Genomic DNA, 46,467 nt, shown 5'->3' with positions numbered 1-46,467 from the left:
CCCTTTTCGCCGGATCAGGATGGGCGACACATACGACAAAACCGAATTTCGGTAAAGTAGAATATTTTGACGCAGGCCGATTGACCTACCCGCTGCTGTTTGCCCGACGAACAGCCCAAGAGCTTGGGGTGAGCGTGCTCATGGAATCGATTCCTTGAAGACCGCGCAATTGATGTTCGGCGCCCTCGCCCAGCGCGCGCCAAGGCTTTCGCGCCCAGCCCTTCACAGAACCGGGGCGAAGCGTCGGGCGGAGTTCGCCCCCGGACCGCTCAACCTGGAGCTAGACGCCATAAGGGGGTGTTTTGCCGCTCATCGTCGCAACGAGTGCGGCCAGCGCCCCGGCGTCGAGCATGACAGGTCGTTTCCGCGATCGAGATCACGGGCGCGGTGTGCGTGTCGATGCCGAGAAAGATGCGGCGATATCGGGCCGAACGGGTTGCGCTTCGCGCTCGCGCGCATCAGCGCCTTATCCGGCCGGGGTGCCCTGCTTCCACTGGCTGCCGGCGATCTTCGCGGCGGCGATCACGGCCTGGGTGCGGCTCTCGACGCCGAGCTTTTGCAGGATCGCCGAGACATGCGCCTTGATGGTCGCCTCGGAGACGCCGAGCTCGTAGGCGATCTGCTTGTTGAGCAGTCCCTCCGACAGCATCATCAGCACCCGCACCTGCTGCGGCGTCAGCGTGACCAGGCGGTCGCGCAGCTTGGTCATGTCGGGGTCGGAAGCGGCCGTCAGGTCGGTGTCGGCAGGAACCCAGACATCCCCCTCCATCACCTTGAGGATGGCGTCGCGCAGCGTCTCGACCCCGAACCGCTTCGGGATGAAGCCGGAGGCGCCGAAATCGAGCGAGCGGCGGATCGTGGCGCTGTCGTCGGAGGCCGAGACGATCACGACTGGAATCGCGGGATATTGCGCGCGCAGATAGATCAGGCCGGAGAAGCCGGAGATGCCGGGCATCGAGAGGTCGAGCAGGACCAGATCGACGTCGGAGGTTTGTTCCAGGAGCCTTGTCAGGTCCTCGAACGATCCGGCCTCGTCGATCTTCGCCGTGCTGAGGACGCCCGCCACCGCTTGCCGCAGTGCATCGCGGAACAACGGGTGGTCATCGGCAATGACGAGATGGGTGGAAGGAGCGTTCATCGATCTCTTGCTGTCGTTCACGTCAGCGCCAGTAATCCGGACCGGCGCAATGGTCAATTCTTTCCCGGCCGGCCGTGGCATGCAAGGGCACAATATTCCTTTGCCGGAAAGGGGTTAATCCGCAACCCGTGTGCCGGGTGCTGCACTATACACCCACATCGTCAGTTGCGTGTCAGGGCGCCCGGCCGAAAGTCGTATTGGGGCAGGTTTCACGCCGATGTTACTTTGAGGCAAGACCTGGGTTGATCCGGCATGCCCGGACAGCCGGGACGTGAGGAAACGAGCTTCGGGGAGCGCATTCACGATGTCCACAATGGCTGCAACGTCGGCAAGATCGACCGGCATGACGAAGGATGAGCGGTTCGTCATCCTCGCATCGTCACTCGGCACCGTCTTCGAATGGTACGACTTCTATCTCTACGGATCGCTGGCCCCGATTATCGGCGCGCAGTTCTTCTCGGCCTATCCGCCGGCGACCCGCGACATCTTCGCATTGCTGGCCTTTGCCGCAGGCTTCCTGGTTCGCCCCTTCGGCGCAATCGTATTCGGCCGCATCGGCGACATCGTCGGCCGCAAATATACCTTCCTCGTGACCATCCTGATCATGGGTCTGTCGACCTTCATCGTCGGCCTGCTGCCCAGTGCGGCAACCATCGGCTTTGCCGCTCCGGTGATCCTGATCGCGTTGCGCCTGTTGCAGGGCCTGGCCCTCGGTGGGGAGTATGGCGGTGCTGCGACCTACGTCGCCGAGCATGCCCCGCACGGCAAGCGCGGCTACTACACCTCCTTCATCCAGACCACGGCGACCATGGGCCTGTTCCTGTCGCTGCTGGTGATCCTGTTCACCCGCACCGCGACCGGCGAGCCGGACTTCGCGGCCTGGGGCTGGCGCATCCCGTTCCTGGTTTCGGTGCTGCTGCTCGGCGTTTCGGTGTGGATCCGGTTGCGCCTCAATGAATCGCCGATCTTCCAGAAGATGAAGGAAGAGGGCAAGAGCTCGAAGGCGCCGCTGACGGAAGCTTTCGCCAACTGGCAGAACGGCAAGCTCGTGCTGCTGGCGCTGCTCGGCGGCACCATGGGCCAGGGCGTGGTCTGGTACACCGGCCAGTTCTATGCACTGTTCTTCCTGCAATCGATCCTCAAGGTCGACGGCTATACCGCCAACCTGCTGATCGCGTGGTCACTGCTGTTCGGCACCGGCTTCTTCGTCGTGTTCGGCGTGCTGTCCGACAGGATAGGCCGCAAGCCGATCATCCTCGGCGGTTGCTTGATCGCGGCGCTGACCTTCTTCCCGATCTTCAAGATGATCTCCAGCAACGCCAACCCCGCGCTGGAAAAGGCGATCGAGGCCACGAAGGTCGAAGTGGTGGCCGATCCCGCGGGCTGCGGCGACCTGTTCAATCCGGTCGGCACCCGTGTCTTCACTGCGCCTTGCGACACTGCCCGCGCCTTCCTCGCCGCCTCGTCGGTCAAGTACTCGACGAGCGCCGGCGCGGCCGGCTCCGGCGTGAAGGTCATGATCAACGGCAAGGACATCGCCTATCCCGACGCGAAGGCGGGCAACCCGGCGATCACGGCTGCGATCGCGGCGGCGGGCTATCCCAAGGCGGGCGACCCCGGCATCGTGAAGATGTCCAACCCGTTCGACATCTTCCGTCCGCAGGTTGCGGCAATCATCGGCCTGCTCTTCGTCCTGGTGATCTTCGTCACCATGGTGTACGGCCCGATCGCGGCGATGCTGGTCGAACTGTTCCCGACCCGCATCCGCTACACCTCGATGTCGCTGCCCTACCACATCGGCAACGGCTGGTTCGGCGGCCTGCTGCCGGCGACCGCGTTCGCGATCGTGGCCTCGACCGGCGATATCTACGCCGGCCTTTGGTACCCGGTCGTGTTCGCCGTCATCACGGCGGTGGTCGGCTTCCTGTTCCTGCCGGAAACCAAGGACGTCGATATCCAGTCGACCTGATTGCGCGCTGGCCGGCACGAGGCCGGCAGCATCCAAACGAACCGGCCGCGGCCTCCGCGGCCGGTTTTGTTTTGCCGTCTACTGATTGCTGCCGATGAATTGCAGCACGACCTCGCGCCGGTGCGGACGCGCGCGGTGCTCGACCAGGTAGACCGCCTGCCAGGTGCCGAGCGCGAGCCCACCGCCCAGCACCGGCACGTGCAGCGAGGTCTGCGTCAGCATCGTCTTGATGTGCGCGGGCATGTCGTCGGGCCCTTCGGTGTCGTGCGTCCACGGCACATTCTCCGGCGCCAGCCGCGACAGCGCGGTGGTGAGATCGACCAGCACGGAAGGGTCGGCGTTTTCCTGGATGGTCAGCGACGCCGAGGTGTGACGGATGAACAGCGTCAATGCGCCCTCGCCCGCGCGCGCCTCATCGATGAACTTCGCGACGTCGCCGGTGAGATCGGTGAATCCGCGACCGGGCGTCTGCACCGTCAAGAGCGACGAGACGATCTTGGTGGCTTGCACCGACGATGGCGCGGAGCGAGTGACGGACTTGGTCGACGTCATGAAAGGTCTCTCGTCGAGTCGTCCTGCCGAAAGCCAGGGCGACAAAATTCAAATCTTCCCCGAGACGTCCTTCTGCACGCGATTGGCCATGTCGATGAGCCGGCGCCAGGCCTTTTCCAGGAACGACATCACGCGGTCCATGTCCTGGTCGCTCGGCAGCGGAATCTCGAACTTGCGGTCGCCCTCGGCGACCTTTGGTTCTTTTGCCTGTGGCTCGGACTTCTTCAGGGAATCGGACTTCGGCAGCGCCTCGTCGATCTTGCCCGAGACGGTCGGCCCGGCGGCGAGCTGCCCCTTCAATTTCTCGACCTCGGACTGGAGGCGGCCGATCTCGGCATCGAGCGCCGAGCGCTCGTCGGGCACGGCGTAGCAGGCCCAGCCGGCGTCGTTCTTGGTGCAGGTCGAGACCGTGCCGGTGCGGGTGTCGAGCCGCAGCACGCCTTCGGGGATCGGCGTCATGCTGTAGCGGCCGTTTTCGCCGTCGGGCGCCGATTGCGCGGCAACCAAGCCGCCGCCGACGGTCGTCACCACGACGATCGCGGCCGCAAGCCATGATGTTGTGGATGATTTCGCAGGTCTCATCGCGCTCTCCGCCACGCCGCGCAGGTGGCCCATCGAAGGATTCTACACCCCGGCGGGCCATGGCGCATCGCCAACACCCGCGAATCCGCCGTCAAAAACCGCATCCGCGAAATCAACATTGGCGGCCATCGCTTTGATCCCGCCAGGGCGGCGAAATATCGGCCATATCGGCAGATCGCGCGGAGAGCTGCTGCGGTGCGGCGTCACGCTGTGTGCAGCGCTGGCGAGCAAGGCAATATCATGAATGAAATCAAATATATAAGCGAACACGACGCGATCGTGACTTGGCTTGACTTGATTATGTGCGGTCAGTATGGTCCGCGCGGCTTTTGAGGGTGGCGGGCGTAATTTCCATTCAACCGCAGCGTTTCGGGTCTTCGTGGCATGGCTCAAGACACGGGACACGGCGAGAATGGAGATCGCGATAGATCGCCCGAGGAAGCTGCGCTTTCCGAACGGCTCGGAAGTCTTGATAAGCGGTTGTCCGAATTTCGCGATCGCCACATCAAGACCGAGCAACCCGCAGGTGACGGTGGAGACGGAGCGGCCAGAGCCTCGGCGATGGCGCTTGGTTTTCGGTTATCCTCCGAGTTGGTCGCCGGTGTCGCTGTCGGAGCGGGGATTGGCTGGGGTTTCGACCGCTTGCTGTCGACGTCGCCCTTCGGATTCATCGTGTTCCTGCTGCTGGGCTTCGTGGCCGGCGTGGTGAACGTGGTGAGATCGGCGGGCGCGGGTCAGAACAGGCGCGGTGGTTCTTAAGGCCGATCCGACACGAGGAGAGGAATGTCGCGCCGGCTTCGCCGGTGCGGGCCGGCCCGGCCGGCAGACCGAGACCCGCCGGCGTTGCCCGGCAGACCAAGAGATGCCGCGCCGATGAAAATCGATCCGATCCACCAGTTCAACATCGAGCCTCTCTTCACGATCGGCCATATCGGCCATCAAACGATCGCCTTCACCAATTCGTCGCTCTACATGCTGGTGGCCGTCGCCATCATCTCGATCCTGATGCTGGCGAGCGGCACGCAGCTGGTTCCCGGGCGCCTCCAGTCGGTCGCCGAGATCTCCTACGAATTCGTCGCCTCGACCATCCGTTCGACGGCCGGCTCGGAAGGCATGAAGTTCTTCCCGCTGATCTTCTCGCTGTTCATGTTCATCTGCGTCTCGAACCTGGTCGGCGTCATTCCCTACACCTTCACGATCTCGAGCCATTTGATCGTCACCGTGGGGCTGGCGCTGCTGGTCTTCTTCACCGTGCTGATCTACGGCGTCGCCAAGAACGGCCTGAAATTCTTCTCGATTTTCGTTCCCCACGGCGTCCCCGGCTACATCCTGCCGCTGGTCATGTTCATCGAGATCCTGTCGTTCTTCCTGCGGCCGGTCTCGCACAGCATTCGTCTGTTCGCCAACATGCTGGCCGGCCACATCGCGCTGAAGGTGTTCGCGGGCTTCGTCGCCATGCTCGGCTTCTCGCTCGGCGCCATCGGCTGGGTCGGCGGCGTGCTGCCGCTGGCGCTCACCATCGCGCTGTACGCCCTCGAGATCCTGGTCGCGTTCCTGCAAGCCTATGTGTTTGCGATCCTGACCTGCATCTACCTCAACGACGCCATTCATCCGGGACACTAAGCGGTCCGGGGAATTTCCACCCAAAACCCAATCTTTCTTCCAAGGAGTCTAAAATGGATCCGACAGCAGCAAAACTTATCGGCGCGGGCATCGCATGCATCGGCATGGGCGGCGCGGGCGTCGGCGTCGGCGTGATCTTCGGCAACTACCTCGCCGCGGCCGTCCGCAACCCGTCGGCCGCTCAGGGCCAGTTCGGCAACCTGATCTTCGGCTTCGCCGTGACCGAAGCGCTCGGCATCTTCTCGCTGCTGATCGCGCTGCTTCTGCTGTTCGTTTTCTGAAGAACGACTTCTTATCGCGCCGCTTCATCCGAAGCGGCGCGTGACAGCAACAGGAGTACTCCATGGCCGAGAGTCATGGCGGGACGAAGGGTCCGGCGACCGACGCTCACACTGAAGCCGATGGCGGTCATCACAGCGGCGGCTTTCCGCCGTTCGAGAGCAGCACCTTTGCTTCGCAGCTGGTGTCGCTCGCGATCTTCTTCGTCTTGCTCTACGTGATCGTGTCCAAGCTCGCTCTGCCGAAGGTCGGCGGTGCGATCGAGGCGCGTCAGAACAAGATCGAGGGTGACCTCGCCGAGGCGCAGACGCTGAAGGACCAGTCCGACGCGGCGTTGAAGGCCTATGAGGGCGAGCTCGCTTCGGCGCGTTCGCGCGCACAGGCGATCGGCAACGAATCCCGCGACAAGGCGAATGCGCAGGCGGAAGCCGAGCGCAAGGCCCTGGAAGAGCAGCTGGCGGCCAAGCTCGCCGAGGCGGAGAAGACCATCGCCTCGACCCGCACGGCTGCCATGAGCAACGTCCGCGGCATCGCGGCCGATGCGGCAGGCACCATCGTGCAGCAGCTCACCGGCGTCGTTCCGGATGCGGCGTCGGTCAATGCCGCCGTTGATGCGTCCTTGAAGGGTTAGTCGATATGTTCTTCGATCCTGAAACCTGGGTCGCCGTCGCCTTCGTGATCCTGATGGTCGTTTTCGGCTATCTCGGGATCTTCAAGTCGGCGATGACGGCGCTCGACCACCGCGCCAACCGCATCAAGGCCGAGCTCGACGACGCGACGCGCCTGAAGCAGGAGGCCGCCAAGGTGCTCGCCGACTACAAGGCGCGCAGCGCCTCGGCCGAACGCGAGGCCGCCGACATCATCGCCAACGCCAAGTCCGAAGCCGAGCGCATCGCGACCGAGGCCAAGGCGAAGATGGAAGACTTCGTCGCCCGCCGGACCAAGACCGCGGAGAGCAAGATCGCGCTCGCCGAGGCCCAGGCGCTGGCCGATGTCCGCGCCGCAGCCGCGGAAGCCGCCGTCCAGGCCGCTTCCACGATCCTGTCGCAGTCGGTCAAGGGCCAGGTCGCCGACGACCTGCTCGCCAAGGGCATCACCGAGGTTCGCCAGAAGCTGAACTGAGGGCAGACGCCTCCCCGATCAAAAAGCCGGCGCTGATAGCGCCGGCTTTTTTTGTTGGGGACGCTGGGCCGGCGAAACTGCAGCGAAGACGGCAAGCCGGAGCATGACGGCCGAGCTCGTTGCTACTTCCTCTTCCGCGCCTTCGGCTCGGGACCGAGCGCCTGCGGGTCGAAACCGACGTAAAAGACGTAGGAATCGGCGACCGCGGCCGACGGCACCGGATAGGACAGGTCCTCGGCGACGAAGGTGAAGGGCACGCTGCCGTTGTCCGACATCGCAACCGTAGTCCGGTAGGCCTTCGAGGCGATCACCTTCTCGCCGACGCCGCCCTGCACAACGGCAACGCGCAGGGGCACCTCGACCGTGGGAGGCGCGCCGGCGGGGCCTGCGATGACGCGGCCCTGGATGCCGATGCGCGCGGTGATCTCGCCGCCATTGCGGGCGCATTCCCGCGCCATTTTGGTGATCGAGGCCTGGAAACGCACGTCGTTGCCGACGGCCGGCTTGCCGGTCGCGCCGACCCCGTAGGTGGACGCACCGGCGCGCACCGTGACCTGCGGGCACTCGATATCGTCATCGGCGGCCGGCTGGCCTGGCGCAGGCGCCGGCTTGGGCTGGGCAGGCTGCTCGTCGGATTTGCCGCCGAACAGGCTCTTGAAGCGGTCGGTCAAGGACTGCGCCGCGACCGGCGAGATGGTCGCGAACGAGACCGACAGCGCCAGCGCGATCACCGGGCCCCGCCGCAGCGCATTCCGCAATGATCGAAGCTCATTCATGAACGCCAGTACTCCATGACAACATTCCCGGCCGATCGCCGGCTCGTGCGGGTTATATCGCCAAAATCGGCGATCCCAAGGCGATAAAACAAGACAGGAAAAGGGTGAACCCGGCGTGCGCGCGGGCTCCGCTCAGCCGCGAAAATCCTCATGCAGCATGCCGAACAGCAGATGGTCCTGCCAGACCCCGTTGATGCAGAGATAGCGGCGCGCCAGGCCCTCGCGGGAGAAGCCGCATTTCTCCAGCACCCGGATCGACGGCGCATTGGTGGGGATGCAGGCGGCCTCGACCCGGTGCAGGTTGAGCTCGCCGAACAGCGTCGGCAGCAGCACCCGCAGCGCCGCCGTCATGTAGCCGCGATGGGCGTGGGGCTGGCCGACCCAATAGCCGATGGTGCCGGCCTGGACGATGCCGCGCCGGACATTGGCCAGCGTGATGCCACCGACCATGGCGCCGTCGAGCTCGCGGAAGATCAGGAAGGGATAGGAACGGTCCGCGGCGATATCCTCGGAATAGCGGCGCAGGCGGCGGCGGAATCCGGACCGGGTCAGATCGTCCGACGGCCAGATCGGCTCCCAGGGCGTCAAATAATCGCGGCTGCTCTCGCGCAGATGCGCCCACTGCAAGAAGTCCGACATCTGCGGCGCGCGCAGCAGCAGGCCGTTGCCGCGGGGGGCGAGAGCAGCAGGTCCACTGGATGGCAGTCGAAACAGGGCCATGGTGATGCTTCCCGGGACGGGCGGTCCCTGGCGCGGCTCCTAGTGCAGCCGCGCCTTGGCGCGCGCCCGGGTCAATCCTTCCGCAAAAGACACCGCCGTGTCCAGACCCCTGCCGCTGCCCAATGCAACCACCGCAGGGCGGCTGCGCGAAAGCAGTGCACGCGCCGCATCGCGGGTCGATTCGACGCTGACCGCGTCGATCCGGGACACCAGCTCCTGCACCGTCTGCGGCCGGCCATAGGCCAGCACGTGCCGGGCGAGCTGCTCGGCGCGCGAGGAGCAGCTCTCCAGCGCCATCAGCAGGCCCGCCTTCATCTGCGCCTTGGCACGGGCGATCTCGGCCTCGGTCAGGGTCTCGACCGAATCATTCATGATGTCGACCACGACCTCCATCATCTCCGGCGCGTCGGCGGGATCGGTCCCGGTGTAGAGGCCGAAGAAACCGGTATCGGTATAGGGCGCGTGGAACGAATAGATGGAGTAGCAGAGGCCGCGCTTCTCGCGCACCTCCTGGAACAGCCGCGACGACATCCCGCCGCCGAGGATGTTGGTGAAGACCTGGAGCGAGAACAGCGACAGATCGGTCTGCGGCACGCCTTCCAGCGCCAGCGTCAGATGCGCCTGTTCGAGCTCGCGATGCACGACCTTGGCGCCGCCCTTGCCGAACATGGCCGCTTGCGGCTTCGGTCCCGGCGTCGCCTCGAAGCTTGCAAAACGCTTCTCGACCTCGGCCACGACCTGCTGGTGGTCGACGGCACCGGCCGCCGCCACCACCATGTCGGGGCCGCGATAATGCGTCGAGAGGTAATTGCGCAGCGAATCGCGGTTGAAGGCGCGCAAGGTCTTGGCGGTGCCGAGCAGCGAGCGCCCCATCGGCTGGTCGGGATAGCAGAGCTCGTTGAGATGCTCGAACACGACGTCGTCGGGCGTGTCCTGGGCTGCGCCGATCTCCTGCACGATGACGTTCTTCTCGCGCTCCAGCTCGTCGGGCTCGAAGGCGGGATTGGCCAGGATGTCGGCGAGCACGTCGAGCGCCAGCGGCACGTCGGCCTTCATCACGCGGGCATAGTAGGACGTCGTCTCGGTCGAGGTGCCGGCATTGAGGTCGCCGCCGACCGCCTCGATCTCCTCCACGATCTCGCGCGAGGAGCGCCCGGTCGTGCCCTTGAACGCCATGTGCTCGAGCAGATGCGAGATGCCATGCTCGTTCGGCTTCTCGTCGCGACCGCCGACGCCTGCCCAGACGCCGAGCGCTGCGGTCTCGAGGTGAGGCATGTTGTCGGTGACGACGGTCAGGCCGGAGGCAAGCTTGGAGATCTCGACGCTCATCCGGCAACTCCCTGTTTAGCGGCGCGGCTGACCGACAGCACGAACCGCTCCACCTCGGCCTGATCGTTCTTCATCACCTTCATGTGTTCGGATTTGGTCATGAGACCGTCGAGCCAGGCCGGCAGTTGCGGCCGCTGGCCGCAGGCCGCTTCCACCGCATCAGGGAATTTGGCGGGATGCGCGGTCGAGAGCACGATGCTGGGCACGGTCGTGTCGGTGGTGTCGCGATCGGCGACCGCGAGCGCCACGGCCGTGTGCGGATCGACCAGTTCGCCGGCCTCGCGCCAGGCGGCGCGGATCGCAGCGGCGGTCTCGGTCTCGTCGGCGCGGCCGGCGTCGAATTCCGCGCGGATCGCGGCCAGCGTCGCATCCGGCAGTACGAAGCGGCCCGACTGCTTCAGCGAATCCATCAGCCGGCGCACGCTGGTCGCATCGCGATTGCTCGCTTCGAACAGCAGCCGCTCGAAGTTCGAGGAGATCTGGATGTCCATCGACGGCGAGGCGGTGGCGTGCACCTCGCGCACCTCGTAGATGCCGGTCTTGAGCGTGCGGGCGAGGATGTCGTTGACGTTGGCGGCGATGCGCAGCGTGCGGACCGGAAGTCCCATGCGCTTGGCGACGTAGCCTGCGAAAATGTCGCCGAAATTACCGGTCGGCACGATGAAGTCTACCGCGCGCGCCGGCGCGCCGGCAGCGACCGCCGAGGTGAAGTAGTAGACCACCTGGGCAACGATGCGCGCCCAATTGATGGAGTTGACGCCGGACAGCGAAGTCGCATCGCGGAAGCGATGGTTGTTGAACATCCCCTTCACGAGCGCCTGGCAGTCGTCGAAATTGCCCTCGATCGCGAGCGCGTGGACGTTGGCGGCGCCTGTCGTCGTCATCATGCGCTGCTGCACCTCGGAGATGCGCTTGTGCGGGAACAGCACGATGAGGTCGACATTATCGAGCCCTGCGAAGGCTTCGACCGCCGCGCCGCCGGTGTCGCCTGACGTCGCGACCACGATGGTGGTGCGCTGGCCGCGCTTGGCCAGCACATGATCCATCAGCCGCGAGATCAGCTGCATCGCCACATCTTTGAAGGCGAGCGTCGGACCGTGAAACAGCTCCAGCACGAATTGATGCGGTGACATCTGGCGCAGCGGCACCACGGCCGGATGGCGGAAGGTGGCGTAGGCCTCGTTCGCCATGCGGCCGAGCTCGGCGTCGGACATCTCACCGCCGACGAACGGACGGATGACGTCAACCGCGACCTCCCAATAGGGACGACCGAAGAAGCCGGCGATGGTCTCGGTCGAAAGCTGCGGCCAGGTTACCGGCACGTACAGGCCACCGTCGCGGGCGAGCCCGGTCAGCATCACGTCACAGAAGCCGAGCTCAGGGGCCTCGCCCCGGGTCGAGATATAACGAGTCAAACTGCCCTCCAAAGGCTGGCCCGACCTGAATTTGGGCCTTAAGCCTTTGATTTCACGATGTTCCTAGTTCTTGAGCCAGAGGCTTGCGGCACCATAGAGGGTTTTGCCGGGCCGCACCATGCCCCAACGAAAAGGGGCTGCGGCGATGCCGCAGCCCCTCTCTTGGAAGGTCTGTCGTTGATGTGTGCAGACCCGGTTTTCCGTGGTGGGGCACCTGCCCCGAAATCGTCGGTTCGAGCTATCGTCGCCCGTCATGGGATCGTCAAGGAGAAAAACGGCGCGCAGCGCCGAACGTTCCTGTTTTTCCTGACGCGCCTCGGTTGCATCCGATACCAGCGCACGGCTTGGGCGGCCTTCGATACCTGTTTTTCCCGAAGTGCTGCGCCGGGAAAGGAACGAACGGCGTGTCGGCCCATTGTGTCCGCGGATGGTATCAGCCGTCGTCCACACATTGCCCGGACGCGCGGCGACGCCGATCCGTCGACTGAGCCGGCTGCATCCTGGAGCAGCCGGTTCGGTCCCTGACGGTGTCAGCCAATCCCGATTTCCACCGCGATCCGGATCAGGTCGGAATGGTTCTTGGCCCCTAGCTTCTGCTTGAGCAGGGACGTGGTGTTGGCCACGGTCTTGTAGGAGATGCCGAGGGCCTCGGCGACCTCGACGATCTTGTCGCCGCGCCCGAGCAGGCGGAGAATCTCGAGCTCCCGCGGCGTCATCTGCGAGGCCGGATTGGCCTTGATCGCAGCACCCGAGAACGTCACCGCCTCCGCAAGCTGGGGCGAGATGAAATTGTCGCCTGCGACCACCTTGCGCACCGCCTTGAGCAGGATCCGGGGATCGTCGCCCTTGGAGACATAGCCCTGCGCCCCAAGCTCCACCGCACGGACCACGAAGGCCGGATCGTCGTTCATGCTGAACATGATGATCTTGGCGTCAGGGTCGTCCTTGCGGATCCGGCGCATCAGCTCGAAACCGGAGACATCGGGCAGGCTGATGTCGATCACCGTCACGTCGGGGCGCTTGCTGATATAGGCACGATGGCCTGATTTGGCGTCGGTTGCCTCCTCGATCCGGATCGAATGGTCCGATGCGAACAGGGTCCGGCAACCGGACAGCACCACGGGATGGTCGTCGACAATCAGGACTCGGGTCGCCGGCTTGGCGGTATCTTGCATCGCGCGCTCTCTTGCTGACTGGACTCATAGACTGGCAGGAACAAATGGAAAGAGAAAATCCCGCGGGAGGGCGTTAGAATTGCCCAAATGTGGCAGCGACTTTCGTTTAAAACCCAGCTGGTTCTCCCGCTCCTGGTGAGTTTTCTCGCCGCCCTGGCGCTGGGTGGCGTACTGCTGCAGATCTTTGCAGCCGGCCAACTGGCTGACGAGAACGAGCCCGGTCGACGCTCGACCCGGACCGTCGCTGACGCGCTCAACAGCAGCCTGGGCGCGTCGGACAACCCCCAAAAAATGCTCGACGCCTTTGTCGGCTCCTTGGGCAGCTCCTCCGATATCCAATTCCGGCCGCTGGAAGCGGGTCCTCCGCCACCCGCGAGGGAGCGCTTGCAGGATTTGCATGGCGTACCGCAATGGTTCGTGGACCTGATCGCCGTCCCCGAGATAGACGCGGCCACTCCGGTCATCATCGGCGGCCGGCGTGTCGGCGATATCGTGTTCGTGCCGGACCTGTCGGCCGAGCTGTTCGAGAAATGGATCGGCTTTCTGGCGCTGACGGGCCTGATTGCGGTGTTGATGGTGCTGACCGGAACGATCGCCTATCTGTTCGCGGGATCCGCGCTGCGCCCGCTGCGAGATCTCGGCACAGGCCTCACCCGCATCAGGCGCGGCGATTACACGACGCCGATCCCGGTCGCGGGCCCGCCGGAAATCCGGCAGAGCTGCGAGGAGGCCAATGCGCTGGTGACAACGCTCGCGCAATTGAGCGAGGACAATCGCGATCTGCTGCACCGGCTGGTGTCGCTCCAGGACAATGAGCGGCGCGATCTCGCCCGCGAACTGCATGACGAACTCGGCCCGCTGCTGTTCAGCATCCGTGCCGGCACGATCGCGCTGAGCGAAGCCTCACCGCAGACGGGGCATCTCGGCAATTCCGTGCAGGAGGTGATGCGGTCGGTCGAGGCGCTTCAGCAGACCAACCGTCGCATCCTCGACCGGCTGCGTCCGCTCTACATCGAGGAACTGGGACTCGAGACCAGCCTGCAAACGCTGCTCCAGAACTTTCGGAAACAGGCGCCGCATATCGGCCTGACGGCCGCGTTCGACCCTGATCTGAACGAGATCGACGGTCCGCTGGCCCAGACGGTCTATCGGCTGATCCAGGAGGCGCTGACCAACGTGCTGCGCCATGCTGCGGCACGCAACGCCCATGTACAGGCGAGCATCGCCGGCAAGGCACTCGCCATCGAGATCTCCGACGACGGCGCCGGCTTTCCCGCCGACAACGTCTTCGGCCGGGGCCTGACCGGGATGCAGGAGCGGGTACGTGCGCTCAGCGGATCGCTGACGCTGCTGCGGGCGGATGAGCGAACCTATGTGCGCTGCCGGCTGCCGTTGGAAACGGCACGAGACGGGTCTGCCCCGATCTAGCTAGTGCCGCGTTGCTTCGCTCGAAAACGCTTTAGCAGACGCAGCCCTCGTACGCATCCTGATGAGCCGGTTCGCACAGCGTGCTGTGGATCTTGCCTTCCGCACTGAACCGAAACGAGGCGCGAATCCGCAGCGCGCCTGCAACGGAATATTCGAGATCGACGCCATTCTGCGCGGGATGGATTTCCTCCAAACCAAAACCCGCTGACGGGAAAGCGTTGAGCTTCGGTCCCCAATAGGTCTCGAGCTCGCGCCGGCCGCGATAGAGACGCGTGCCGTTGCAGGTGCATTCCACTTCGGCATCGTCGGCATAAAGGTCGAGCAGCGTCGCGAGATCGCCCCTCCGACACGCATCCACCCAATCGACAACGAGTCCCATCTGATCGAAATCGCGCACGCCGGCCATCCTGTTTGCCGCGGAAAAATCAGACGCGGCTTAAAATCACCCTCGTGAATATGGGCTGAATAATAAAGCCCGGATGATTCCGGGTTCCTACCGGGAACCTACGGATGTCCACCACTCTGTCCACGTCCCCTCAGCCAGACACCGAATGCGATCAGCACCGCGCCGGCAAGCGTGAACCACGTGATGGCGTATTGCATATGATCGTCCTTCAGATGCACGTCGAGCGGCCCCGGACGCGGAATGCCGTTCTCGGGCGCCGGCTGTTCGAGATCGATGTAGAACGGCGCGACCGCGCCCCAACTCAAAGCGCTTGCGATCGCAAGATGGTCACGCACGAACCACAGCCGCTTGTCCCGATTCTCCGCCGGCGTGAGCCAGCCCGCCTGCTCCGGGAAGCGCAGATAGCCCGTGAGCACGACGGGCGCCCCGGTGACGAGCTTCTTCACCGCGCGATCCTCGACACTGCGCTCCTGCATCGTGTTCTCGACGAAGCCCGCATCGATCACCACGATCTCACCGCTCGGCAGCCGCGCCGGCAGGAAGGCCCAGGTGCCGGGACCGGAGGCATCCTTGCGCACCGCGGAGCCGGAGGAATAGACCATCGCATCCGGCGCAGCCACATAGGTCGCGGTGAAGCTGACGCGGCGAAACTCGTCGCGCGCAGGCGTCAGCGCGGCCCATTGCGCGGGCGACAGCAGCGCGATGGGTGCGGCTGCGAGGCGCTCGGTGAGCGCAGCGATCAATTCGTGCTTGGCGGTGCGGCGCTGCAATTGCCAGACACCGAGCGCGACGAAGGCCGCGGTCAGCAGCAGTGTGAACAGCATGAAGCCGGCCACGCCGGGCTTGCGGGCAGTCTCGTTCATTTCGCGCGATCGACCAGTCGGCCAGGTGCCGCCTTGTGATGGAATTGCAGCGCGATCAGAAGCGACTTCATCGAGCGGAGCGGCAGAAGCGTGGTGGCCAGGATCAGCGGCAGCCACAGCACCGCATGAACCCAGAACGGCGGCTGATACTTGACCTCGACGACGAGCGCGCAGCCGACCACGATCGCGCCGGCCAGCATGATGATGAAGATCGCCGGGCCGTCGCCGGCATCGATGAAAGCGTAGTCGAGGCCACAGCGGTTGCAGGCGGGCGCCAAGGTGAGGAAGCCCGCATAGAGCTTGCCCTCACCGCAGCGCGGGCATTTGCAGGCGAGCCCGCGCAGCGCGCTTTGCAGGACGGTGGGTTGGGACTGAGGTGTGTCGGCGGTATCGTTCATCGCAAGCAAGCCTATCACAGTTTCGGACGAGACTCCGGGCTCTGGAAAGCGAAAGGGCGGCCCTGCGGCCGCCCCTTGCAGATTGATCCGTCGCGGCTCAGTGCGCGCCGTGGGCCATGGTCTCGGCACCGTGTCCCCAGACGTAGATGCACAGGAACAGGAACAGCCAGACCACGTCGACGAAGTGCCAGTACCAGGCAGCGAACTCGAAGCCGAGATGCTGGGTCGGCGTGAAGTGGCCGGCATAGGCGCGCGCCAAACACACGATCAGGAAGATGGTACCGACCAGCACGTGGAAACCGTGGAATCCGGTCGCCATGAAGAAGGTCGCGCCGTAGACGTTGCCGGCGAACGAGAACGCCGCGTGGCTGTACTCATAGGCCTGTACGCAGGTGAAGGTCGCGCCCAGCAGCACCGTGAGGATCAGGCCGTACTTCAGGCCCTGGCGATCGTTCTCGAGCAGCGCGTGGTGCGCCCAGGTGACCGTGGTGCCCGAGGTGAGCAGGATCAGCGTGTTGAGCAGCGGCAGATGCCAGGGATCGAAGGTCTCGATGCCGTGGGGCGGCCAGGTGCCCGGGACCGCGCAAGCGCCGGCAGCCGTGCCGAGACCGCAGCCGAACACGGCGTCGCGGGTGGCGTGGACGGCATCGGCCGGGAACAGCGCGGCATTGAAATAGGCCCAGAACCAGGCGACGAAGAACATCACCTCGGAGGCGATGAACAGGATCATTCCGTAACGGTGATGCAACTGCACGACGCGGGTGTGGTCACCCTTGTACTGGGCTTCCTTGATCACGTCGCCCCACCAGCTCGCCATGGTGTAGAGCACGCCGACGGTGCCGACACCGAACACGATCGGCGCGGCCGAGAACATGTGGTGCATCCAGGAGATCGCGCCGACCGCCATGATGAAGGCCGAGACGGAGCCGACCGCCGGCCACGGAGAGGGATCGACCAGATGGTAGTCGTGATGCTTGCCTTGCGCGGTAGCCATTGCGGTCTGTCTCCTCAATCCCGTGCCTGTCAGGCACTTATCCCCTTGTTCCAACCCCTGGGCATCAACCCGGCGGCTGGAGATTTCCCTTGCGCTTGTCGTCGCCGGATGCGAGCGGCTTCACCACCGGATCCTTCACGGGATAGAACGTGTAGGACAGCGTGATGGTGTTGAGCCCGTCATTGTCGTGATCCTTGACGATCGACGGATCGACATAGAACACCACCGGCATCTCGCGCTTCTCGCCGGGCGCCATGGTCTGCTCGGTGAAGCAGAAGCAGTTGATCTTCTGGAAATAGGACCCGACCGTCAGCGGCGCGACGTTGTAGGCGGCCTGGCCTGAGGTGGTGCGCGCGGCTTGGTTGGTCACGTTGTAATAGATCGTCGTGACCTGGCCGATATTGACCTCGATTTCGGTCTGCTCCGGCTCGAATTTCCAGGGCAGGCCGGGCGCGACGTTGGAATCGAAACGCACCGCGATCTTGCGGGCGATCGGGCCGCTGGCGGGCGCCGAGGTCGCGACCTGGGTCGTGCCGTTGAAGCCGGTGGCGCGGCAGAACCAGTTGTAGAACGGCACCGCGGCGTAGGACGCGCCGACCATCAGCGCGACAACGCCGCCGCAGATCGAAGCGACCAGCACATCACGACCCAAGGCCCCTGAACGGCCCTTGCTGGCCGTTCGGCTCTGATCCTGCGGTATGGTCGGCTTCTGATCCATCTCTCTTACATTGGGCGAACTAGAACCGCCGGTCCCTTGACCATGGTGACGGCGAAGAAAAGGATGACGAGCACACCGAGCGCGAGCGCGATTGCGATCGAGCGCTGACGACGGCTCTTCTTCTGCGCCTCGGTGAGGACGATTCCATCTGGCTCGGGTTTGTCAGCCATTCCTGCCTCATGCGCCCCCGACCATCGGAGCAAGCGCCCGGACCACGACCTCGGCCAGCAAGGTCGCGAACAGCGCGAACAGATACAGGATCGAGAAGGCAAACAGTTTTCGCGTTGCGCGCAGCGACTGGCTGCGTTCGCGGCGCATGTAGACGTTGATCGCGAGCACCAGCATGCCGGCCCCGAGCACCAGCGAGGTCACGCCGTAGATGGCATCGAAATAGCCGAGCGCCCAGGGTGCCGCGGCGACCGCGATCAGCACGATGGTGTAGAGCAGGATCTGGAGGCGGGTCGCGTCCGGACCGGCGACGTTGGGCAGCATCGGAATGCCGGCGCGGGCATAGTCGTCGGAGCGGAACAGCGCCAACGCCCAGAAATGCGGCGGCGTCCAGAAGAAGATGATGGCGAACAGCAGCAGCGGCTCGACGTCGACCGTGCCCGTGACGGACGCCCACGCCACCACCGGCGGCAGCGCGCCCGCGGCGCCGCCGATCACGATGTTTTGCGCGGTCCAGCGCTTCAGGCCCATCGTGTAGATCACGACGTAGAAGAAGATGGTGAAGGCGAGCAGCGCGCCCGCGATCCAGTTGACGAGAATGCCGAGCGTCATCACCGAGAAGAAGGCGAGCGTCATGCCGAACGCCATCGCCTCGGGCCGGGTGATGCGGCCGCGCGGGATCGGACGGTTCGCAGTGCGCGACATCTTGGAATCGATGTCGCCCTCGAGCGCCATGTTGAGCGCGCCGGAAGCGCCGGCGCCGACGGCGATGCAGAGCAGCGAGGTGATCGCCAGCACCCAGTGGAAGCGTCCGGGCGCCATCGCCATCCCGACCAGCGCAGTGAAGATCACGAGCGACATCACCCGCGGCTTGAGCAGCGCGAGGTAGTCACCAACCTCCGCTTCAGAGATGCGAGGATTGATGTCGATGGCGTTCTGATCGAGGACGGACACTTAAACCTGCTCGTTTCGTTGCCGAGCCGCGGCGCCCGTCACGGGCGCCGCGGGAGTTTCATCGCTTACTGCACGCGAGGCAGCACTTCGAACTGGTGGAAGGGCGGCGGCGAGGACAGCGTCCACTCCAGCGTGGTGGCGCCCGCACCCCAGGGATTGTCGCCCGCCGGGACCTTCTTCATGAAAGCGTCGAACACGCAGTAGAGGAAGATCAGCACGCCAAAGCCGGAGATGTAGGAGCCGATCGACGAGACGAAGTTCCAGCCGGCGAACGCATCCGGATAGTCGACGTAGCGGCGCGGCATGCCCGACAGGCCGAGGAAGTGCTGCGGGAAGAACACCATGTTGACGCCGACGAAGGTGACCCAGAAATGCGCCTTCGCGATCGTCTCGTTGTACATGTAGCCCGACATCTTCGGGAACCAGTAGTAGAAGCCCGCGAAGATCGCGAACACCGCGCCGAGCGACAGCACGTAATGGAAGTGCGCCACGACGTAATAGGTGTCCTGCAGCACGCGGTCGACGCCGGCGTTCGCCAGCACGACGCCGGTGACGCCACCGACCGTGAACAGGAAGATGAAGCCCACCGCCCAGATCATCGGGGCGCGGAATTCGATCGAGCCGCCCCACATCGTGGCGATCCAGGAGAAGATCTTCACGCCGGTCGGAACCGCGATGACCATCGTGGCGGCGACGAAATAGGCCTGCGTCGCCGAGGACATGCCGACCGTGTACATGTGGTGCGCCCAAACCACGAAGCCGATGCCGCCGATCGCAACCATGGCGTAGGCCATGCCGAGATAGCCGAACACGGGCTTGCGCGAGAAGGTCGAGACGATCTGGCTGATCATGCCGAAGCCGGGCAGGATCAGGATGTACACTTCGGGGTGACCGAAGAACCAGAACAGGTGCTGGAACAGCACGGGGTCACCGCCGCCCTCGGGGTTGAAGAAGGTGGTGCCGAAATTGCGGTCGGTGAGCAGCATGGTGATCGCTCCGGCGAGCACCGGCAGCGACAACAGCAGCAGGAACACCGTCACCAGGATCGACCAGACGAACAGCGGCATCTTGTGCAGGGTCATGCCCGGCGCGCGCATGTTGAAGATCGTGGTGATGAAGTTGATGGCGCCGAGGATCGACGAGGCGCCCGCCAGATGGAGCGAGAGGATCGCGAAGTCGACGGCCGGGCCGGGATGGCCGGAGGCCGACAGCGGCACATACATGGTCCAGCCGGCACCGACGCCGTTGGCGCCCGGCTCGCCTTCGACGAAGGTCGACAGCAGGAGCAGCGCGAAGGAGGCCGGCAGCAGCCAGAACGAGATGTTGTTCATGCGCGGGAACGCCATGTCGGGCGCGCCGATCATCAGCGGCACGAACCAGTTGCCGAAGCCGCCGATCATCGCGGGCATGACCATGAAGAAGATCATGATCAGGCCGTGCGAGGTCACGAACACGTTATAGGTGTGCGTCTCGTGGAATATCTGCACGCCGGGATACATCAACTCGGCACGGATCGCGACCGACATCGCGGCACCGATGATGCCCGCGATGACCGCGAAGATCAGGTACATCGTGCCGATGTCCTTGTGGTTGGTCGAGTAGACGTAGCGACGCCATCCGGTCGGATGGGCGTGCTCGTGGTCATGTCCGTGGTCTTGCGCGTGATCGCCGTGTGCCGCTGCGCTGGTTGCCATTTTCAAATCCTGCCTTGCGTCCCGTTCGGACCTTTGGAGGTCCCGCCCTTTATGTCGCTTTCAGTCCCTCAAGCCGTCGCCCGGCGCTTACTGCGTCGGGCCGGCTGCGGAGGCGAAGGTGCTGGTGTCGCCGCTCGCAAACTTTTTCTTCGCCGATTCAACCCAGGAGGCGAAATCCTGGTCGTTCACCACGCGGATCGCGATCGGCATGAAGGCGTGGTCCTTGCCGCAAAGCTCCGAGCACTGGCCGTAGAACATGCCGGTCTTGGTGGCCTTGAACCAGGTCTCGTTCAGCCGGCCCGGAATGGCATCGATCTTGACGCCGAACGCCGGCAGCGCAAACGCGTGGATGACGTCGGCGCCGGTGACCTGAACGCGAATCACCTTGTTGACCGGCACCACCATCTCGTTGTCGACGCCGAGCAGGCGGGGCTGCTTGTCCTGGGCCATCAGCGAGTCGAACTCGAACTTGCCGTTGTCGGGATAGGCGTAGGACCAGTACCACTGCTTGCCGGTCGCCTTGATCGTCAGGTCCGCCTTCGGCACGTCGAGCTCGAGGAACAGCAGGCGGAACGACGGCACCGCGATGCCGACCAGAATCAGCACCGGCACCAGGGTCCACACCACCTCGATCAGCGTGTTGTGGGTGGTCCGCGACGGCACCGGATTGGCCTTCGCGTTGAACTTCACCACCACGATGACGAGCAGCGCCAGAACGAACAGCGTGATCAGGATGATCAGCACCGACAGGAAATTATGGAACCAGACGATGTTGTCCATCACCGGGGAACCGGAGCCCTGCAGGTGCCACTCCCACGGCTCAGGCTGACCGAGCTCGGCAAATGCCGCGCCGCCCGTCGCCAGCATGATGCCAGCCGCCACTACGGCGATGGTGGTCATTCCCAGCAAATGCCGGCCCACCCGACCCATCGACATCCTCATGCCGTTCGCGCTCCCCTTACGAAATCACCCCAAGTGCATCCCCCCATTTTGTGGGGAACGCTTATTCGATCCGCCCGTCTGACAAACCGCCGCTCAAGAATACCTCTAAGAGGAATTGGGGCCAGATCGCTAGAACGCCGAAATCAAGCCTCTCAAACCATAATTCTTGATCTATCGCAATGCAGTCTTGAGCCCCCTCTGTCAGCGATCACCCGCAAGATATTTCCCAGTAACATCAGACAAAAATACCGCTTGCCGGGATGCCGCGGCTTGACAGCCGGATTGCCCGCTGTAGGCACAGGCGCAGGGCCCCGCAGGAACCTGATTCGTGGCGGCAATGGCGGCCGAGGCGGCGCGGAATTTGCTTGCGATTTGCCTTCAAGACGCCGTCATTCCCGTATCAGTCCACCAGCGCGAGCGACCCGAGCGAGCAGAGGGACCGACCCTGATGGGGCTTTCGAGATGGATGGCACGATCGGCTCTATGGCCGAATGACGGTCTCACGACGCTGATCGGCCTCCTGGCTGTCGTCCTTTTCCTTGCCGTGCCCGGCCTTGCCCATGCGCAGGGCGCGGTGCGCTCCGTCCATGGCGACTGGCAGATCCGCTGCGACACGCCTCCGGGCGCCCAGGCCGAGCAATGCGCCCTGATCCAGAGCGTGGTGGCGGAAGACCGCTCCAATGCCGGCCTCACCGTGATCGTGCTCAAGACCGCCGACCAGAAGAGCCGCCTGATGCGCGTGGTCGCCCCCTTGGGCGTGCTGCTGCCCTCCGGCCTCGGGCTGAAGCTCGACAACCAGGACGTCGGTCGCGCCGGTTTCGTTCGCTGCCTGCCCAACGGCTGCGTCGCCGAGGTCGTCATGGACGACAAGCTGCTCAGCCAGCTCCGCAGCGCCAAGACCGCGACCTTCATCATCTTCGAGACACCCGAGGAAGGCATCGGCTTCCCGCTCAGCCTCAACGGCCTCGGCGAGGGCTACGACAAGCTGCCGTAGGACCTGGTCGCGGCGAACCTATTGTTTCCGTAATGTGACGGCTCGCGCTCTCGCGGAACCGTTCCGAAACCATTATCTTGCCTCACATCCCCCGATAATGGACGGACGCATGACCAACCCTGCCACAACCTCCCTGCTCGACCGCGCCAATCTCGACCGCGACCAGGTTCGCAACGAGGTCGCACGCGGCCTTGCCGGAGCTGACGACGGCGAATTGTTCCTGGAATACAGCCAGACCGAAGCGCTGATGTTCGACAATGGGCGGCTGAAGCAGGCGACCTACGACACCTCGCAAGGTTTTGGCCTGCGCGCCGTCAAGGACGACGCAGTCGGCTATGCGCATTCATCCGACGTGTCGCTGCCGGCGCTGATTCGCGCGGCCGATGCGGTCGCGGCCGTGCGCGGCGGCTATTCCGGCAGCTTTGCGGCCCCGCCTCCGCACACCAATGTGCGGCTCTATGGCGATGAGAATCCGCTCGACGCTCCGGGCTTCGAGACCAAGGTCAAGTTGCTTGCCGAAATCGACGCTTACCTGCGCCACAAGGATCCTCGGGTGCGGCAGGTCAGCGTCAGCCTGGGTGCGACCTGGCAGGTGGTCGAGATCCTGCGGCCCGACGGCGAGAGCTACCGCGACATCCGCCCGCTGGTGCGCGTCAACGTCTCCGTCGTCGCTGGACAAGGCGACCGCCAGGAGAGCGGCAGCAAGGGCTATGGCGGTCGCGCCGGCTATGCCGAATTCATCGAGACCAGGTCCTGGCGCGATGCCGCCGACGGCGCGCTGCGCGAGGCGCTGGTGAATCTGGAATCGATTCCCGCCCCCGCCGGCGAGATGGACGTCGTGCTCGGCGCCGGCTGGCCCGGCGTGATGCTGCATGAAGCGGTCGGTCACGGCCTCGAAGGCGACTTCAACCGCAAGAAGACGTCGGCGTTCGCCGGCCTGATGGGCCAGCAGGTCGCCGCCAAGGGCGTCACCGTGGTCGACGACGGCACCATTGCCTCGCGCCGCGGCTCGCTGTCGATCGACGACGAGGGCACGCCGACCAATCGCACCGTTCTGATCGAGGACGGCATTCTCGTCGGCTACATGCAGGACCGCCAGAACGCGCGGCTGATGAACATGAAGCCGACCGGCAACGGCCGTCGCCAGGGCTACGCCCATGTACCGATGCCGCGCATGACCAACACCTACATGCTCGCAGGCGATCGCGACCCGGCCGAGATTTTGGCGTCGGTGAAGAACGGCGTGTTCGCCGCGAATTTCGGCGGCGGACAGGTCGACATCACATCGGGCAAGTACGTGTTCCAGTGCACCGAGGCCTACAAGATCGAGAACGGTAAGATCGGCGCGCCGCTGAAGGGCGCCATGCTGATCGGCAACGGGCCGACCGACCTGCATCGCATCCGCATGATCGGTAACGATCTGGCGCTCGATACCGGCATCGGCACCTGCGGCAAGAACGGTCAGGGCGTGCCTGTCGGCGTCGGCCAGCCGTCGCTTCTGATGGAACGCATTACGGTGGGTGGAACGGGCGCATGAGCGTTGAGGACAAAGTGACTGTCAGCACCAAGCGAAAGAGCAGCGGCTGGGGCAGCCAGCTGGTGCAGCTTGCCGGCATCGTCGCCGCCGTCTTCATCGCCAAGGGCGCGCTGGCGGAGCCGTTCTACGTGCCGTCGGGCTCGATGGAGCCGACGCTGTTGATCGGCGACGCCTTGCTCGCCTCGAAATTTCCCTATGGCTACGGCACCTCGTCGCTGCCGATCCAGATCAACCTGCCCGAAACCGGCCGCGTGTTCGCGGAGACGCCGAAGGCAGGCGACGTGGTCGTGTTCCGCTGGCCCGGCGATCGCTCGCAGGCCTGGGTCAAGCGCGTCGTGGGTCTTCCCGGCGACCGCATCCAGATGCGGCAGGGCCAACTGTTCATCAACGACCGTCCGGCCGAACTGAAGCCGGATGGCGTCGGCGCCGCCGAGGACGACAATGGCGGCAGCGAGCCCGCCTACCGCTACGTCGAGACGCTTCCGAATGGCGTCAAGCACCTGATCTTCAAGATGCGCGACAACGGTCCGCTCGACAACACGCCCGAAGTCACGGTGCCCGCGGGGCACCTGTTCGTGCTCGGCGACAACAGAGACAACTCGGCCGACAGCCGCGTGCCGCTGCGCTCCGGCGGCGTCGGCCTGCTGCCGATCGACAATCTGGTCGGCCGTGCGGACGCCGTGCTCGGTTCCTGGGATCTCGGCATGCGCGGTCAGCCGGTCTGGACCTGGCTCTCCGGCTTCCGCCTCGCGCGGTTCTTCACCGCCGTGCACTGAGCTGAGCTCGTGACCTTCGACGACGTCAGGAAATTCGTGCTGACGTGGCCGGAGGTCGAGGACGGCACCTCCTACGGCACACCGGCGCTGAAAGTGCGCAAGAAGATGCTGGCGCGCCTGAAGGAGGACGGCGACAGCCTGGTGATGCCTGATGTTCCGATCGACGAGCGTGCGATGCTGGTCGAGAGCCAGCCGGAAATCTTCCACTTCACCGACCACTACGCCGATTATCCGATCGTGCTGATCCGCTTGTCCAAGGCGAAGCGCGCGATCCTGGAGCCGCTGCTGCGGCGGCGTTGGCGAACGCTGGCCTCGAAGGCGGCGCGGGCGGATTATGATGCGCGCGAGAGCGCGTGACGCACGCGATGGATGAAGCCCGCTTCCTCGCGCTGGCACTGAAGAATCCGGTCAACGTTGCAATCCTCGACGAGCTCCACCACCTCGCGCTGCCGGATGCGTGGCTGGTCTCGGGATGCCTGGTGCAATCGGTGTGGAACGTGCTGACCGGCCGCGCCATCGATCACGGCATTGCCGATTACGACGTCTTCTACTTCGACCCTGATACCTCCTGGGACGCGGAGGACGCCGTGATCCGCCGACTGCAAGCGCGGCTCGATCATCTCGGCGCCAGGATCGAGATCCGTAATCAGGCACGCGTGCATCTGTGGTACCCGGCCAAGCATGGCCTGCCGTATCCGCCACTGTGGTGCTCGGCCGACGGTATCGACCGTTTCCTCACGCAGAACACGCAAGTGGGCGTGAGGCGCGTGGACGGCGGGTTCGACGTCTATGCGCCACGCGGCTTCGACGATGTCGCAGGTCTGGTTGCGCGGCCAAATCCGGGCGCCAATTTCTCCGCGGCGAATTACGCGGTGAAAGCCGAGAGATGGAAGGCGTTGTGGCCAGAGCTTACGGTGATTGCGGCAGAATGATCCTTGCCTATCTCACCACGCCCGATATGAACCCGGCCTTGCGCCGTGGCGGCTTGATGTCCTTTTTCAGGAAGCAGCGCGCTTCGCGGCCGGTATAGCCGGGACGCGCATACGTGAAGGCACGGCATTTGTTGTCGGCGGTGCAGGCGGCCTTGCAGACCTCCTCGCCCTCGCCTTCCTTGAGGTCGAAATTGCGCAGATCGCCGCCGGGGCGGTCGATCGAAGTCTCCACGCCCTCGACGCGAGGCTCGATCACGCCGGCACCGCGCACCCCGGAGATGCAGCAATTGGCGGGCTGTCGCGGCGGCACGGTATTCTTGAGCCAGCACACCGCCGCAGCGCCGTCGATATCAGGATAGCTGAAGCTCCAGGCGCGGCACTTGCGATCGCGCTCACAGAGCAGCGCACAATCCTCGGGATCGCCTGATGTGACCGGCGTGTTGAAATAGTCGCCACCCGGCCGGTCGAACGCCGTCTGCGCACGCGCGGGCACGCTCGCAAAGGCGAGCGCAAGCAGCGTGACACAGGCCACGACGCAGGCCATGACGGCCCCAGGCAGGCGGCCCTTCCCCATCGGAACAGCTTTCGAGTTATTGACGGCGCTCAGGTTTTTCGGCCGGTCATTTGATCGCCGCAAACCTGTACGGGCGATGAACGGCCTAAAACCTGGTCGTTGGCCTAATTGCCTAGAGGCTTCTCGACAAGAACACGCGTCAGGGCCTGAATCTAGAACGCGTATTCCGCGTAGGCCGGTTCCACCGAGCCCTGCCAGGCACTGTTGAACTTCTCGAGCATCTCCTCGGCCGGGGTCCGGCCGGAATCGATGATGCGGTCGAGCGGCTCCAGATGCCGCGTTTCGTCGCGGCCGATTGCATCGATACGGCCGCGGCGACGCAGGCCCGCATGTGCCAGAACGAGGCATTCCTTGGCGATCTCGAACAGATAGCGGTCCTTGATCCGCGCCTTGAAGCCGAAGCGCGGCACGTCGTCGCGCAGCGCCTGGCGCTCGAGCGCGGTCCAGTGCTTCACCAGATCCCAGGCCGCATCGAGCGACACGTCGTCATACAGCAGCCCGGCCCAGAACGCCGACAGCGCCGGCAAGCGGCCCCACGGGCCACCATCGGAGCCGCGCATCTCGAGGTAACGCTTCAGCCGCACCTCCGGGAAGATCGTCGAGAGATGATTGGCCCAGTCCGACAGCGTCGGACGTTCGCCGGGCAGATTGTTGTTGCGGCCATCGAAGAAGGCGCGGAACGAGGAGCCCGATACGTCGATGTAATCGTCGCCACGCTTGACGAAATACATGGGCACGTCGAGCGCGTAGTCGACATAGCGCTCGAAGCCCATGCCGTCCTCGAAGGCCCACGGCATCATGCCGGCGCGCGCATTGTCGGTGTCGCGCCAGATCTCGGAACGGAAGGAGAGGAAGCCGTTCGGCTTGCCTTCGGTGAACGGCGAGTTCGCGAACAGGGCGGTCGCGACCGGCTGGAGCGCCAGCGAGACGCGCAGCTTCTTGACCATGTCAGCTTCGGAGGAGAAATCGAGATTGGTCTGCACCGTGCAGGTCCGGTACATCATGTCGAGGCCGTATTGACCGACCTTCGGCATGTAACTGGTCATGATCTTGTAGCGACCCTTGGGCATCACCGGGATGTCGGCGCGCGACCAGGACGGCGTCATGCCGAGGCCGAGGAAGCCGATGCCGAGCGGGGTCGCGATCTCGCGCACTTGCGCCAGATGCGCCATCAGCTCGCTCTGGGTCTGGTGCACGTTCTCGACCGGTGCACCCGAAAGCTCGAACTGTCCGCCGGGCTCAAGCGAGATCGCGCCGCCGCCGGTGACGTCGTAGAGGCCGATGATGTTGCCCTTCTCCATGATCGGCTCCCAGCCGAGCAGGAGCTTCATGCCTTCGAGCAGCGCGCCGATACCGCGTGCGCCTTCGTAAGGCACGGGGCGGTGGCCCTCGAGCGTGAACGGCGTCTTCTCGTGCTCGGTACCCATGCGGAATTCGGACGGGTCCTTGCAGCCGGCCTCGAACCACGCAACGAGCTCGTCGCGCGATTGCAGCGGCGTCATATCGATCTGGTCTCGCGCCATATCAAACTCTAATCAAAAGGGCGCTTCGACCGAAGGCGCGCGGGTGACGGGGATGGTCCGCGAACCCACCGGGCGCGCGGACGAGCTTGTGAGCCGCGCGGTCATCGCGACGGCGAGGTTTCGTTGACGTTGGCGACGGGCGGCAGCTTCATCTCGCCGCACGAGCAACCCAGCCGGTCGAGCAGACCGCTGAGCTTGAGGGCATCGGCATCGGACAGTTTCGAGCCGACATATTTCTCGATCGCGGCCGAGTAGGCGCCCCACATCCGCTTCTGCAGCTCGCGGCCGGCCTCCGTGATCTCGACGAACTGGCCGCGCTTGTCGATCTTGCATTCGCGCCGCGAGGCGAGGCCTTCGTCGACGAGGCGATCAATCAATCGCGAGGTGGAGTATTGCGGGATCAGCATCTGCCGCTCGAGTTCCACCGGCCGCAGCTCCCCGCTCGGGGCGCGCGACAATTCGAGGAGCGCGTCGTACCAGGCGAGCGGCGGGAACCCGGCCTTCTTCAGATCCTGCTCGACACAGTCGAGCACGCGGCTCTGTACCCGCATCAGGCGGATCCAGGCGCTGGTTGCCTCGGTCGATGGTTTACGTTTCATGGTCCCGCTCAAACTCGTCGTCCGCTTCTTACCCCACTCGATGCACCTGCATCAATCTTGACTATTGCATGCAGATGCATGTAGGCGTTCCTTCGCCCCAACCAAGCGTCAAGAGGAGGAAATTCCATGAAACTGTATTACTCGCCCGGCGCCTGCTCGCTGTCCCCCCATATCGCACTCCTCGAGGCCGACCTGCCTTATGAGTTGGTCAAGGTCGATATCCGGGCCAAGAAGCTCGAGAACGGTGAAGACTATCTGAAGGTCAATCCGAAGGGTCAGGTCCCCGCGCTGGGCCTCGACAGCGGGGAGATCGTGACCGAAGGCCCGGTCATTGTCCAGATGATCGCCGACAAGGCCCCGGCCAAGGCACTGGCGCCCGCGCGCGACAGTTCCGAGCGCTACAAGCTGCTCGAATGGCTGAACTTCCTCACCTCCGAGGTGCACAAGAGCTTTGGCCCGATGTTCGCGCCGGCGTTGAACGACGACGCCAAGGCGTTCTTCAGGGATCGCGTCATGGGCAAGCTGAAGCATATCGACAGCGAGCTCGCCGGCAAAGACTACCTCATGGGCAAGCAGTTCTCGGTCGCCGACGGCTATCTCTTCACGATGCTGACCTGGGGCGACCGGATGAAGTTCGACCTCTCCGCCATGCCTCACCTCACCGCCTACAAGGCCCGCGTCGCGGCACGGCCGAAGGTGCAGGAGGCGTTGAAGAAGGAAGGGCTGGCGCAGGCCGCCTAAGGCGCGCAAAACCATCAGTCATCAAGGGCCGGGTCGATGATCCGGCCCTTTTTACCGCCGACGCGCCGAAACCGAGCCCGCTTCGTCGGATCATCGTACCTTAATTAGACTTATGAACTACTGTTCGCCAAACGTAAGTGGTGCTGTCTTGTCTCTGCCCGTGAAGCGGGCGAGCTTGGTCGAATTCATTGAAGAATTTTTGGACTCTCATCGGAGTTGAACTTGACGATTGCCATCGTCCTGATCGTTGCAAGCGCATTGGTGGGAATAGCGACAGGTTACGTATTCAGGATCTGGGCGCTGGTCGTGTTCTCGCCGCTCATCGCGGTCTTCTCGGCAGTAATTCTGCACGCCTATCAGTTCGGAATGCTGGCGGGCGTGATCATCATTGCGGTCTGCCTTGCCGTTTCTCAGCTCGCCTACTTTGCAGCTGCGTATCTGTTGCAGGCGCGCGAGGCCTCACCCCATGACGAAGTCGACGGCCAGCCACGCAAGATAAGCGAGCAGAAAATCCCCCGCCAGCACGAGTAATGCCAACGCGGCCCAAAGCAGCGGTCCCTTGCGGCGCAGCCGCGCCGGCTTCTGCATAGGCGAGAGACGGCCAAACGTGGGCGCAACGGCGTATTTCGCGGTGAGATCGCGACAAAGCGCGGTCTTCCGCAGCACCAAAGAATTCATCAAGGACACTTTCTTATTTCTTCAACTTGCCGATGGCCCGGCAAGCGTCCCAACGCGATTCGTGACCCTGACCCTCAGCAAGACTAGTGCCAGGGCCGAGCAAAAGAACGGCGCCGCTTTGTCGCGTCCATGACAATTGTGCGACGCGCGGCAGCGGGACTGTTGCACGGCTCCTACGCGATTTCTGTGACGGGTTCCACAACCGGGGAGATCCTGACGCAACCGTGAGGACATTGCGCCAAAAGAAAAAGGCCGGATCGACGATCCGGCCTGTTGTCTCGAACGACTCCAATTGATCAGGCGGCCGCGGCCTTCTTCGGCGCGAAGCGGCCGTAGAATGTCTCGCCCTTCGCCGCCATGTCTTCGAGCAGCTTCGGCGGCGTGAAGCGCGAACCGTACTTCGCTTCCAGCTTGTGGCAGAGCTCGACGAACTTCTTCGTGCCCATGAAGTCGATGTAGGACAGCGTGCCGCCGGTGAACGGCGCGAAGCCGAAGCCGAGGATCGAACCGACATCCGCCTCGCGGGGATCGGTGATGACGTGATCCTCGACGGTGCGCGCCGCTTCCACAGCCTGCACGACCAGGAAGCGCTGCTTCAGCTCCTCGACGTCGAGCGTGTCAGGATCGAGCTGCTTCGGCTGCAGCGCCGAGAGCCCCGGCCACAGACTCTTCTGGCCCTTGCCCTTCTCGGGATAGTCGTAGAAGCCCTTGCTGTTCTTGCGACCAAGACGCCCTTGCGTCTCGACCATCTCCACCATCAGCTTCTTCTGATCGGGATTGATGGCGTTCGGGCCTAGATCGGCTTCGGTCGCCTTCATGATCTTCAGGCCAAGGTCGAGCGCGACTTCGTCCGACAGCGAGAGCGGGCCGACCGGCATGCCGGCCATCTTGGCGCAGTTCTCGATCATCGCCGGCGGCACGCCTTCGAGGAACATCTCGTTGCCCTCGGCGACGTAACGGCCGACGCAGCGGTTGGCGAAGAAGCCTCTGGAGTCGTTGACCACGATCGGTGTCTTGCCGATCTGCCGGACGTAATCCAGCGCGGTCGCGAGCGCGAGGTCGCCGGTGTTCTTGCCGAGAATGATCTCGACCAGCATCATCTTCTCGACCGGCGAGAAGAAGTGGATACCGACGAACTTGCCCTGGTCCTTGAAGCTCTCGGCCAGCGAGGTGATCGGCAGCGTCGAGGTGTTCGACGCGAAGATCACGTCGGGCTTCAAATATTCCTGCGCCTTGGCAAAGGTGTCAGCCTTGACCTTGCGGTCCTCGAACACGGCCTCGATGACGAGGTCGACGTCCTTCAGCGCGGCATAGTCCGCGGTCGGCGTGATGCGCGCGAGCAGCTTCTCGGCATCCTCAGGCTTGGCGCGACCCTTCTTGATCTGGTCCTCGATCACCTTCTGCGCGTGCGCCTTGCCCTTGTCGGCGCTCTCCTGGTCGCGATCGATCAGAACGACGTCGAGGCCGGCGCGGGCCGAGACGTAGCCGACGCTGGCGCCCATGAAGCCGGCGCCGATCACGGCGATCTTCTTGACCTTGGTCGGCGGCACGTCCTTCGGCCGTCGCGCTCCCTTGTTGAGCTCCTGCATCGACAGGAACAGGCTACGGATCATCGCCGCCGCCTCCTTCGAGCGCAGCACCGAGGTGAAGTAGCGCGACTCGACACGCAGCGCGGCGTCGATCGGCAACTGCAGGCCCTCATAGACGCAGCTCATGATGGCGCGCGCGGCCGGATAGTTGTCGTAGGTCTCGCGGCGATAGATCGCGTTGCCGGCCGGGAACATCATCATGCCGGCCTTGGAGAACACCGGGCCGCCGGGCAGCTTGAAGCCCTTCTCGTCCCAGGGCGCGACAGCCTTGCCGCCGCCCTTGATCCAGTCCTTCGCCGCCTTGATCAGGTCAGCGGCCGGAACGATGGCGTGGATCAAATTGAGCTGCTTCGCCTTGTCGATCGTAACAGGGTCGCCCTTGAGCAGGATCGTCATGGCGTCCTGCGGCGGCACCAGGCGCGGCACGCGCTGCGTGCCGCCGGCCCCCGGGAACAGGCCGACCTTGACCTCGGGCAGGCCCAGACGGGTCTTGGGATTCTCCGCCGCCACGCGATAATGGCAGCACAGCGTGATCTCGAAACCGCCGCCGAGCGCGAGGCCGTTGATCGCGGCCGCCCACGGCTTGCCCGACGTTTCGATCGAGCGCAGCACCTGCGAGAAGCGCCGGCTCTGCTCGAACAGCATCTGGTTCGCGGCGGTCTCGCCCTGCTCCTTGAGAACCTTGGCGTAGGCCTGGTTCATGCCTTCGAGCATGGAGAGATCAGCGCCGGCGCAGAACGCGTCCTTCGCAGAGGTGATGACGACGCCCTTCACCGCGCCATCGGCAGTCGTCTCCTTGACGATCGCGTCGAGCTCGCTGGTCGAGGTCTCGTCGAGCACGTTCATCGAACGGCCCGGGATGTCCCAGGTGACGAGCGCGATACCGTCGGAATCGGTCTCAACCTTGAAATTCTTGTAAGCCATGTTGGTTGCTCCCCTACCCCTTAGACGCGCTCGATGATGGTCGCGGTGCCCATGCCGCCGCCGATGCACAGCGTGACCAGGGCGGTGGACTTGTTGGTGCGCTCGAGCTCGTCGAGCACTGTGCCGAGGATCATCGCACCGGTGGCGCCGAGCGGATGGCCGAGCGCGATGGCGCCGCCATTGACGTTGATCTTGGCGTTGTCGATGTCGAAGGCCTGGATGTAGCGCAGCACCACCGAGGCGAAGGCCTCGTTGAGCTCGAACAGGTCGATGTCAGACTTCTTCATGCCGGAGCGCGCGAACAGCTTTTCGGTGACGTCGACCGGACCGGTCAGCATCATCGCCGGCTCCGAGCCGATATTCGCAAAGGCGCGGATCTTTGCACGCGGCTTGAGGCCATACTTCGCACCTGCCTCCTTGCTGCCGAGCAGCACGGCGCCGGCGCCGTCGACGATGCCCGAGGAGTTGCCGGCGTGATGCACGTAATTGACGCGCTCGATCTCCGGATGCGACTGCACCGCGACGCCGTCGAAGCCGCCCATCTGCGCCATCATCGTGAACGACGGCTGCAGCTGCGCCAACGACTGCATCGTGGTCGAGGGACGCATGTGCTCGTCCTTGGCGAGGATCGTGAGGCCGTTGATGTCCTTCACCGGCACCACCGACTTGTTGAAGCGGCCCTCGTCCCAGGCCTTGCCGGCACGCTGCTGGCTCTGCACGGCGTAGGCGTCGACGTCGTCGCGGGAGAAGCCGTATTTGGTCGCGATCAGGTCGGCCGAGACGCCCTGCGGCATGAAATAGGCGGGGACCGCCATCGACGGGTCCATCGGCCAGGCACCGCCGGAAGCGCCGATGCCGACGCGGCTCATCGATTCGGCGCCGCCGCCGATCACTAGATCATGCTGCCCGCTCATCACCTGGGCTGCGGCAAAATTCACGGCATCGAGGCCCGAGGCGCAGAAGCGGCTGATCTGCACGCCGGGCACGGCTTCGCCGAGTCCGGCCTTCAACGCCGCAAAGCGCGCGATGTCGGAGCCCGCCTCGCCGACCGGATCGACCACGCCGAGCACAACGTCGTCGACGGAATCCTCGGGAAGGTTGTTGCGGTCCTTCAGCGCCTTCAGCGGCACGGTGGCGAGCGCGAGCGCGGTGACTTCGTGCAGCGAACCGTCCGCCTTGCCGCGGCCACGGGGGGTGCGAACGTGATCGTAGATGAATGCCTCAGGCATGACGCCCTCCTGATCTGGTGTTCTGATGTCGATGTCGCGGAAGCAGGCTCAGAACGCTTCCGCCGGCAATTCCATGATGGTGGCGCAACCGGACTGGATGCGCGCGAGGTTGGCCGCGGTCTCCGGCAGCATCCGCTCCATGAAGAAGCGGCCGGTGACGAGCTTGGTCGAGAGATAGGGCGTCGCCCCGCCGGCGGCAATCTTGGCGTGGGTGACCTTGGCCATCTTCGCCCACATGTAACCGAGCGCGACGAAACCGAAGAGATGCAGATAGTCGGTCGCCGCAGCGCCGGCATTGTCAGGCTTCATCATCGCGTTCTGCATCAGCCAGGTCGTCGCCTGCTGGAGATGGCCGAGCGAGGTCGAGAGCGGTGAGATGAAGGGCTTGAGCGCCTCGTCGCCGCCGTTCTCCTTGGCGAAGGCCATGACCTCGCCGAAGAAGGCCATGATGGCGCGGCCGCCGTCGCGCGGCAGCTTGCGGCCGACGAGGTCGAGCGCCTGGATGCCGTTGGCGCCTTCATAGATCATGGCGATGCGCGCATCGCGCACGAACTGCTCCATGCCCTGCTCGGCGATGTAGCCGTGACCGCCATACATCTGCTGCGCCTGCACCGCGTTGGCGAAGCCGTAGTCGGTGAGGAAACCCTTCAGCACCGGCGTCATCAGGCCCATGTGATCGTCGGCGGCCTGGCGGTCCTTCGGGTCCTCGGAGCGATGGGCGACGTCGCTCTTCAGCGCGGTCCACATCACGAAGGCGCGCGCGGCCTCGTTGAAGGCGCGGATCGAGAGCAGCGTGCGGCGGACGTCGGGATGCACGATGATCGGGTCGGCCGGCTTGTCCGGTGCCTTCACGCCGGTGAGCGAGCGGCCCTGGATGCGCTCTCGCGCATAGGCGACCGCGTTCTGATAGGCGACCTCGGATTGCGCGAGCCCCTGAACGGCGACGCCGAGGCGGGCCTCGTTCATCATCACGAACATGCCCTGCATGCCCTTGTTCTCTTCGCCGATCAGCCAGCCGGTGGCGTTGTCGTAGTTCATCACGCAGGTCGAATTGCCGTGGATGCCCATCTTGTGCTCGATCGAGCCGCAGACGACGCCGTTGCGGCTGCCCACCGAACCATCGGCATTGACGAGGAACTTCGGCACCACGAACAGCGACACGCCCTTGATGCCTGCGGGAGCGCCCTCGATGCGGGCGAGCACGAGGTGGATGATGTTGTCGGCGAGGTCATGCTCGCCGGCCGAGATGAAGATCTTGGTGCCGGTGATCTTGAAGGAGCCATCGGCCTGGCGCACCGCCTTGGTGCGGAGCATGCCCAGGTCGGTACCGCAATGCGGCTCGGTCAGGTTCATGGTGCCGGTCCATTCGCCGGCAACCATCTTCGGGACGTAGGTCTGCTTCTGCTCCGGCGAGCCGTGAACGATCAGCGCCGCGGTCGCGCCCATGGTGAGACCGCCATACATCGAGAACGCCATGTTGGCGGAGATCTGGAATTCGTTGACGGCCTGGGAGAGCGTCACCGGCAGGCCCTGGCCGCCGAACTCGGTCGGCGCGGAGAGACCGAGCCAGCCGCCCTCGGCGACCTGCTTGAAGGCGTCCTTGAAACCCTTCGGCGTGGTGACGCTGCCGTCGTCGGCGCGCTTGCAGCCTTCGAGATCGCCGACGCGATTGAGCGGCTGCAGCACCTCTTCAGCGAGCTTGGCGGCTTCCCCCAGGATCGCCTCGCGCACGTCGCTCGACGCATCGGAGAAGCCGGCGAGGTTGTCGTAGCGGTCGATCTGGAAGACGTCGTTGAGCAGGAAGTTCACGTCTTCGACGGGGGCTTTATAGATCGGCATTGCGGTCTCCCGGCATGGGCTGAAGCGATGAAAATTTTCAGGAATGGGCGGCGAGCTGCTCCGCCATCAGTCGGTGCAGCATGTTGATGGCCTTGAGCGGACGCACCATCACCTTGAAACCGGTGATGCGCCCCTCGGCGTCGAAGGTGATGATGTCGACGCCGTTGATCTCGATGCCGTCCAGGATGGTCTTGAATTCGAGCACGGCGCCGTCGGCACTGCGCCATTCACCCACATAGGTGAAACCGGGACCACCGAGCACCTTCTCGGCGCTGGCGAGATATTTGAAGGTGATGTCGCGCCCGCGCTGCGGGGTGTGCACGACGGGACTTTCGAACACGGCGTCGGGATGGAGCAGGTCCCACAGCGCCTTGCTGTCGTGGGACTTCATGTAGGCGTACCAGGAGTCGAGGCCGGTCATTGTCAGGTGCCTCCCAAAGGGCTTTGGCAAAAACGCGAAAACAACCCCATGCACAGTAGCGCCAGGGGGATGCTCTTCCGGGGGTCTGAAGCCCCACCTCATATGCACATTGACGCATATGCGCCGATGCGCATAAAGTCAAGCTGGTTGGTTAAGCTTACGGGGAGGCAGGTCACATGGCACTGGGCGACGCGATCCTCGCATGCCTCACGGAACGTCCGATGACGGGCTACGAGCTCGCCAAGACGTTCGACTCCTCGGTCGGCTTCTTCTGGAAGGCCGACCACCAGCAGATCTACCGCGAACTCTCCAAATTGCGCGACCGTGGATACATCCAGGGCCGCGAGGTCGTGCAGACGGGCAAGCCTAATAAGCTCATCTATACGCTGACTCCGGAAGGCCGAACAGCGCTGCGGCACTGGGCCGCGCGGCCGAGCACCCCGCCCTCGATCAAGGACGATTTGCTGGTCCGGCTGCATGCGCTCGACAGCATCGACATCGAGCCGATCCGCACCGACCTGATGGACCGGCTGGAGCACCACCGCGACCGGCACGAGAACTATGAGCGGATTCTGAAAAAGCGATTCCCGGAAGGAACGGCATCAGGCGTGCTCGACCTCGGCAATCTGCTGCTGCTGCGCCTCGGCGCGCGGCACGAGCAGATGGTGGCCGATTTCTGCGAAGAGGCCCTTGAGGCGCTGTCGGCGATGAGCGGCAAGGGCACGGTGGTACCGCTGGACGACAGCAAGCGCGAGAAGGGTTAGGGCTCCCCCCCGGTTCCAACCGCCCAACTTTAAGACACCGGGACTGCGTTCCTTAACCCGTTATTTACCCTAACGGACAAAAGTCTGACTTCGAGGCAGACGACCCGCGCCAAATCCGATTGTCTTTGCAACCGGCACGCGTGGGGAGACTGGAGGCGCCGGGTGGGGCGCCGGAGTCGGAACCGGACAGAGTCATGAATTCGCGCGTATCGTGGAGTGTTGACGGCATCGATCCATCCGTCCGGGAGCGGGCCGAAGCTGCTGCGCGCCGTGCCGGCATGTCGCTCAACGATTGGCTGAATTCCACGCTCGGCGAGACGGCTCCGCCGAACTTTCGCGGGCCTTCCGACCAGCGCCAAGATCAGCGTCAGGAGCAGCGTCCCGATCCGCGCGCGATGCCGATGCCGAACCAGGGCGCCAGCCAGGAGAGCCGCGAGGTCGCCGACATCCATCAGCGGCTCGACGCGATCACCCAGCAGATCGAACGGATTTCAAAGCCCGCCGCGCCGCGCCAGGAAATGTCGCGCGAGCAGGGCGTCGCCCGCCAGCTCAACGACGCGATCTCGCGGTTGGATGCCCGCCTCTCGCAGATCTCGCGGCCCCAGCAACCGCAGCCGCAAGCACAGCAGCCTCAGCCGCCGCGACCGGCACCTGCGCCGGCACCGGCCCCGGTTGAACCGCGCCAGCGCCAGGCCGATGCGGTCGAGCGCGCGGCCGCGCAAGTCTATCGCAGCTCACCTCCCCTGAGCCCTGCATCGTTCGACGTCGCGGTCGCCGAGATCACCGCGCGCCAGAGCGAGCTTGACGGCTTTGCGCCGCGGCAACTGCCGCCGCGCGCTGCCCCGCCGATCGCGCCGTCTCCCGCTCCTTACGCGCCTCCGATGGCGCCAATGGCGGCGCCGCCCGCGCCGGTCTATGCCCCGCCGCCACCGCAAGCAGGGCCGGATTTCTCGTCGCTCGAACGCCATCTGCTCAAGATCACCAGCCAGATCGAGTCGCTGCAGCGTCCTGATCATACCGAGCAGGCGATCAACGGCTTCCGCGCCGAGCTCGCCGAGATCCGCAACGCCATCACCGAGGCGATGCCGCGCCGCGCGATCGAATCGATCGAGAACGAGATCCGCTCGCTGCACCGTCGCATCGACGAGACCCGCTCCAACGGCACCGACGGCCAGGTGCTCTCGGGCATCGAACACGCCCTCTCCGACATCAAGCAGGTGCTGCGCACGCTGACGCCGGCCGAGCAGCTCGCCGGCTATGACGAGGCGATCCGCAATCTCGGCGCCAAGCTCGACATGATCCTGCGCGCCAATGACGACCCCTCGACGGTGCGCCAGCTCGAAGGCGCGATCTCCGCCCTGCGCGGCATCGTCTCGAACGTCGCCTCCAACGAAGCGCTGGCACGACTTTCCGAGGACGTACAGCTGCTGTCGTCCAAGGTCGACCAGGTCAATCGCACCTCGGACCGCGGCGACAGCTTTGCCGCCCTGGAGCAGCGCATCGCCGCGCTCACCGCCGCGCTGGAAACGCGCGAGCGGCCGCAAGCGGCCGAGAGCTCCGAACATCTGGAAGCCGCGATCCGCGCGCTGTCCGATCGTTTCGACCGCATGCAGGTCGGCAACGATTCGGCCTCGACCTTCGCGCATCTCGAGCAGCGCGTCTCCTATCTGCTGGAGCGTTTGGAGGCCACCTCCGATTCCCGCGGCGGCGATTTCAGCCGTGTCGAGGACGGGCTGCACGACATCCTGCGACACCTGGAGCGGCAACAGGCGACTTATGCCGCGCTCGCCGAGAGCCGCAATTCGGCGCCCCCTCCCGATTCCGGCATGGTCGATCTCGTCAAGCGCGAGCTCTCCGACATCCGCTTCAGCCAGGCCGAGACCAACCGCAGCACCCAGGATTCGCTGGAGGCCGTGCACAACACGCTCGGCCATGTCGTCGATCGCCTCGCCATGATCGAGGGCGACCTGCGCGCGGTGCGATCGGCGCCGCCGGCTCCTGCACCACAGCCAATGCCGATGGCTGCGCCCATGCCGATGGCCGCGCCGGTCGAGCCGGCGCCGATGGCGCGCGAGCAATGGCAGCCGCAGCCGCCGGCGCAATACGATCCGAAGCCCGAGCTGCCGAATCCGGCCAGCGCGCAGCAGCCGGCGCATTCGGCGTTCGTCGCCGCGCCGCGTGAATTTCATGCCGCCGCGCCCGCAACGCCGCCGCCGGTACCGGCGGCTGCGCCGGTGCCGCCGCGCGCGATCAGCGAGATTCTCGAGCCGCACACGGCACCCGCGCGCGCCGCGATCGCGCCCGAGCTGCCGCCGGATCATCCGCTCGAGCCCGGCACGCGTCCGGGCGGCCGCCCCGCCACGCCGTCCGAGCGCATCGCCGCCTCCGAAAGCGCGATCAGCGAAATCCCCGCCGCGCCGAAGGAGCCGGTGTCGTCGTCGAGCTTCATCGCGGCCGCACGCCGCGCCGCGCAAGCTGCCGCCGCGCAGCCGCCGGAAAAGCCCGCTCGCGGCGTCAAGGCTGCGCTCGCGGCCCGCACCAAGGACAAGGGCCAGGCAAAAGCATCGGCCGCAGGTCAGGAAGGCGGCTCGACCATCACGTCGAAGATCCGCTCGCTGCTGGTCGGCGCGAGCGTGGTCGTGATCGTGCTCGGCACCTTCAAGATGGCGATGAACCTGCTCGACGGCGGCGGCCCGCCGCCGGCGCCGCAGGCGATGGAGGATACCAGCCAGCCGGCGCCGCAGGCGCCGCCCCCGGCCGAGAGCAAGCCTGCCGCGCCCGAACAGATCACGCCGTCGATGACTTCGCCGACGCCGATCGGCAAGCAGTCCCTGAACAATGCCGCACCGGCGCCCGCGCCGGCGAGCTCCGGCAGCACGGCTTCGGTCGAAATTCCGCCTGCGCCTGCGGCAGCAGTGCCGCCGCAGCCCGCGGCGAACAGCGACGTCACCGGCGCGCTGTCCGGCACCAGCCGCGCACGGCTCGGCGTCGTCCAGGTGCCGCCGAGCGAGAAGCTGCCTGATGGCATCGGCGGCCCCGCCCTGCGCACCGCCGCGATGAAGGGCGATGCGACGGCGGCCTACGAGATCGGCGTGCGCTTTGCCGAAGGCAAGGGCGTGGCTGCGAACTACGACGAAGCCGCGAAATGGTACGACCGCGCGTCGCAGGCCGGCGTGGTGCCTGCGACCTTCCGCCTCGGCACGCTCTATGAAAAGGGCCTCGGCGTGAAGAAGGATGCCGACATCGCCCGCCGCTATTACGCGCAGGCCGCCGAGCGCGGCAACGCCAAGGCGATGCACAATCTCGCGGTGCTCGACGCCGACGGCGGCGGACGCGGCGCCAACTACAAGAGCGCGGCACAGTGGTTCCGCAAGGCCGCCGACCGCGGCGTCGCCGACAGCCAGTTCAACCTCGGCATCCTCTATGCCCGCGGCATCGGCGTCGAACAGAACCTCGCCGAGTCCTACAAATGGTTCAGCCTGGCTGCTGCCCAGGGCGACGCGGATTCGTCGAGCAAGCGCGACGATGTCGCCAAGCGCCTCGACCCGCAATCGCTCGCCGCCGCCAAGCTCGCGATCCAGACCTTCAGCGCCGAGCCGCAGCCCGACGACGCCGTCAACGTTCCGGCGCCCACCGGTGGCTGGGACAGCGCCCCGCAAGCGGCCAAAAAGCCGGCGCCGAAGCCGGTCGCGACGAAGAAGACGGCTTCGGCGGCGCATTGAAATTCGACGAGATCGGACGCGGTGCCCACCTCTCCCCGACGGGGAGAGGTGATCCGAGTTCGTGGCTCGCACCGGTTCAAGCAACCGACATTGCAGCTACGGCGCCTCGATCACCGTCGGCACGCCCGGCTCCAGCAGGCGCAGCCGCGTGCCGAACCCGAGCACGTCGAACGTCTTGCGTAGATCCTCGCTGCTCTGGCGGAAGTGCGCCCAACCCTCGGTGTGCACGGGCACGATCATCGCATCGGGAAAGGCGCGCGCGGTCTCGATGGTGTCGTTGGTGTCCATGGTGAGATGGAACGGTCCGCGGGTTTGCGCGGCACCGGCGAACGGCAGCACCACGCCGCATTTGAAGCGGCGCGCGACCTCGGCGACGCCGTCGAACCAGGTGGTGTCGCCACTGATGTAGACCGGCCGCGTGTCCTTGCGGCTCGACTGCACCACGAAGCCGATGACGTCGCCCGACAGCGGCTCGATGCCGGCCGGTCCGTGCCGCGCCGGCGTCGCGGTGATGGTCAGCGTGTTGCCGTCATCGTCCTTCAGATGCGCGGTCGCCCAGGGCGCGAGGCCCTCGACATGGCCGCCGAGGCGCCTGGCGCCGGCCTCCGTGGTCAGCGCGCGCGGCGCCTTCAACAGATAGTCGCGCCCGGACTTGTCGAGATTGTCCGAGTGCTGGTCATGACTGAGCAGCACGGCGTCGATCGGGCCGATCGCGTCGGCCTTCACCGCGGGGCCGATGGTCTTCTCCAGCTTCACATGTGGCAATTGGTAGTCGCCGGGCGCATCGAAGGTGGGATCGGTGAGCAGGCGAAAGCCGTCGATCTCGATCAGCGCGGTGGGGCCGCCGATCAGGGTGATGGAAACGGGCATGAGGGGAACTCCTCTTACACGACGGGCTTTGCGGGGCGCGTCACCAGGTAAATGCCGAGCGCCACCGGAATGATCCCCAGGAGGTCGCGCATCTCGACATGCTCGCCGAGCACGAGGAAGGCGAACAGCATGCCGAGCGGCGGCATCAGGAAATGATAGGCGCTGGCCGCGGTCGCGCCACACACTTTCAGGAGATGAAACCAGAGCCAGTAGGCGAGGATCGAGCCGCCGAGTACGAGGAACGCGAAGGCGCCGATCAGGCTCGGCGTGAGGTCGATGGCATGAACGTCCGCAAAGGTCAGCGCGACCGGCGTCAGCACGATGCCGGCCGCGAGATTCTGCACGCCGTTGCCGATCCACAGGGAACCCCTGGGCGCGAACAGCTTGAACAGGATGGTGCCTGATACGATGGAGGCGAGCGAGGCCAGCGTAAAGATGATGCCGTGCAGGGAATCAGTACCGACCGAGAGGCGATGCCAGACGATCAGGGTCACGCCGATGATGCCGAGCGAGAGGCCGCTCGCCTTGCGCCACGTCATGCCCTCGCCGAGCAAGAGCGCTGCGAGCGCGGCGGTGAACACGGGGTTGGCCGAGACGATCAAGCCGCCGAGGCCGGCGGAGACCGATTGCAGGCCGGTGTAGCCGAGCCCGAGATAGAGCGCGTTGTTGGCGATGCCGAGCACGGCGAAGATCAGCGCATCGCGCCACGACAACGACCAGTCGCCACGGACCAAGGTGGTGCCGAGGATCAGTATGCCCGCGAGCGAGAAGCGCGCAGCGAGCAGGATCAGCGGCGGGCAATGGGTGACGCCGATCTTGCCGGCGACGAAAGCGTAGCTCCAGAGCAGGCAAAACAGGCCGATGGCAAGCGGCAGCGCATTGAAGCGGCTGGTGGGAGCGGACATCGAGGGGGCGAGGGACATGGCATTCTCCTGAGCCCTCGATCTAGGGAGCTGGCTTGCCATTTGGAAATTAAATGATTAACTCGTAACCAGTGGATTTTCGAATGGAGGCTTCCATGCTCGATCTTGAGCTCTTGCGCAGCTTCGTCTCGGTGGTCGAGGCCGGCGGCTTCACTCGCGCCGGCGAGCGCGTCCATCGCACCCAATCGACCGTCAGCCAGCAGATCAAGCGGCTGGAAGAGGACGTCGGCCAGGTGCTGCTGCACCGTGACGGCAAGGACGTGCGCCCGACCGAGGCCGGCGAGCGGCTGCTGTCCTATGCGCGCCGGCTGCTGACGCTCGCCGAAGAGGCGCGCGACGTGCTGCGCGAGCCCGACGGCGAAGGCGCGATCCGCCTCGGCATCCCCGAGGATTTTGCCGCCTATCGCCTGGCCAAGCTGCTGGGCGCGTTCTCGCGCTCGCATCCGAGCCTGCGTCTCGACGTGCGCGCCGACCAGAGCAAGAACCTCGCCCGCGATCTCGAACGCGGCGAACTCGATCTGGCGCTCTACAAGCGCGAGGCCGGCGGCAAGGACGCGATCGCGGTGTGGCCGGAAGAGGTGCACTGGGTCACCAGCAAGAGCCATCCGGTCGATGTCAACGCGCCGTCGGTGCCGCTGATCGGCTTTCCGCTCGGCTGCCTCTACCGCGCCGGCGCCATCCACGCGCTGGAAAGCGCCGGCCGCGCCTGGCACATGTCGTATTCGTCATCGAGCCTCGCCGGCATCCAGGCCGCGGTTGCCGCCGGCATGGGGCTGAGCATCCTGTCGGAGATGTCGATCCAGTCAGACCATCGCGTGCTGACGGCCAAGGACGGCTTTGCGCCGATCAACCGCACCGAGGTGGCGCTGATGGCCGCCCCGAACGCGAGCTCCGCGACGCTGCGGCTGGCCGATCGGCTCGCGGAGTTTTGCGAGGACGTGCAGGCGAAGGCGGCGTAGTCGCCGCGGGGGCGGTGCGTTCCCTCCCCCCTTGTGGGGGAGGGAGCGCAGTTGTGCGCGTGGCCCGCAGCGCGGCTTAGTAACACCTTGACGCTGCGATGGCGTGGACGCGGCGGTCGCCGAGCAGGTGTGCGACAAAGCCGTTCTTCGGAAAAATTTTCGCGAACGCGGCATCGCGGATGCTGAGGCCGCCGGCATAGGCGCCGAAGGCTGGCATCACGGCGCGCAGTCCGTCGCTGGCAAAACAGCGCCGCTCCATCGAACGGCCGCGCGCGGAGACGCGGGCCTTCGGATGAAGATGGCCGGCGATCTCGCCCTGCGCGCCTGATGGCTCGTGGCGGAAGGTGATCGGGCCGATCGAGACCTCGTCCGCAATGGTGCCGCCAAGATCGCGCGGCAGCATGGGATCATGATTGCCCGAGATCCAGATCCAGTCGCGGCCGGTCTGCAGCGCGGCGACGGCGTTGCGGTCGTCCGCCGAGAGGCGCTCATGCGCGGTGCGATCGTGGAAACTGTCGCCGAGTGCGATGACGGTGCGCGGATCATGGCGGGAGATGACAGCAGCGAGCCGGCTCAGCGTCGCCAGCGTGTCATAGGGCGGCAGCAGCACCCCGCGCGTGGCGAAGCTGGAACCCTTTTCGAGATGCAGGTCGGAAACGACGAGCAGACGCTGCTCTTCCCAGAACAGTGCGCCGGAGAGATCGGCCGCGAAGGTCACATCGCTGATCGTGACCCTGGAAACGCGCATGTCTTCAACATCCTCCGAAACCAGCGCGCCCAACGTCAAGACCTGCTCTTATCCCATCGCTTCCTTGACCAGCTCGTCGGCAGCTTCCGCCAACAGCTCGTCTGCAGCTTCGCCATAAACTGACTCGCGGCCGATTTCCAGCATCACGGGGACGGCGAGCGGGGAGACGTGGTCGAGTTCCCGATGGGTGATGCGGCCCTGGATGCGCCCTAGCATGCCGCCGAGGCGGCGCAGATCGAGCAGGCCGGTGGCGGCATCGGCGCGCGCCGCGCGCAACAGCACGTGATCGGCCTGGTGCTTTCGCAAGACGTCATAGACGAGATCGGTCGAGAACAGCACCTGGCGACGGCTCTTGTCCTCGCTGGTGAAGCGGCGCTCGATCAGGCCTGAGATCAGCGCGCAGTTGCGGAAGGTGCGCTTCATCAACGCTGACTCGGCGAGCCAGGCTTCGAGATCGTCGCCCAGCATGTCCGGGTTGAACAGCGCATCGAGGTCGAGTTGTCCGTTACGGATCATGAAGGAGGCATCGCCGAGCCCCCAGATCGCCACCGCATATTCATTGGCAACGAAGCCGAGCGGCCGGGCGCGGGCGCGCTCGAGCCGCCGCGTCAGCAGCATGCCGAGCGTCTGGTGCGCGAGCCGGCCTTCGAAGGGATAGCAGATCAGGTAATGCTTGTTGCCGCGCGGAAAGGTCTCGACCAGCAGTTCGCGCACGCCGGGCACGCGGCTGACGTCCTTCTGCAATGACAGCCAGTCGCGAACCTGTTCGGGCAGGCCATTCCAGGCGCGTCTGTCATCAAGGATACGGCGCACGCGCTCGGCGAGATAAGTCGAGAGCGGAAACTTGCCGCCCATATAGGACGGCACCTTCGGGTCCTTGTCGTTGGCGCGGGATACGTAGACTTGGTCTTCTGCCAAAGCCTCGTAGCGCACGACCTCGCCACCAAAGACAAAAGTATCGCCGGCGGTCAGGCCCTCAATAAAGTATTCCTCGATCTCGCCGAGTACGCGGCCGCCGCGCGCGATGGCGCCGGTCGAACCGCTGCCGCCTGCGCGCGAGCGCACCAGCCGCACCTTCAGCATCGGTTCCTCGACGATGGTGCCGACGTTGAGGCGATAGCTCTGCCGCACCTTCGGATTGGCGACGCGCCAGCGGCCCTGCTTGTCCTGCTTGATGCGGGCGAAGCGCTCGTAGGTTTTCAGCGCGTAGCCGCCGGTGGCGACGAAATCGACGACGTCGTCGAAATCTCCGCGCGCAAGTCCGGCGTAAGGCGCGGCCGTGCGGACCTCTTCAAAAAGTTCGTCGCTCAGCAACGGCTCGCCGCAGGCGCAGCCGAGCACGTGCTGGGCCAGCACGTCGAGCGCGCCGGTGCGCAAGGGCGGCGTGTCCTGCGCATTCTCGGCGATGGCATCGATTGCGGCGCGACATTCCAGCACCTCGAAGCGGTTGGCGGGCACCAGTACGGCGCGCGAGGCTTCGTCGAGCCTATGATTGGCGCGGCCGATGCGCTGCATCAGGCGCGATGAGCCCTTGGGTGCGCCGATATTGACGACGAGATCGACGTCGCCCCAGTCAATGCCGAGGTCGAGCGAGGAGGTGCAGACCACACCGCGCAGTCTGCCCGCCGACATCGCTTCCTCGACCTTGCGCCGTTGCGCCACGTCGAGCGAGCCGTGATGCAGCGCAATCGCAAGGCCGTCGTCGTTCATGCGCCAGAGATCCTGGAACAGCATCTCGGCCTGGCTGCGGGTGTTGACGAAAACGAGCGTGGTCTTGTTTTGCTTGATCAGCTCATAGACTTCGGCGAGCGCGTGGCGCGCGCCGTGGCCGGCCCAGGGCAGCCGCTCGCGCGTATCCAGCATCTCGACCAAAGGCGGCGCAGCGCCCCCGGCGACGACGATGTCGGCCGCGGTTTCCTTTCCGCCGGGCTGCGGCACCAGGAAGCGCGCGAGCTGGTCCGGCTCGGCGACGGTCGCCGACAGGCCGATCGCGCGCATCTGCGGCGCCAACCGCCACAGCCGCGCGAGGCCGAGCGAGAGCAGATCGCCGCGCTTGGACGTCACCAGCGCATGCAGCTCGTCGAGCACGATGCGCTCGAGCGAGGAGAACAGAAACGGCGCGTCGTCGGAGGAGAGCAGCAGCGCGAGCTGCTCCGGCGTGGTCAGCAGGATATCGGGCGGATAGCGCCGCTGGCGCTGGCGCCGCGACACCGGCGTGTCGCCGGTGCGGGTCTCGACCTTGATCGGCAGGCTCATCTCGGCGATCGGCCGTTCCAGATTGCGCGCGATGTCGACGGCGAGCGCCTTCAGCGGCGAGATATAGAGCGTGTGCAGGCCGGCGCTGCGCTGAACGCTGCGGCCGGTGGAGACGAGCTTGCGGCTGTTACCTCCCCCCTTGTGGGGGAGGTCGGCAGCCGCAGGCTGCCGGGAGGCGGATAGCCCCACGAGCGGTGTCTGCGGCCACCCCCCTCCCCGCCCCTCCCCCACAAGGGAGGAGGGAGAAGAAGACAGCTCCACCAATGTCGGCAGAAACCCCGCCAGCGTCTTGCCGGCGCCGGTCGGCGCGATCAGCAACGCCGACCGATCCTCGCTCGCCTTCTGCAGCAGCGCGAGCTGATGCTCGCGCGGCGACCAGCCGCGCCCCGCGAACCATTGCTGGAAGCGGTCGGGCAGCAGTGCGGCCGGCTCGGCCGGGATTTTGAGGATGCGGGGCGGCACGGCGCAACAGGTAAGCCGTGGGACAGGGTTCGTCGAGGGGTGGGGGCGCCCCCTTCCTCTCCGCAAACTATTCTCTCCCGGGCACGCCGAGAGAACCCCTCATCCGGCGCTTCGCGCCACCTTCTCCCACAAGGGGCCTGTTGCGTAATTCGCCAGTTGTGA

General features: G+C 65.2%; 46 protein-coding genes. 17 read left to right on the top strand and 29 right to left on the bottom strand.

The features are described from left to right. Nucleotides 1–466: 466 nt before the first annotated feature. The gene (locus tag QY049_RS34760) at nucleotides 467–1,138 is read right to left on the bottom strand and encodes a response regulator transcription factor (RefSeq protein ID WP_194478318.1); all 672 of its coding nucleotides are present in this window, start codon (nucleotides 1,136–1,138) and stop codon (nucleotides 467–469) included. A gap of 343 nt (nucleotides 1,139–1,481) precedes the next feature. On the opposite strand from QY049_RS34760, the gene QY049_RS34755 reads away from it, so the two are divergent. Next, nucleotides 1,482–3,107, top strand: coding sequence for an MFS transporter (locus tag QY049_RS34755; protein ID WP_194482885.1), 1,626 nt, complete (start codon nucleotides 1,482–1,484; stop codon nucleotides 3,105–3,107). Between the two features lie 78 nt (nucleotides 3,108–3,185). Here the strand turns inward: QY049_RS34755 and QY049_RS34750 are convergent, their stop codons facing one another. The 3 genes from QY049_RS34750 to QY049_RS34740 are packed head-to-tail and all read right to left on the bottom strand — an operon-like array spanning nucleotide 3,186 to nucleotide 4,745. After that, nucleotides 3,186–3,659, bottom strand: a complete 474-nt coding sequence (locus tag QY049_RS34750) for a secondary thiamine-phosphate synthase enzyme YjbQ (RefSeq protein WP_301270445.1) — start codon at nucleotides 3,657–3,659, stop codon at nucleotides 3,186–3,188. 48 nt (nucleotides 3,660–3,707) lie between these two features. After that, nucleotides 3,708–4,241: a hypothetical protein gene (locus tag QY049_RS34745; protein ID WP_301270444.1), complete on the bottom strand. Its 534-nt coding sequence runs from the start codon at nucleotides 4,239–4,241 to the stop codon at nucleotides 3,708–3,710. A 42-nt stretch (nucleotides 4,242–4,283) separates the two neighbouring features. Continuing rightward, entirely contained in the window at nucleotides 4,284–4,745 is a 462-nt protein-coding gene (locus QY049_RS34740; RefSeq protein ID WP_301270447.1) for a hypothetical protein, read from the bottom strand. Between QY049_RS34740 and QY049_RS34735 the strand changes: the two genes are divergently transcribed. From QY049_RS34735 to QY049_RS34715, 5 genes are all read left to right on the top strand, one after another. After that, a complete protein-coding gene (locus QY049_RS34735) occupies nucleotides 4,626–5,000 on the top strand; it encodes an AtpZ/AtpI family protein (RefSeq protein WP_194478321.1) in 375 nt (124 codons plus the stop codon). The two genes, QY049_RS34740 and QY049_RS34735, sit on opposite strands and share 120 nt — an antisense overlap. Nucleotides 5,001–5,114: 114 nt before the next feature. Beyond that, complete coding sequence (locus tag QY049_RS34730; protein ID WP_194478322.1) at nucleotides 5,115–5,864, top strand: F0F1 ATP synthase subunit A; 750 nt, start codon at nucleotides 5,115–5,117, stop codon at nucleotides 5,862–5,864. A gap of 53 nt (nucleotides 5,865–5,917) precedes the next feature. Further along, nucleotides 5,918–6,145, top strand: coding sequence for a F0F1 ATP synthase subunit C (locus QY049_RS34725; protein ID WP_092238250.1), 228 nt, complete (start codon nucleotides 5,918–5,920; stop codon nucleotides 6,143–6,145). A 62-nt stretch (nucleotides 6,146–6,207) separates the two neighbouring features. After that, nucleotides 6,208–6,774 carry a F0F1 ATP synthase subunit B gene (locus QY049_RS34720; RefSeq protein ID WP_301270443.1) on the top strand — a complete coding sequence of 189 codons (567 nt, stop codon included), beginning with the start codon at nucleotides 6,208–6,210 and terminating at the stop codon, nucleotides 6,772–6,774. A 5-nt stretch (nucleotides 6,775–6,779) separates the two neighbouring features. After that, a complete protein-coding gene (locus QY049_RS34715) occupies nucleotides 6,780–7,265 on the top strand; it encodes an ATP F0F1 synthase subunit B (RefSeq protein WP_194478324.1) in 486 nt (161 codons plus the stop codon). Nucleotides 7,266–7,387: 122 nt separating this feature from the next. Here the strand turns inward: QY049_RS34715 and QY049_RS34710 are convergent, their stop codons facing one another. The 5 genes from QY049_RS34710 to QY049_RS34690 form a co-directional block, all read right to left on the bottom strand. Continuing rightward, on the bottom strand, nucleotides 7,388–8,041 hold the full coding sequence (locus QY049_RS34710) for a hypothetical protein (protein ID WP_301270442.1): 654 nt from the start codon (nucleotides 8,039–8,041) through the stop codon (nucleotides 7,388–7,390). A gap of 132 nt (nucleotides 8,042–8,173) precedes the next feature. Beyond that, nucleotides 8,174–8,761: a GNAT family N-acetyltransferase gene (locus QY049_RS34705; RefSeq protein ID WP_194478326.1), complete on the bottom strand. Its 588-nt coding sequence runs from the start codon at nucleotides 8,759–8,761 to the stop codon at nucleotides 8,174–8,176. A gap of 39 nt (nucleotides 8,762–8,800) precedes the next feature. Beyond that, nucleotides 8,801–10,090 carry a pitrilysin family protein gene (locus QY049_RS34700; protein WP_258764130.1) on the bottom strand — a complete coding sequence of 430 codons (1,290 nt, stop codon included), beginning with the start codon at nucleotides 10,088–10,090 and terminating at the stop codon, nucleotides 8,801–8,803. After that, nucleotides 10,087–11,505: a threonine synthase gene (gene thrC, locus QY049_RS34695; RefSeq protein ID WP_194478328.1), complete on the bottom strand. Its 1,419-nt coding sequence runs from the start codon at nucleotides 11,503–11,505 to the stop codon at nucleotides 10,087–10,089. Before thrC ends, QY049_RS34700 begins: the two co-directional genes overlap by 4 nt. A gap of 530 nt (nucleotides 11,506–12,035) precedes the next feature. After that, entirely contained in the window at nucleotides 12,036–12,680 is a 645-nt protein-coding gene (locus tag QY049_RS34690) for a response regulator transcription factor (protein ID WP_194478329.1), read from the bottom strand. An 87-nt stretch (nucleotides 12,681–12,767) separates the two neighbouring features. Here QY049_RS34690 and QY049_RS34685 point away from each other — a divergent pair, with 87 nt between their 5' ends. Then, nucleotides 12,768–14,108, top strand: coding sequence for a histidine kinase (locus tag QY049_RS34685; protein ID WP_258764134.1), 1,341 nt, complete (start codon nucleotides 12,768–12,770; stop codon nucleotides 14,106–14,108). A 31-nt stretch (nucleotides 14,109–14,139) separates the two neighbouring features. Here QY049_RS34685 and QY049_RS34680 read toward each other — a convergent pair whose 3' ends face one another. From QY049_RS34680 to coxB, 9 genes are all read right to left on the bottom strand, one after another. After that, nucleotides 14,140–14,505, bottom strand: coding sequence for a nuclear transport factor 2 family protein (locus QY049_RS34680; protein WP_194478331.1), 366 nt, complete (start codon nucleotides 14,503–14,505; stop codon nucleotides 14,140–14,142). A gap of 107 nt (nucleotides 14,506–14,612) precedes the next feature. Next, the gene (locus QY049_RS34675) at nucleotides 14,613–15,377 is read right to left on the bottom strand and encodes an SURF1 family protein (protein ID WP_301270441.1); all 765 of its coding nucleotides are present in this window, start codon (nucleotides 15,375–15,377) and stop codon (nucleotides 14,613–14,615) included. After that, nucleotides 15,374–15,775 (bottom strand): DUF983 domain-containing protein, encoded by a 402-nt coding sequence (locus QY049_RS34670; protein ID WP_194478333.1) that lies wholly within the window; start codon nucleotides 15,773–15,775, stop codon nucleotides 15,374–15,376. Before QY049_RS34670 ends, QY049_RS34675 begins: the two co-directional genes overlap by 4 nt. A 97-nt stretch (nucleotides 15,776–15,872) precedes the next feature. Continuing rightward, nucleotides 15,873–16,769 (bottom strand): cytochrome c oxidase subunit 3, encoded by an 897-nt coding sequence (locus QY049_RS34665; RefSeq protein ID WP_301270440.1) that lies wholly within the window; start codon nucleotides 16,767–16,769, stop codon nucleotides 15,873–15,875. A 64-nt stretch (nucleotides 16,770–16,833) separates the two neighbouring features. Next, nucleotides 16,834–17,487 carry a cytochrome c oxidase assembly protein gene (locus tag QY049_RS34660; protein ID WP_301270439.1) on the bottom strand — a complete coding sequence of 218 codons (654 nt, stop codon included), beginning with the start codon at nucleotides 17,485–17,487 and terminating at the stop codon, nucleotides 16,834–16,836. Nucleotides 17,488–17,492: 5 nt separating this feature from the next. Next, entirely contained in the window at nucleotides 17,493–17,657 is a 165-nt protein-coding gene (locus QY049_RS34655; protein WP_148754405.1) for a CoxF protein, read from the bottom strand. A 7-nt stretch (nucleotides 17,658–17,664) separates the two neighbouring features. Next, the gene (locus QY049_RS34650) at nucleotides 17,665–18,609 is read right to left on the bottom strand and encodes a heme o synthase (RefSeq protein ID WP_258764136.1); all 945 of its coding nucleotides are present in this window, start codon (nucleotides 18,607–18,609) and stop codon (nucleotides 17,665–17,667) included. Nucleotides 18,610–18,674: 65 nt separating this feature from the next. Then, the gene (gene ctaD / locus QY049_RS34645) at nucleotides 18,675–20,303 is read right to left on the bottom strand and encodes a cytochrome c oxidase subunit I (protein ID WP_258764139.1); all 1,629 of its coding nucleotides are present in this window, start codon (nucleotides 20,301–20,303) and stop codon (nucleotides 18,675–18,677) included. Between the two features lie 87 nt (nucleotides 20,304–20,390). Continuing rightward, nucleotides 20,391–21,245, bottom strand: coding sequence for a cytochrome c oxidase subunit II (gene coxB, locus QY049_RS34640; protein WP_301270438.1), 855 nt, complete (start codon nucleotides 21,243–21,245; stop codon nucleotides 20,391–20,393). A 448-nt stretch (nucleotides 21,246–21,693) separates the two neighbouring features. Here coxB and QY049_RS34635 point away from each other — a divergent pair, with 448 nt between their 5' ends. The 5 genes from QY049_RS34635 to QY049_RS34615 all read left to right on the top strand — a co-directional run bounded on the left by QY049_RS34635 (nucleotide 21,694) and on the right by QY049_RS34615 (nucleotide 25,484). Further along, a complete protein-coding gene (locus tag QY049_RS34635; RefSeq protein WP_301270437.1) occupies nucleotides 21,694–22,239 on the top strand; it encodes an invasion associated locus B family protein in 546 nt (181 codons plus the stop codon). Between the two features lie 109 nt (nucleotides 22,240–22,348). After that, nucleotides 22,349–23,776, top strand: a complete 1,428-nt coding sequence (tldD, locus tag QY049_RS34630; RefSeq protein WP_301270436.1) for a metalloprotease TldD — start codon at nucleotides 22,349–22,351, stop codon at nucleotides 23,774–23,776. After that, the gene (gene lepB, locus QY049_RS34625) at nucleotides 23,773–24,552 is read left to right on the top strand and encodes a signal peptidase I (RefSeq protein WP_194478341.1); all 780 of its coding nucleotides are present in this window, start codon (nucleotides 23,773–23,775) and stop codon (nucleotides 24,550–24,552) included. The genes tldD and lepB overlap by 4 nt, the downstream gene beginning before the upstream one ends. Before the next feature lie 9 nt (nucleotides 24,553–24,561). Further along, nucleotides 24,562–24,909 carry an MmcQ/YjbR family DNA-binding protein gene (locus QY049_RS34620; RefSeq protein WP_194478342.1) on the top strand — a complete coding sequence of 116 codons (348 nt, stop codon included), beginning with the start codon at nucleotides 24,562–24,564 and terminating at the stop codon, nucleotides 24,907–24,909. An 8-nt stretch (nucleotides 24,910–24,917) separates the two neighbouring features. Further along, nucleotides 24,918–25,484: a nucleotidyltransferase family protein gene (locus QY049_RS34615; protein WP_301270446.1), complete on the top strand. Its 567-nt coding sequence runs from the start codon at nucleotides 24,918–24,920 to the stop codon at nucleotides 25,482–25,484. A gap of 7 nt (nucleotides 25,485–25,491) precedes the next feature. Here QY049_RS34615 and QY049_RS34610 read toward each other — a convergent pair whose 3' ends face one another. From QY049_RS34610 to QY049_RS34600, 3 genes are all read right to left on the bottom strand, one after another. Beyond that, entirely contained in the window at nucleotides 25,492–26,058 is a 567-nt protein-coding gene (locus QY049_RS34610) for a PAN domain-containing protein (protein WP_194478343.1), read from the bottom strand. A gap of 152 nt (nucleotides 26,059–26,210) precedes the next feature. After that, a complete protein-coding gene (locus QY049_RS34605) occupies nucleotides 26,211–27,581 on the bottom strand; it encodes a glutamate--cysteine ligase (RefSeq protein WP_301270435.1) in 1,371 nt (456 codons plus the stop codon). Between the two features lie 101 nt (nucleotides 27,582–27,682). Then, a complete protein-coding gene (locus QY049_RS34600; protein WP_194478345.1) occupies nucleotides 27,683–28,180 on the bottom strand; it encodes a MarR family winged helix-turn-helix transcriptional regulator in 498 nt (165 codons plus the stop codon). 126 nt (nucleotides 28,181–28,306) lie between these two features. Here QY049_RS34600 and gstA point away from each other — a divergent pair, with 126 nt between their 5' ends. Together gstA and QY049_RS34590 are read left to right on the top strand one after the other, a co-directional pair. Beyond that, on the top strand, nucleotides 28,307–28,921 hold the full coding sequence (gene gstA, locus QY049_RS34595; protein WP_194478346.1) for a glutathione transferase GstA: 615 nt from the start codon (nucleotides 28,307–28,309) through the stop codon (nucleotides 28,919–28,921). Nucleotides 28,922–29,143: 222 nt separating this feature from the next. After that, nucleotides 29,144–29,452, top strand: coding sequence for a hypothetical protein (locus QY049_RS34590; RefSeq protein WP_301270434.1), 309 nt, complete (start codon nucleotides 29,144–29,146; stop codon nucleotides 29,450–29,452). 443 nt (nucleotides 29,453–29,895) lie between these two features. On the opposite strand, the gene QY049_RS34585 is transcribed toward QY049_RS34590, so the two are convergent. From QY049_RS34585 to QY049_RS34570, 4 genes are read right to left on the bottom strand one after another with little or no spacing between them, the layout of a single operon-like run. Beyond that, complete coding sequence (locus tag QY049_RS34585) at nucleotides 29,896–32,112, bottom strand: FAD-dependent oxidoreductase (protein ID WP_301270433.1); 2,217 nt, start codon at nucleotides 32,110–32,112, stop codon at nucleotides 29,896–29,898. A 20-nt stretch (nucleotides 32,113–32,132) separates the two neighbouring features. After that, on the bottom strand, nucleotides 32,133–33,341 hold the full coding sequence (locus tag QY049_RS34580) for an acetyl-CoA C-acetyltransferase (RefSeq protein ID WP_301270432.1): 1,209 nt from the start codon (nucleotides 33,339–33,341) through the stop codon (nucleotides 32,133–32,135). A 48-nt stretch (nucleotides 33,342–33,389) separates the two neighbouring features. After that, entirely contained in the window at nucleotides 33,390–35,180 is a 1,791-nt protein-coding gene (locus tag QY049_RS34575) for an acyl-CoA dehydrogenase C-terminal domain-containing protein (protein ID WP_301270431.1), read from the bottom strand. A gap of 37 nt (nucleotides 35,181–35,217) precedes the next feature. Further along, nucleotides 35,218–35,601, bottom strand: a complete 384-nt coding sequence (locus QY049_RS34570; protein WP_194478351.1) for a nuclear transport factor 2 family protein — start codon at nucleotides 35,599–35,601, stop codon at nucleotides 35,218–35,220. A gap of 176 nt (nucleotides 35,602–35,777) precedes the next feature. Between QY049_RS34570 and QY049_RS34565 the strand changes: the two genes are divergently transcribed. Both QY049_RS34565 and QY049_RS34560 read left to right on the top strand, forming a co-directional pair. Continuing rightward, entirely contained in the window at nucleotides 35,778–36,365 is a 588-nt protein-coding gene (locus QY049_RS34565; protein ID WP_194478352.1) for a PadR family transcriptional regulator, read from the top strand. 194 nt (nucleotides 36,366–36,559) lie between these two features. Continuing rightward, nucleotides 36,560–40,087, top strand: a complete 3,528-nt coding sequence (locus tag QY049_RS34560; protein ID WP_301270430.1) for a hypothetical protein — start codon at nucleotides 36,560–36,562, stop codon at nucleotides 40,085–40,087. A 96-nt stretch (nucleotides 40,088–40,183) separates the two neighbouring features. On the opposite strand, the gene QY049_RS34555 is transcribed toward QY049_RS34560, so the two are convergent. Both QY049_RS34555 and QY049_RS34550 read right to left on the bottom strand, forming a co-directional pair. Continuing rightward, on the bottom strand, nucleotides 40,184–40,957 hold the full coding sequence (locus QY049_RS34555) for an MBL fold metallo-hydrolase (RefSeq protein ID WP_301270429.1): 774 nt from the start codon (nucleotides 40,955–40,957) through the stop codon (nucleotides 40,184–40,186). A 14-nt stretch (nucleotides 40,958–40,971) separates the two neighbouring features. After that, nucleotides 40,972–41,880, bottom strand: coding sequence for a DMT family transporter (locus QY049_RS34550; RefSeq protein ID WP_194478355.1), 909 nt, complete (start codon nucleotides 41,878–41,880; stop codon nucleotides 40,972–40,974). A 95-nt stretch (nucleotides 41,881–41,975) separates the two neighbouring features. Here QY049_RS34550 and QY049_RS34545 point away from each other — a divergent pair, with 95 nt between their 5' ends. Continuing rightward, entirely contained in the window at nucleotides 41,976–42,839 is an 864-nt protein-coding gene (locus tag QY049_RS34545; RefSeq protein ID WP_194478356.1) for a LysR substrate-binding domain-containing protein, read from the top strand. A 76-nt stretch (nucleotides 42,840–42,915) separates the two neighbouring features. Here the strand turns inward: QY049_RS34545 and pdeM are convergent, their stop codons facing one another. Together pdeM and QY049_RS34535 are read right to left on the bottom strand one after the other, a co-directional pair. Next, complete coding sequence (gene pdeM, locus QY049_RS34540; protein ID WP_258764161.1) at nucleotides 42,916–43,587, bottom strand: ligase-associated DNA damage response endonuclease PdeM; 672 nt, start codon at nucleotides 43,585–43,587, stop codon at nucleotides 42,916–42,918. A 48-nt stretch (nucleotides 43,588–43,635) separates the two neighbouring features. Beyond that, the gene (locus QY049_RS34535; RefSeq protein WP_258764163.1) at nucleotides 43,636–46,305 is read right to left on the bottom strand and encodes a ligase-associated DNA damage response DEXH box helicase; all 2,670 of its coding nucleotides are present in this window, start codon (nucleotides 46,303–46,305) and stop codon (nucleotides 43,636–43,638) included. Nucleotides 46,306–46,467 lie beyond the last annotated feature (162 nt).

This window comes from Bradyrhizobium sp. WYCCWR 13022 (assembly GCF_030435535.1).
In the GTDB taxonomy this organism is placed as follows: Bacteria; Pseudomonadota; Alphaproteobacteria; order Rhizobiales; family Xanthobacteraceae; genus Bradyrhizobium.
Note: the sequence above shows the minus strand (reverse complement) of the source record. Positions and strands in the feature narration are given on the sequence as shown.

Bases quoted from the DNA above. Each gene is read 5' to 3' on its own strand.
- QY049_RS34605 (WP_301270435.1), bottom strand. From the start codon at position 27,581: ATGGCGCGAGACCAGATCGATATGACGCCGCTGCAATCGCGCGACGAG.
- QY049_RS34720 (WP_301270443.1), top strand. From the start codon at position 6,208: ATGGCCGAGAGTCATGGCGGGACGAAGGGTCCGGCGACCGACGCTCAC.
- QY049_RS34665 (WP_301270440.1), bottom strand. From the start codon at position 16,769: ATGGCTACCGCGCAAGGCAAGCATCACGACTACCATCTGGTCGATCCC.
- QY049_RS34550 (WP_194478355.1), bottom strand. From the start codon at position 41,880: ATGTCCCTCGCCCCCTCGATGTCCGCTCCCACCAGCCGCTTCAATGCG.
- QY049_RS34545 (WP_194478356.1), top strand. From the start codon at position 41,976: ATGCTCGATCTTGAGCTCTTGCGCAGCTTCGTCTCGGTGGTCGAGGCC.
- QY049_RS34600 (WP_194478345.1), bottom strand. From the start codon at position 28,180: ATGAAACGTAAACCATCGACCGAGGCAACCAGCGCCTGGATCCGCCTG.
- QY049_RS34660 (WP_301270439.1), bottom strand. From the start codon at position 17,487: ATGGATCAGAAGCCGACCATACCGCAGGATCAGAGCCGAACGGCCAGC.
- QY049_RS34635 (WP_301270437.1), top strand. From the start codon at position 21,694: ATGGGGCTTTCGAGATGGATGGCACGATCGGCTCTATGGCCGAATGAC.
- ctaD (WP_258764139.1), bottom strand. From the start codon at position 20,303: ATGGCAACCAGCGCAGCGGCACACGGCGATCACGCGCAAGACCACGGA.
- QY049_RS34565 (WP_194478352.1), top strand. From the start codon at position 35,778: ATGGCACTGGGCGACGCGATCCTCGCATGCCTCACGGAACGTCCGATG.
- QY049_RS34560 (WP_301270430.1), top strand. From the start codon at position 36,560: ATGAATTCGCGCGTATCGTGGAGTGTTGACGGCATCGATCCATCCGTC.
- QY049_RS34690 (WP_194478329.1), bottom strand. From the start codon at position 12,680: ATGCAAGATACCGCCAAGCCGGCGACCCGAGTCCTGATTGTCGACGAC.
- lepB (WP_194478341.1), top strand. From the start codon at position 23,773: ATGAGCGTTGAGGACAAAGTGACTGTCAGCACCAAGCGAAAGAGCAGC.
- QY049_RS34675 (WP_301270441.1), bottom strand. From the start codon at position 15,377: ATGAACGAGACTGCCCGCAAGCCCGGCGTGGCCGGCTTCATGCTGTTC.
- tldD (WP_301270436.1), top strand. From the start codon at position 22,349: ATGACCAACCCTGCCACAACCTCCCTGCTCGACCGCGCCAATCTCGAC.
- QY049_RS34725 (WP_092238250.1), top strand. From the start codon at position 5,918: ATGGATCCGACAGCAGCAAAACTTATCGGCGCGGGCATCGCATGCATC.
- gstA (WP_194478346.1), top strand. From the start codon at position 28,307: ATGAAACTGTATTACTCGCCCGGCGCCTGCTCGCTGTCCCCCCATATC.
- QY049_RS34760 (WP_194478318.1), bottom strand. From the start codon at position 1,138: ATGAACGCTCCTTCCACCCATCTCGTCATTGCCGATGACCACCCGTTG.
- QY049_RS34585 (WP_301270433.1), bottom strand. From the start codon at position 32,112: ATGGCTTACAAGAATTTCAAGGTTGAGACCGATTCCGACGGTATCGCG.
- QY049_RS34735 (WP_194478321.1), top strand. From the start codon at position 4,626: ATGGCTCAAGACACGGGACACGGCGAGAATGGAGATCGCGATAGATCG.
- QY049_RS34570 (WP_194478351.1), bottom strand. From the start codon at position 35,601: ATGACCGGCCTCGACTCCTGGTACGCCTACATGAAGTCCCACGACAGC.
- QY049_RS34670 (WP_194478333.1), bottom strand. From the start codon at position 15,775: ATGAACGATACCGCCGACACACCTCAGTCCCAACCCACCGTCCTGCAA.
- QY049_RS34580 (WP_301270432.1), bottom strand. From the start codon at position 33,341: ATGCCTGAGGCATTCATCTACGATCACGTTCGCACCCCCCGTGGCCGC.
- pdeM (WP_258764161.1), bottom strand. From the start codon at position 43,587: ATGCGCGTTTCCAGGGTCACGATCAGCGATGTGACCTTCGCGGCCGAT.
- QY049_RS34575 (WP_301270431.1), bottom strand. From the start codon at position 35,180: ATGCCGATCTATAAAGCCCCCGTCGAAGACGTGAACTTCCTGCTCAAC.
- QY049_RS34615 (WP_301270446.1), top strand. From the start codon at position 24,918: ATGGATGAAGCCCGCTTCCTCGCGCTGGCACTGAAGAATCCGGTCAAC.
- QY049_RS34750 (WP_301270445.1), bottom strand. From the start codon at position 3,659: ATGACGTCGACCAAGTCCGTCACTCGCTCCGCGCCATCGTCGGTGCAA.
- QY049_RS34710 (WP_301270442.1), bottom strand. From the start codon at position 8,041: ATGAATGAGCTTCGATCATTGCGGAATGCGCTGCGGCGGGGCCCGGTG.
- QY049_RS34700 (WP_258764130.1), bottom strand. From the start codon at position 10,090: ATGAGCGTCGAGATCTCCAAGCTTGCCTCCGGCCTGACCGTCGTCACC.
- QY049_RS34655 (WP_148754405.1), bottom strand. From the start codon at position 17,657: ATGGCTGACAAACCCGAGCCAGATGGAATCGTCCTCACCGAGGCGCAG.
- QY049_RS34555 (WP_301270429.1), bottom strand. From the start codon at position 40,957: ATGCCCGTTTCCATCACCCTGATCGGCGGCCCCACCGCGCTGATCGAG.
- QY049_RS34610 (WP_194478343.1), bottom strand. From the start codon at position 26,058: ATGGGGAAGGGCCGCCTGCCTGGGGCCGTCATGGCCTGCGTCGTGGCC.
- coxB (WP_301270438.1), bottom strand. From the start codon at position 21,245: ATGAGGATGTCGATGGGTCGGGTGGGCCGGCATTTGCTGGGAATGACC.
- QY049_RS34715 (WP_194478324.1), top strand. From the start codon at position 6,780: ATGTTCTTCGATCCTGAAACCTGGGTCGCCGTCGCCTTCGTGATCCTG.
- QY049_RS34685 (WP_258764134.1), top strand. From the start codon at position 12,768: ATGTGGCAGCGACTTTCGTTTAAAACCCAGCTGGTTCTCCCGCTCCTG.
- QY049_RS34705 (WP_194478326.1), bottom strand. From the start codon at position 8,761: ATGGCCCTGTTTCGACTGCCATCCAGTGGACCTGCTGCTCTCGCCCCC.
- QY049_RS34755 (WP_194482885.1), top strand. From the start codon at position 1,482: ATGACGAAGGATGAGCGGTTCGTCATCCTCGCATCGTCACTCGGCACC.
- QY049_RS34730 (WP_194478322.1), top strand. From the start codon at position 5,115: ATGAAAATCGATCCGATCCACCAGTTCAACATCGAGCCTCTCTTCACG.
- QY049_RS34745 (WP_301270444.1), bottom strand. From the start codon at position 4,241: ATGAGACCTGCGAAATCATCCACAACATCATGGCTTGCGGCCGCGATC.